The sequence below is a fragment of the Xanthomonas sp. LMG 8993 genome, assembly GCF_009835065.2.
GTDB classification, from domain to species: domain Bacteria; phylum Pseudomonadota; class Gammaproteobacteria; order Xanthomonadales; family Xanthomonadaceae; genus Xanthomonas; species Xanthomonas arboricola.
Map to the genome: position 1 here is coordinate 398,818 of NZ_QVIF02000004.1, position 57,671 is coordinate 456,488.

At 62.7% G+C, this 57,671-nt stretch carries 44 protein-coding genes and 1 other RNA gene (2 of these 45 only partly in view); 9 read left to right on the forward strand and 36 right to left on the reverse strand.

Translation table 11 applies throughout. The features are described 5' to 3' along the window. From DYQ94_RS10785 to DYQ94_RS10810, 6 genes are all read right to left on the reverse strand, one after another. On the reverse strand, positions 1–694 hold the 5' portion of the coding sequence (locus tag DYQ94_RS10785) for a LacI family DNA-binding transcriptional regulator (RefSeq protein ID WP_024939515.1). Its footprint begins 365 nt before the window's first position; only the first 694 of its 1,059 coding nucleotides appear in the window; the start codon lies at positions 692–694; the stop codon falls past the left edge of the window. Between the two features lie 141 nt (positions 695–835). Next, positions 836–2,419 (reverse strand): family 43 glycosylhydrolase, encoded by a 1,584-nt coding sequence (locus DYQ94_RS10790; protein WP_065033190.1) that lies wholly within the window; start codon positions 2,417–2,419, stop codon positions 836–838. Positions 2,420–2,655: 236 nt separating this feature from the next. Then, a complete protein-coding gene (locus DYQ94_RS10795) occupies positions 2,656–3,939 on the reverse strand; it encodes a TRAP transporter large permease (protein WP_016901232.1) in 1,284 nt (427 codons plus the stop codon). Next, on the reverse strand, positions 3,939–4,460 hold the full coding sequence (locus DYQ94_RS10800) for a TRAP transporter small permease (protein WP_160954997.1): 522 nt from the start codon (positions 4,458–4,460) through the stop codon (positions 3,939–3,941). The genes DYQ94_RS10795 and DYQ94_RS10800 overlap by 1 nt, the downstream gene beginning before the upstream one ends. A gap of 10 nt (positions 4,461–4,470) precedes the next feature. After that, positions 4,471–5,469: a TRAP transporter substrate-binding protein gene (locus DYQ94_RS10805; protein ID WP_126965345.1), complete on the reverse strand. Its 999-nt coding sequence runs from the start codon at positions 5,467–5,469 to the stop codon at positions 4,471–4,473. Positions 5,470–5,506: 37 nt separating this feature from the next. Beyond that, positions 5,507–6,328 (reverse strand): 2-keto-4-pentenoate hydratase, encoded by an 822-nt coding sequence (locus DYQ94_RS10810; protein ID WP_126965346.1) that lies wholly within the window; start codon positions 6,326–6,328, stop codon positions 5,507–5,509. A gap of 140 nt (positions 6,329–6,468) precedes the next feature. Here DYQ94_RS10810 and DYQ94_RS10815 point away from each other — a divergent pair, with 140 nt between their 5' ends. The 3 genes from DYQ94_RS10815 to DYQ94_RS10825 all read left to right on the forward strand — a co-directional run bounded on the left by DYQ94_RS10815 (position 6,469) and on the right by DYQ94_RS10825 (position 10,256). Continuing rightward, complete coding sequence (locus tag DYQ94_RS10815; RefSeq protein WP_160954998.1) at positions 6,469–7,539, forward strand: alpha/beta hydrolase; 1,071 nt, start codon at positions 6,469–6,471, stop codon at positions 7,537–7,539. Next, complete coding sequence (locus DYQ94_RS10820) at positions 7,536–9,158, forward strand: carboxylesterase/lipase family protein (protein WP_160954999.1); 1,623 nt, start codon at positions 7,536–7,538, stop codon at positions 9,156–9,158. Before DYQ94_RS10815 ends, DYQ94_RS10820 begins: the two co-directional genes overlap by 4 nt. Before the next feature lie 165 nt (positions 9,159–9,323). Then, positions 9,324–10,256, forward strand: a complete 933-nt coding sequence (locus DYQ94_RS10825; protein ID WP_160955000.1) for a rhamnogalacturonan acetylesterase — start codon at positions 9,324–9,326, stop codon at positions 10,254–10,256. Between the two features lie 83 nt (positions 10,257–10,339). On the opposite strand, the gene DYQ94_RS10830 is transcribed toward DYQ94_RS10825, so the two are convergent. The 9 genes from DYQ94_RS10830 to DYQ94_RS10870 form a co-directional block, all read right to left on the reverse strand. Continuing rightward, positions 10,340–11,488 carry an aldo/keto reductase gene (locus DYQ94_RS10830; RefSeq protein WP_160955001.1) on the reverse strand — a complete coding sequence of 383 codons (1,149 nt, stop codon included), beginning with the start codon at positions 11,486–11,488 and terminating at the stop codon, positions 10,340–10,342. 253 nt (positions 11,489–11,741) lie between these two features. Continuing rightward, positions 11,742–11,818, reverse strand: a non-coding RNA gene (locus DYQ94_RS10835) — sX9 sRNA. Between the two features lie 105 nt (positions 11,819–11,923). Next, positions 11,924–12,391: a metallophosphoesterase family protein gene (locus DYQ94_RS10840; protein WP_065033194.1), complete on the reverse strand. Its 468-nt coding sequence runs from the start codon at positions 12,389–12,391 to the stop codon at positions 11,924–11,926. A gap of 155 nt (positions 12,392–12,546) precedes the next feature. Next, complete coding sequence (locus DYQ94_RS10845) at positions 12,547–14,112, reverse strand: PepSY-associated TM helix domain-containing protein (protein ID WP_126965347.1); 1,566 nt, start codon at positions 14,110–14,112, stop codon at positions 12,547–12,549. Next, a complete protein-coding gene (locus DYQ94_RS10850; protein ID WP_026064062.1) occupies positions 14,109–14,381 on the reverse strand; it encodes a hypothetical protein in 273 nt (90 codons plus the stop codon). The genes DYQ94_RS10845 and DYQ94_RS10850 overlap by 4 nt, the downstream gene beginning before the upstream one ends. Continuing rightward, entirely contained in the window at positions 14,371–14,670 is a 300-nt protein-coding gene (locus tag DYQ94_RS10855) for a hypothetical protein (protein WP_054592004.1), read from the reverse strand. Before DYQ94_RS10855 ends, DYQ94_RS10850 begins: the two co-directional genes overlap by 11 nt. A 389-nt stretch (positions 14,671–15,059) precedes the next feature. Then, positions 15,060–17,243 (reverse strand): 1,4-alpha-glucan branching protein GlgB, encoded by a 2,184-nt coding sequence (gene glgB, locus DYQ94_RS10860; RefSeq protein ID WP_160955002.1) that lies wholly within the window; start codon positions 17,241–17,243, stop codon positions 15,060–15,062. Positions 17,244–17,254: 11 nt separating this feature from the next. Then, on the reverse strand, positions 17,255–20,605 hold the full coding sequence (treS, locus tag DYQ94_RS10865) for a maltose alpha-D-glucosyltransferase (RefSeq protein WP_126965348.1): 3,351 nt from the start codon (positions 20,603–20,605) through the stop codon (positions 17,255–17,257). After that, positions 20,602–23,718 carry a maltotransferase domain-containing protein gene (locus tag DYQ94_RS10870; protein WP_160955003.1) on the reverse strand — a complete coding sequence of 1,039 codons (3,117 nt, stop codon included), beginning with the start codon at positions 23,716–23,718 and terminating at the stop codon, positions 20,602–20,604. Before DYQ94_RS10870 ends, treS begins: the two co-directional genes overlap by 4 nt. A gap of 365 nt (positions 23,719–24,083) precedes the next feature. Here DYQ94_RS10870 and DYQ94_RS10875 point away from each other — a divergent pair, with 365 nt between their 5' ends. Continuing rightward, complete coding sequence (locus DYQ94_RS10875) at positions 24,084–24,323, forward strand: hypothetical protein (RefSeq protein ID WP_126965350.1); 240 nt, start codon at positions 24,084–24,086, stop codon at positions 24,321–24,323. 179 nt (positions 24,324–24,502) lie between these two features. On the opposite strand, the gene DYQ94_RS10880 is transcribed toward DYQ94_RS10875, so the two are convergent. After that, positions 24,503–25,123 (reverse strand): DUF4142 domain-containing protein, encoded by a 621-nt coding sequence (locus DYQ94_RS10880; protein WP_126965351.1) that lies wholly within the window; start codon positions 25,121–25,123, stop codon positions 24,503–24,505. A 284-nt stretch (positions 25,124–25,407) separates the two neighbouring features. On the opposite strand from DYQ94_RS10880, the gene DYQ94_RS10885 reads away from it, so the two are divergent. From DYQ94_RS10885 to DYQ94_RS10895, 3 genes are all read left to right on the forward strand, one after another. Next, positions 25,408–26,073 (forward strand): hypothetical protein, encoded by a 666-nt coding sequence (locus tag DYQ94_RS10885; protein ID WP_039529228.1) that lies wholly within the window; start codon positions 25,408–25,410, stop codon positions 26,071–26,073. A gap of 303 nt (positions 26,074–26,376) precedes the next feature. Then, on the forward strand, positions 26,377–27,612 hold the full coding sequence (locus tag DYQ94_RS10890; protein ID WP_237474945.1) for a hypothetical protein: 1,236 nt from the start codon (positions 26,377–26,379) through the stop codon (positions 27,610–27,612). Positions 27,613–27,851: 239 nt separating this feature from the next. Further along, positions 27,852–28,583, forward strand: a complete 732-nt coding sequence (locus DYQ94_RS10895) for a carbon-nitrogen hydrolase family protein (RefSeq protein WP_184428934.1) — start codon at positions 27,852–27,854, stop codon at positions 28,581–28,583. 124 nt (positions 28,584–28,707) lie between these two features. Here DYQ94_RS10895 and DYQ94_RS10900 read toward each other — a convergent pair whose 3' ends face one another. Next, on the reverse strand, positions 28,708–29,175 hold the full coding sequence (locus tag DYQ94_RS10900) for a hypothetical protein (RefSeq protein ID WP_237474946.1): 468 nt from the start codon (positions 29,173–29,175) through the stop codon (positions 28,708–28,710). A 464-nt stretch (positions 29,176–29,639) separates the two neighbouring features. Between DYQ94_RS10900 and DYQ94_RS10905 the strand changes: the two genes are divergently transcribed. Next, complete coding sequence (locus tag DYQ94_RS10905; protein ID WP_160955004.1) at positions 29,640–29,882, forward strand: hypothetical protein; 243 nt, start codon at positions 29,640–29,642, stop codon at positions 29,880–29,882. A gap of 492 nt (positions 29,883–30,374) precedes the next feature. Here the strand turns inward: DYQ94_RS10905 and DYQ94_RS10910 are convergent, their stop codons facing one another. The 8 genes from DYQ94_RS10910 to DYQ94_RS10945 form a co-directional block, all read right to left on the reverse strand. Next, positions 30,375–30,764 (reverse strand): DUF6869 domain-containing protein, encoded by a 390-nt coding sequence (locus DYQ94_RS10910; protein ID WP_126965354.1) that lies wholly within the window; start codon positions 30,762–30,764, stop codon positions 30,375–30,377. A 98-nt stretch (positions 30,765–30,862) separates the two neighbouring features. Beyond that, positions 30,863–31,303, reverse strand: coding sequence for a MafI2 family immunity protein (locus tag DYQ94_RS10915; RefSeq protein ID WP_485129983.1), 441 nt, complete (start codon positions 31,301–31,303; stop codon positions 30,863–30,865). Continuing rightward, positions 31,198–31,791, reverse strand: a complete 594-nt coding sequence (locus tag DYQ94_RS10920; RefSeq protein ID WP_126965355.1) for a tetratricopeptide repeat protein — start codon at positions 31,789–31,791, stop codon at positions 31,198–31,200. The genes DYQ94_RS10915 and DYQ94_RS10920 overlap by 106 nt, the downstream gene beginning before the upstream one ends. Positions 31,792–31,860: 69 nt before the next feature. Then, positions 31,861–32,370 (reverse strand): hypothetical protein, encoded by a 510-nt coding sequence (locus DYQ94_RS10925; protein ID WP_126965356.1) that lies wholly within the window; start codon positions 32,368–32,370, stop codon positions 31,861–31,863. 532 nt (positions 32,371–32,902) lie between these two features. Further along, entirely contained in the window at positions 32,903–33,103 is a 201-nt protein-coding gene (locus tag DYQ94_RS10930; RefSeq protein ID WP_202397527.1) for a hypothetical protein, read from the reverse strand. Positions 33,104–33,820: 717 nt separating this feature from the next. Then, the gene (locus DYQ94_RS10935; RefSeq protein WP_126965357.1) at positions 33,821–34,174 is read right to left on the reverse strand and encodes a hypothetical protein; all 354 of its coding nucleotides are present in this window, start codon (positions 34,172–34,174) and stop codon (positions 33,821–33,823) included. Beyond that, positions 34,171–38,913 (reverse strand): RHS repeat-associated core domain-containing protein, encoded by a 4,743-nt coding sequence (locus tag DYQ94_RS10940; RefSeq protein ID WP_237474947.1) that lies wholly within the window; start codon positions 38,911–38,913, stop codon positions 34,171–34,173. Before DYQ94_RS10940 ends, DYQ94_RS10935 begins: the two co-directional genes overlap by 4 nt. A 518-nt stretch (positions 38,914–39,431) precedes the next feature. Beyond that, positions 39,432–40,142: a hypothetical protein gene (locus DYQ94_RS10945; protein ID WP_237474948.1), complete on the reverse strand. Its 711-nt coding sequence runs from the start codon at positions 40,140–40,142 to the stop codon at positions 39,432–39,434. Between DYQ94_RS10945 and DYQ94_RS10950 the strand changes: the two genes are divergently transcribed. Continuing rightward, the gene (locus DYQ94_RS10950) at positions 40,141–40,308 is read left to right on the forward strand and encodes a hypothetical protein (RefSeq protein ID WP_164738856.1); all 168 of its coding nucleotides are present in this window, start codon (positions 40,141–40,143) and stop codon (positions 40,306–40,308) included. The genes DYQ94_RS10945 and DYQ94_RS10950 overlap by 2 nt on opposite strands. Before the next feature lie 74 nt (positions 40,309–40,382). On the opposite strand, the gene DYQ94_RS10955 is transcribed toward DYQ94_RS10950, so the two are convergent. The 11 genes from DYQ94_RS10955 to DYQ94_RS11005 all read right to left on the reverse strand — a co-directional run. Further along, positions 40,383–40,766, reverse strand: coding sequence for a SymE family type I addiction module toxin (locus tag DYQ94_RS10955; protein ID WP_160955005.1), 384 nt, complete (start codon positions 40,764–40,766; stop codon positions 40,383–40,385). Between the two features lie 521 nt (positions 40,767–41,287). Beyond that, positions 41,288–42,523, reverse strand: a complete 1,236-nt coding sequence (locus tag DYQ94_RS10960) for a DUF4238 domain-containing protein (RefSeq protein ID WP_102255253.1) — start codon at positions 42,521–42,523, stop codon at positions 41,288–41,290. Positions 42,524–43,004: 481 nt separating this feature from the next. Continuing rightward, entirely contained in the window at positions 43,005–43,409 is a 405-nt protein-coding gene (locus DYQ94_RS10965) for a DUF4160 domain-containing protein (RefSeq protein WP_126966802.1), read from the reverse strand. A gap of 459 nt (positions 43,410–43,868) precedes the next feature. Then, positions 43,869–44,606, reverse strand: coding sequence for a DUF4145 domain-containing protein (locus DYQ94_RS10970; RefSeq protein WP_126966803.1), 738 nt, complete (start codon positions 44,604–44,606; stop codon positions 43,869–43,871). 68 nt (positions 44,607–44,674) lie between these two features. After that, positions 44,675–45,574 carry a toll/interleukin-1 receptor domain-containing protein gene (locus DYQ94_RS10975; RefSeq protein WP_102255256.1) on the reverse strand — a complete coding sequence of 300 codons (900 nt, stop codon included), beginning with the start codon at positions 45,572–45,574 and terminating at the stop codon, positions 44,675–44,677. A gap of 349 nt (positions 45,575–45,923) precedes the next feature. After that, positions 45,924–46,667 (reverse strand): hypothetical protein, encoded by a 744-nt coding sequence (locus DYQ94_RS10980; RefSeq protein ID WP_126966804.1) that lies wholly within the window; start codon positions 46,665–46,667, stop codon positions 45,924–45,926. Between the two features lie 237 nt (positions 46,668–46,904). Then, entirely contained in the window at positions 46,905–50,714 is a 3,810-nt protein-coding gene (locus DYQ94_RS10985) for a LamG-like jellyroll fold domain-containing protein (protein ID WP_202397533.1), read from the reverse strand. A gap of 88 nt (positions 50,715–50,802) precedes the next feature. Further along, positions 50,803–51,831, reverse strand: a complete 1,029-nt coding sequence (gene pelA, locus DYQ94_RS10990; protein WP_126966806.1) for a pectate lyase — start codon at positions 51,829–51,831, stop codon at positions 50,803–50,805. Then, the gene (locus DYQ94_RS10995; protein ID WP_126966807.1) at positions 51,831–52,808 is read right to left on the reverse strand and encodes a pectinesterase family protein; all 978 of its coding nucleotides are present in this window, start codon (positions 52,806–52,808) and stop codon (positions 51,831–51,833) included. The genes pelA and DYQ94_RS10995 overlap by 1 nt, the downstream gene beginning before the upstream one ends. Before the next feature lie 13 nt (positions 52,809–52,821). Next, entirely contained in the window at positions 52,822–56,022 is a 3,201-nt protein-coding gene (locus DYQ94_RS11000) for a TonB-dependent receptor (RefSeq protein WP_126966808.1), read from the reverse strand. 245 nt (positions 56,023–56,267) lie between these two features. Continuing rightward, a protein-coding gene (locus DYQ94_RS11005; RefSeq protein ID WP_104577467.1) for a TonB-dependent receptor crosses the window boundary here: on the reverse strand, positions 56,268–57,671 show its 3' portion. The gene runs 1,377 nt beyond the window's last position; 1,404 of the gene's 2,781 nt are visible here — the last part of the coding sequence; the start codon falls outside the window, past its right edge — the gene reads right to left on this strand; the stop codon is at positions 56,268–56,270.

Genomic DNA, 57,671 nt, shown 5'->3' on the forward strand with positions numbered 1-57,671 from the left:
CGGGTGGCAGTTCGATGCCGCGCCGGGTCAGCGCGTCGGCAAAGCCGGAGGTGCGCTCGATCGAGGAACGGTAGGCGCTGGGGCCGGTGACCAGGGCGATGTCGCGGTGGCCGAGCGAGAGCAGGTAATCGGCGGCCTCGGCGGCGCCGTCGCGGTCGTGGGTGATCACTGTCTGCGAGGTGGTGTCCAGCGCCACCGAGGCGATGCGGGTGTAGCGGCAGCCGATCTCGGCCAGCATGTCGGCCAGCGCCTGGTCTTCGGAGGCGCGTGGCACCAGGATCACGCCGTGCAGCTTCTGCGCCTGCGCGAAGCGGCGCACGCCTTCGATGTAGCCGGGGCTGCGGCTGTCGCAGGGGTGCACCACCAGCTCGAAGCTGGAGCCGCGCAGCGCGTCCAGCGCGCCGTACTGCATGTCCACGATGTACTGCGCGGTGGGGTTGTCGTAGACCATGCCGATCAGGAACGAGCGCCGGAACGCCAGCCCGCGCGCGAGCGGATCGGGCGCGTAACCGACCTCGCGCATCAGCGCCTCGACCTTCTCGCGGGTGTCCTGCCGCACCAGCGGCGAGTTGTTGATGATCCGCGACACGGTCTTCTTGGACACGCCCGACATCCGCGCGATGTCGTTGATCGTGGCTACCTTGCCCTTCGGCAGGCCGGGCATTCCCTCTTCAGGCATCTTGCGGGCGGGCATAGCGGTCAACCAGTGAAGTTGATTGGATTCTACCGGCCAGACGGCCGGCAGACCTGAGCGAAGCCTGCCGCCACCCCGGACCCGCCGTGCAGGACACGCCGCAGCCGGCAGTGCCGCGGCATGCCCGGCGATGCAGAACGGTCAGTCCAGGGCGCGGTAGCGGAAGTTGCGGAACTCCACCTGGCCCTGCCCGGCGGCATACAGCGCCGGCTTCAAGGCCAGGAACTTGCCGGCCACGTTGTGGTGGTAGCCGGACACTTCCATCTGCACCGGGTACTTGGTCCAGGTGGTGCCGTCGGTGCTGCTGTGGATGGTGACGATGTGGCGGTTGTTGGTGACCCGCAGCCACAGGGTGCCACCGGTCGCACTGGGGGCCAGCGTGCCGGGGCGTTCCTCGCCGTAGCGGTGCATGACGAAGTTCTCGCCATTGCTGCCCACGCCGGCATAGAGCTTGTCGCTGTAGAACAGCAGCGCCCCGCCCTGCCCGCCCGGCGCCACGGTCATCTGCACCTCGAACTGGTAGGCCTGGTCGGTGGCGATCACCGTCAGCGGCGAGGCGTTGCGCGGGGCGCTGCCCTTGCCCTGCAGGCGCAACACACCATCGCCGACCTGCAGCCGCTTGGCCTCGTCGGCGGCGGGGTTGAAGAACGCCCACTGCGGGCCCAGCGTGCTGGCGCGGAAGTCGTCCGACAGCGCCAGCCCGTGCGGCAAGGCCTGCCCACTGGGCTTTTTCAGCGGCGTGCCCAGGTCGCCACCCTTGGCGACGAACCAGCCGTCCGGGGTCCATTCGATCGGGTCCAGCAAGGCCTGCCGGCCCAGCGTCCAGTAGCCGTGTTCGTAGCCGTGGTAGAGCATCCACCAGCGCTGGTCGGTGCCTTCCACCAGCGTGGCGTGGCCGCGCGACCACCACGGCTCGTCAGCGCTCCTGGTGCGGGTGATCGGATTGTTGGGCGCGTTCTGCCAGGGGCCGTGGATCGAGCGCGAACGCGCGGTAATCACCATGTGTCCGGTCGGCGGGCCGGCGGTGCCGCCGACGGCGGTGGTCATGTAGTACCAGCCGTTGTGGCGGGTGATCTTGGGGCCTTCCTGGGCGTAGCCTTCCACGTCCCAGCTTTCCGGGTATTTCCAGCCGTCGTAGACGTGCTTTGGCGTGCCGACCACCTTGAGGCCGTCGTCGGAGAGCTGCACGTAGTCGCCGCCGCTCAGGAACAGATAGCGCTTGCCGTCCTCGCCCACTGCGTGGCCGGGGTCGATGTACTTGCCCAGGCCGATGTCGATCGGCGCGCTCCACGGGCCCTTGATGTTGTCGGCCCAGACCACGAAGTTGCTGCGCTCGCCCTGGTCGCCACGGCGCGCCGGGAAGTAGATGTAATAGCGCTTGCCGTGCTTGATCAGGTCCGGCGCCCAGATCGCGCCGACGTTCTGGGTGATGGCATGGCCCAGCGGCTGCCAGTTGACCAGATCGCGCGAATGCCAGATCGGCAGGCCCGGGTAGGCGTCGAACGAGGACAGCGTGAGGTAGTAGTCCTGCCCGTCCTTGAGTACCGACGGGTCGGGGTGATCGCCAGCCAGCACCGGGTTGAGGAAGGTTCCATTGCCCTGGTCGGCGATGCGCTGGTGTTCGAGGCCGCGCTTCCAGTCGGCCGCGGCAGCGAGCCCGGCACACAGCAGCAGGCCGCCGGCCAGCAGCCAACGCAAACGGGTTGAAGCGATACGCACACGCATGCTTGCTCCTAGTCCCCGCACGGCGGGGCGATGCGACGGCCAGCGCCTGGAGCGTCGGCCGCCTGGATGAAGGCGGAACTACCTGCCAGCAGCCACGCTGGGCAGCGCGCCGCTAACGTCGGCAGGCGTTTGTCGAGCGAGGCGCGGCGTGCGGACATCGCATCGCACGCGCCGTGCAGGCCGCTGCCACGCACCGACGACGCCCACCTGACGGACGCAGTCGGGATCGCGGGCACTTACGCGCGCAGCGCGCGTGGCAACCACAGCGACAGTTCGGGGAAGAACGCCACGATCAGCAGCACACCCAGGGCCGCCAGCCAGAACGGCCAGATGGTGCGCATGCTCTGGGCGATGGTGATCTGCCCGATCGAGGTACCGATGAACAGCACCGAGCCGATCGGCGGGGTGATCAGGCCGATGCCGCCAGCCAGCACCATCACCAGACCGAAATGGATCGGGTCGATGCCGTAGGCCTTGACCACCGGCAGGAAGATCGGCGTGCAGATCAGGATCTTCGGCGCCAGGTCCATGAACATGCCCAGCAGCAACAGCATCACCACGATCATCAGCAGCACCGTGTTCTTGCTGTCGGCGATGGCCTGCAGGAACTTCACCGCCGCCGCCGGCACCTGCAGGTAGGCCAGCAGCCAGCCGAACACCGCAGCGGTGGCGATCACGAACAGGATCACGCCGGTGGTGCGCGCCGCATGCGTCACCGCGGCGAAGAACTCGGCCCACCGTAGCTGCCGATACAGCAGCGCGGTGACGATCAAGGCGTACACCACCGCGATCGCCGCGCTCTCCACCGCGGTGAAGATGCCGGCACGGATACCGATGAAGATCAACGCCACCAGGCCCAGGCCCGGCAACGCGCCGATCAGGCGCAGCGCCACTGCGCGCCAGCCGGGGAACGGCTCGGTGCCGTAGCCGCGATGGCGGGCCACCGCATAGCCGGTGACCATCATCGCCGCGGTCATCAACAGCGCCGGGAAGATACCGGCCGCGAACAGGTCGGCGATCGACAGCCCGCCACCGGCCGCGGCCGAGAACAGGATCAGGTTGTGCGAAGGCGGGACCAGCAACGCCACCAGCGCGGCGGTCATGCTCACATTGACCGCGTAGTCGCGGTCGTAACCGCGCTTGATCATCTGCGGGATCATGGTGCCGCCGACCGCCGAGACGTCGGCGATCGCCGAGCCGGACACGCCGCCGAAGAACAGCGACGACAGCACGCTGACCTGGCCCAGGCCGCCACGCACGCGCCCCACCAGCGAGGAGGCCAGCGCGATCAGGCGTTCTGAGATACCGCCGCGCAGCATCAGTTCGCCGGCGAAGATAAACAACGGGATGGCGATCAACGAGGCCGAGCCGCTGCCAGCGGAAATCTGCTGCACCAGCACCACCGTGGGCAGGTCCAGATACAGCAGCGTGGCCAGTGCGGCCGCGCCCAGCGCATACGCCACCGGCACGCCGATCAGCAGCAGCACCACGAAGGTTCCCAACAACATCGCAATGCCCATCAGCGCACTCCTCCGGCCTGGATCGGGCGCAGCACACGCCACAGCTTGTACAAGGCAAAGATCACCATCAGCGCACCGCCGATCGACAGCGGCAGGTAGTTGATGCTCTGCGGCATCTGCGCGCCGGCCATCTTGATATCCAGGCCATCGAGCAGCAGCGCCGCGCTCCACCACGCCAGCACCGCACCGATGGACATGATCATCAACGGACGGATCAGGTCGAACACCCTGCGCACCAACGGCGGCACGTGTTCGCCCAGCAGGTAGAAGCCGAAGTGGCGGTTGGTATGCACGCCGGCGGCCGCGCCCAGGCTCAGCGCGGTGCTGAGCAACAGCAGCGTCACCGGCTCGGTCCAGCTGGGCGAGTTGTTGAGCACGTAGCGGGTGAACACCTGCCAGCCCTGCACGACCACCAGGCCCAGCAGCGCGATGGATGCCACGCCAACGGCGGTATCGGAAACGCGGTCCAGCGCGCGCTGCAACGGCGCGACCGGGACGGCGACGGTCTCGGGTTCGGTCATCGGGTCACCTCTATGCAAAATCGCGGATGCGGCGGTACAGCGCTTCGATCTCCGGCTGCTTGCGGTATTCGGCCAGCAGCGGCGCGGCGGCGGCGCGGAACGCCGGCATGTCGACCTGATTGAGCTTGACGCCGTAATCGATCACCTGTTTGCGCGCGACGGTCTCCGAGGCATCCCACAGATTGCGCATCACCGGTACCGAGGCGCGTGCCAGTTCCACCACCAGGGCGCGATCGTCCGGGCGCAGCGATTCGAAACTTTGCCGCGACATCACCAGGATGTCCGGCGCATAGGAATGCTCGCTCTGCGACCAGTAATGCGCGGCTTCGAAATGCCGGCTGGACTGGAAGCTGCGCATGTTGTTTTCCGCACCGTCGATCATGTGCGTTTCCATCGCCGAGAACGTCTCGCCCAGCGACATCGGGGTGGGGTTGGCACCCAGCATGCGCATCAGCTTGAGGAAGATGTCCGACGAGGCCACGCGCAGTTTCAGGCCCTTGAGATCTTCCGGGCGGTGCAGCGGGTGCTTGGTGTTGTAGAAGCAACGCGCACCGGAATCGTAGATCGCCAGGCCCACCAGATCGCGCTGCTCGAAGCTGCGCAGCACGCTGTCGCCGACATGGCCGTCGATGGCGCGGCGCAGGTGCGGCACCGAGTCGAACACGTACGGCAGGCACAGCGCCTGGGTCAGCGGAAAGGCGTTGTTCAACGCGCCCGAATACACCCGGGTGATGTCGATGGCGCCAAAGCGCGCCATGTCGATCGCCTCCGACTCGCGGCCCAGCTGGCCGGAGTGGTACTGGCGCAGCTTGAGCCGGCCGTTGCTGCGTTGCTCCAGCTGCTTGCCGAACCACCGCACCGCCTCCACGGTGGGGTAGTCGCCGACATGCACATCGGTGGCGGTCAGCAGCTGCCCGCCGGCAATCGGCGTGGTGGCACGCGCGCCCAGCCAGGGGCCGGCCGCGGCGGCACCGAGCCCGGCACCGAGGAAATGTCTGCGTGTGATCATTGGCGCCCTCCCAAGCGTCTGGTCACTGGGTCCGGCGTTACTTGGCGGACACAGCCGTACAGGAAATGTCGCCGATGCCGGCGAAGCGAATCAGGGCATGCTGTCCCACTTCGATGTCATGGATACCGGTGGCATTGCCCGTGGCGATGAGATCACCGCGCTTGAGCGGACGCCCGCGCCGGGCCGAACGGCTGAGCGCAAATGCGTAGGCCGCGCGCAAGCCGCCCGGCAACGTGGTGGCCCCGCCGGTGCCGACCAGCTGGTCGTCGATCAGGGTTTCGGCGGTCAGCGCGGATTCGTCGCGCGCCAGCCAATCAGTCACTTCCGGCCCCAGGATCAGGCCGTTGTTGTTGCCGAAGTCGGAGATCACCACGCGCGGGCCCAGCTTGTTGATGGTCGCCAGCGGGCTGCTGGCGATTTCCACGCCGATGAACAGCGTGGCCGGCAGCTGCGCCGCCTGGTCAGGAGTGAAGTGGGTCTGGTCGGCCGGCGCGTCCGCGTCCAGGCGCAGCACGTACTCGGCCTCCACCGCACCGAAGCCGCCTTCGTAGATCGGGAATTCGGTTGTTCCACCGGTAGCATTCCAGAGCTTGTGCGAGAAGATCGGGCCCAGCAGGCGCTCGTCGCCCGATGCGTCGCGGCGCTCGGCGGCGATGTAGCCCACCTTCCAGCCGACCACCTGGTCGTCCCACTGGCTGATGGCGATATCCTGCACCTGGTAGGCGGTGAGCAGATCGTCGGGGATCTGCCCTGGAAAGTCCGGCAGCGATGCCCCTGCACGGCGTGCCTCCACAAAGCGCTGGGCGATCTGCGACAGCGAGGATGTGGAGGATGGTGGGGTGGCGGCGTCGTTGCTCAAGGGTGTCTCCCTGATAGGTGTTTTTGTTGCACTGCCAATCGACAGTGGCACGGTGTGCTGTATATGGTAAACCGGTGTCATTGGCAATGTGCAGTGCGGCAAAACTGGCCGCAGCAACGAAGCAACCCTGGGAGGGGTGGATGGAACAGACAAGCCAAACGCGTGTGTTTGCCGCGTTTTCGAACGTCATGCGCCGGTGCATGACGGCGGTGGTGATGGTGGGAGCGCTGCTGGCCACGCCAGTGCTGGCAGCCGAGGTGCCCGGCGCCGATACCGCAGCCGAGCAGGCCAGCCGGATCCTGTTGTGGCCCAAGGGGATGGCACCGGGGGACAAGCCGCTGCCGCAGCCACAGCGCATCATCCAACGCAGCAGCGACCCGGCCCTGCCCGATCGCTACATCCAGCAGATCAGCACGCCGTACCTGGTGGTCTACCGGCCCAAGCGGCCGAACGGCACCGCCCTGCTGGTCACCCCCGGCGGCGGCTACCAGCGCATCGTGCTCGACAACGAGGGCAGCGCACTGGCGCCCAGCTTCGTCGACCAGGCCGGCATTACCCTGTTCGTGCTGCGTTACCGCTTGCCCGGCGAAGGCCACCCGAACGGCGCCGACGTGCCGCTGGCCGATGCACAGCGCGCGCTGCGGCTGATCCGCGCCAACGCCGCCCGCTACGGCATCGACACGCAGCGGGTCGGGGTGATGGGGTTCTCGGCCGGCGGCCATGTCGCCGCCAGCCTGGCCACCCGCTACGCCGCGCAGGTCTACCCCAAGATGGATGCGGCCGATGCACTGAGCGCGCGGCCGGATTTTGCGCTGCTGATCTACCCGGTCATCGACATGGACAGCGCCAACGCGCACCCGGGCTCGCGCGAGCGCCTGCTCGGCAGCAGTCCAGCCGATGCGCAGGTGCGTGCGTATTCGCCGCAACTGCATGTGGATGCACGCACCCCGCCCAGCTTTCTGCTGCATGCGCAGGACGACACCGTGGTGTCGGTGCGCAACAGCCTGCTGATGCACGACGCGCTGTTGCGCGCCGGCGTGCCGAGCGAGCTGCACGTCTTTCCGCAGGGCGGCCATGGCTTTGGCACCGCCAGCGGCAGCGGCCTGACCGTGGCCGCCTGGCCGCAACTGGCGCAGGCCTGGATCGCGCATGTCACCAAGAAGCAGCCGCCGGCTCCTGCATCGGGACCGGCGCAGGACGTGGCGCGATGACAGCGCCGTCCGCGCCCGACGCGCGCCGACGCACGCTGCTGCGTGGCGGCCTGCTCGCCACTGCCGCCGCAGCGCTCCCCGGCTTTGCTGGCGCCGCCGCTCCGCCGCCGCCACGCGACGCCAGCGCGCCGCTGGCATGCGTGCGTGGCGGCGCCTTGCGCGGTCATCGCGACCAGGGCATCTGCGTGTTCAAGGGCATCCCGTACGGCGGCGACACCGCCGCGCGGCGCTTCCAGGCAGCCGTACCGGAAAATCCATGGCAGGACGTGCGCGATGCCAGCGCCTATGCGGCGGCGGCGCCCCAGCTCAAGGCCAGCGAACCCACCAGCGAGGACTGCCTGTTCCTCAACGTATGGACGCCGGGCCTGCGCGATGGCGGCAAGCGCCCGATCCTGTTCTATATCCACGGCGGCGGCTACACCACCGGCTCCGGCAGCGACCCGTTGTACGACGGCGTACGCCTGTGCAGACGCGGCGATGTGGTGGTGATCACCGTCAATCACCGGCTCAACCTGTTCGGCTACCTGTCGCTGGCGCAGCTGGGCGATGCCGGCTTTGCCGACTCCGGCAATGTCGGGCAGCTGGACCTGATCCAGGCACTGCAATGGGTGCGCCAGCACGCGGGCGAATTCGGCGGCGATGCCGGCAATGTCACCGTGTTCGGCCAGTCCGGTGGCGGCGCCAAGATCGCCACCCTGATGGCGATGCCGGCCGCGCGCGGCCTGTTCCACCGCGCCTGGACCATGAGCGGGCAGCAGGTCACCGTGGCCGGCCCGCGTGCGGCCACGCAGCGCGCGCAGTTGCTGCTGGATGCCTTGAAACTGGCGCCCGGCGAGCTTGCGCGCATCCGCACGCTGCCGGTTGCGCAGCTGCTGGCTGCCGCGCAGCTGCGCGATCCCTCGCGGGTGGAAAACAGCGCGCTGTACTTCGGCCCGGTGCTGGATGCACGCAATGTGCCGGTGCATCCGTTCTGGCCGACCGCGCCACTGCAATCGGCCAGGATTCCGCTGGTGATCGGCAACACCCGCGACGAGACGCGTGCGTTTCTCGGCAACGACGCGAAGAACTTCGCGTTGAGCTGGGACGAGCTGCCGGCCAGGCTGGAAAGCCAGCAGTACGTCGATCTGCTGCCGCAGGTGGTGATTGCCGAATATCGCCGGCTGTATCCGCAGTACTCGCCTTCGGACGTGTTCTTTGCCGCGACCACGGCGGGCCGCTCGTGGCGCGGCGCGGTCGAGGAGGCCGAAGCGCGTGCACGCCAGGGCGCACCGACCTGGGTATATCAGCTGGACTGGGGCTCGCCGCTGGACGGCGGCAAGTTCGGCGCCTTCCACACGCTGGATATCCCGCTGGTCTTCGACACCATTGCGCAGCCCGGCTCGCGCACCGGCAACGGCGCCGCTGCGCAGCGCATGGCCGAGCAGATGAGCGAGGCGCTGCTCGCCTTCGCACGCAGTGGCGACCCGAATCATCGCGGCCTGCCGCGCTGGCGCCAGTACTCGCTGCAGCACCGCGACACGTTGCTGTTCGATGTGCCGAGCCGGATGGACAACGACCCGCGTGGTGGCGAACGGCGGCTCTACCAGCAGGCGCCCTTCATCCAGCGCGGTACGTTCTGAGCGCTTTCGCTCCGGCGGGGCGATCAGCATGTGGTGCGCGGTCGACGCACGGGTGCGAACTTTCCAGACTGGCAGGTCTGCGCAGGACACGCCAATTCCGCAGCGCTGGCCGCCCCCTATTCCGGCGAGCGCGCAGCCGTGGTTCAGTCGTTTTCGAGGTGATGCATGCGTAAGTACTCTGTTGTTGCACCGATGCTGCTGACAGCGCTGGCCGCTGCCTGCCTGACGTGTGCCGATGCGGCCGCTGCCGCGCAGGTCGGTACGCCGCGCGCATCCAGGGCATCGACCACCACCGCCGCTGCGCCCGCGCTTGCCGCCAGCAAGATCGTGCTGGTCGGCGACTCCACCACCGCCGTGCAGGGCGGCTGGGGACCGAGCTTTTGCGCGCAGCATGTGAGCTCGTTTCTGAGCTGCCTCAATCTGGCGCGCGGCGGCCGCAGCACGTCCAACTACCGTGCCGAAGGTTCGTGGGAGATCGCGTTGCACGAGCTGCGCAGCGGCGGGTATCGCCAGGTGTATGTGCTGATCCAGTTCGGCCACAACGATCAACCGGGCAAGCCGGGGCGTTCCACCGACCTGGCGACCGAATTCCCCGCCAACCTGCGCCGCTATGTAGACGAAGCGCGTGCTGCCGGTGCGATTCCGGTGCTGGTCACGCCATTGACGCGGCGGCAGTTCGCGCGCGGTCAGTTGCTGGACGATCTGGCGCCCTGGGCCGAGGCCACGCGCACGCTCGCGCAGGAATTGCAGGTGCCGTTGATCGACCTGCACGCGCGCAGCCGCGCCCTGGTGCAAGGCATGGGCCCGGTGCTGGCAATGCGCCTGGCGCAGCGGCCGGCCGACCCGGAGCAGGTGCTAGCCGCGCAATCGGGCACCACCATCGGCAAGACCCCGGCGCAAACCACATCGACGCCCGCCACGCCTGCTGTCGCCACTGCGCGTGCACAGGACAACGCCAGTGCCGAGCCGATGGGCCAGGCCAAACTGGCATTCGATTACACCCATCTGGGTGCCGAAGGTGCCGATCTGTTCGCGGCGATTGTCGCCGACGAGCTGGCCAGGCAAGTGCCTGCGTTGCGGCCGCTGTTGATTCCGTGATGGGTGAGGTGATGCCTGCAGTGTGACGTGATGCATCGCAAGCGCAGGCGTTTGCGATGCACCCACCACGCGTGAGCCTCAGCTCAGCCCAGCACAGGCACCGGTGCATCCGCTTCGATCACCTGCTCGCGCTTGAGCTCTTCCCATACCGCTGCCGGAATCGCCACGCGCATCGAGGCCGCATTCGCAAGCGCCTGCTCGGCCGTGCGCGCACCCGGAATCACTGCGGACACCACCTTGGGCGCGGCGGCAAACTGCAGCGACACTGTGCGCAGATCCACGCCGTGGCGCTCGCAGATGGCGAGTGCTTTCTGGCGCTTGGCCGGCGCCCATTCCGGCACGGTGCCGTCGTAGAGATATCGCTCGCGCCCGGCCAGATAGCCCGCCAGCAGCGGCGCACCGACCACTACCGACGCGCCATGCTTTGCGATCTTCGGGAAGGTGTCGTGCAGCGCCTGCGCGTGGTCGAGCAGCGAGTACTGGCAGGCCAGCAGGAAGATATCCGGATCGGCCTCCTCGATCGCACGCAGGGCCGGCTCAGGGCGATTGACGCCAAAGCCCCACGCCTTGATCAGGCCCTCCTTGCGCATCTTGGTCAGCTCGGGCATCGCCCCTTTCACCGCTTCGGCAAAGCGCTGTTCCCACAGCATCCCCAGGTCTTTCTCGTTCTCCGGTGACAGGTCGTGGATGTAGGCGATATCGATCTGCGACACGCCCAGGCGCTGCAGGCTGTCTTCGATCGAGCGACGCACGCCGGAGGCGCTGTAGTCGTAGCGGTAGTCGAAGGGCGACGGCTGCTGCCACATCGTCTTCGGCGGTTTGTCGGTAGCGGTCAGCAGGCGCCCGACCTTGGTCGACAGCACGTAGTCGTCTGCAGCGTGATTGTGCAGGTGGTGGCCGGTACGGCGCTCGGACAGGCCCAGGCCGTACCACGGTGAGGTATCGAAATACCGCACGCCCGACTCCCACGCCGCAGCCAGGGTCGCTTCGCTTTGCGCATCGCTGGTCGGCGCAAAGCCATTGCCGATCGCCACGCCACCAAAGCCCAGTCGACTCGAGGGCCGATAGCGTGCGCCCTTGCTTGCGGGATTGGTCGGCAATGCGGATGCGGCGGCCTTGCCGCGCGTGGGCATCACGCTGCCCGGTGCGGAAGTCTGTGCCAACAACGGGGCGGCGGCCAATGCCGCGGTGCCGGCAGCGGCGGCGGAGAGGAACTGGCGACGGGTATTCATGGGGAAAATCCTTGCAGCGACTCGATGCACAAGGATGGTCCCGCCTGCGTGCAGACAAGGTCAGCGCAGGGGTCGCGAGCGTACACATGCAGGCAACGAACGACTCACGGGCAGGTTTGGACAAGCAGGCACGTCAGCACAGGTTGTCGGCGGTCGGTGCTGGCGGTCATCGCATGCACCGCATGCTCACGACATGCGGAAGTGGCAGGTGTACCGGGCCGATGTACTTCGGCGCGTGGCATTGCCTAAGAGTGGCCAACACAGCGTCGCGAGCGGTGGTCAGATGTGTGCGGACGGCACGCTAAGAACCGGGGAGTACGCGTGGTACACGCCGATTCCGAGCAGCGACCGCGCACGCATGACGGCTGTGCAGTCGTTTTTTGCTGGCCGCTCCAGATCCCTGCACACGTCTCTGTTGCACGGATCCAACTTCCGTCAGCGTATTTCCAGCAGTTGCAGCTGCGCACGCGGCGGGCCATCGCCCAGCCACAGCGTGCCCACACTGATCGGCAAGCTGAAGCGACGCGGACCGGCGCTGCCCGGATTGATGTACAGCACACCGTCGTGCGTGTGTATCGACGGCTTGTGCGAATGCCCGCTGATGATCACATCGGCAGCAACATCCGCTGCCAGCGTTTTCAGATCGTGCAACACATGGATGCGCACGCCTGCGATCAGCAGATCCAGCGTTTGCGGAAGCTGCGCTGCCCAGGGCTTGTTATCAATATTGCCGGCGATCGCATGTAACGGTGCCAGCGCCTGCAGCGCGGCGAGGATATCCGGCTTGCCCACATCGCCGGCATGGATGATCGCCGCGCAGCCCTGCAACGCAGCCACGGCCTCGGGCCGCAGCACGCCGTGCGTGTCGGAGATCAGGCCAATGCGTAAGACGGCAGCCGTCATCGGGTGTGGGTAAAGGTGGCGGGCGATCAGGATGCACTGCCCGGCGAGGCCGTCGCGTCAACGGGCCAGGTCTCGGGGCCAGCCGCATGGTCAGCGACAAGTGCTCCGCCGCAGCTGATGCCCGGCACACCGTAGCGTGCCAGGCATCAATCACGTCAGTGCGTCGACTCAGCGCGTTGCGCGCGCTTCCACGCCCAGACGCTGTTGGGATCGCCCTGCAGCCCGCGCCGCCTGCTCGCACGCGCCAGTTGCCAGTACGCCCATGCCAACACCAAGGCGATCAGATCCACGACCAGCACCGTCGCGTCCTGCCACGGCAGCACCAGGCCATGTGCCGAAACACAGCTGGCCAGCGGAATCAGCGCCGTGAGGACAGCGCAGGCCAGCAACGCCTCGTACGCACCACGTGCGGTGGGGCGGACCAGCGCCCACACCAGCACGGCCGCAAAGACCGCGTAATAGACATAACGCTCCTGTCCTTGCGCAAGCAAGCGTGCGACGATGAACAAGGCCGAGATGCCGGCGACGCTGCCCAGGCAGACGCCGATGGTCAGGCGCGCCATCGCGTGGGTGCGGCGCGGTTGATCCAGCAACCGACGCTTGCGGCGTGTCTCGATCCACAGCAGGTTGCCGCTGTAGAACAGGAACGCACCGCCCAACCCGAGCAGGAAATACAGCCACTGCACCGGCGCATGCCCAAAGTTGCCGAAGTGCAGCCCTTGCAGCCCGCGCAAGGCGGAGGTGCCTGGTGACATCGTCCTTGGTTCGAGCACGCGCAGGACCTGGCCGGTTGCCGCGTCCAATGCCACGCCACCGAGTGTGTTGAGGCGGCGCTGATCGTTGTGGCCATACACTTCCGCGCGTGCATGGGCATCGCCTGCATCATGGAACCCGATGCTCTCCGGTACCAAGCCCGGGCTGGCTGCGCGCGCCTTGTCCAGCAGCACCGCAACCGGCAACACCGGCGCCGCACGCCTGGCAGGTTGCACATGCGGGGTGAGTTCGAACTCCGGTGCCAGGATCTGCATCAGCTTGCCGTCGAACACCAGGAACTGGAATGGCGCCAGCAACAGCACGCCCAGGCACAACACCGCGCCGGACCAGGCAAAGATCACATGGAACGGCAGCGACAACATGCCGACCACATTGTGCGCGTCCTGCCACAGGCGCTTGAGGTTGTGCCCCGGCCGCAGCGCGAACAGGTCCTTGAAGAACACCGGCGCGTACAGCACCACCCCGCTGAGCAACGCCAGCCCGTACAGCACGCTCACCACACCGAACAGATAGGTGCCGAACACGCGTGGCAGGCCGGCGGTGAAGTGCAGGTCGTAGAGGAAATCGGCAAAGCCCACGCGCTGCGGCAATTCCAGCAGGCGGCCATCGGCGGCCTGTTGATACTGCCGCATGCCGCCACTGGCCTCGGCCTGCGGCCCATACCAGTACAGCCGCGGAGTCGGCCCGTGCTCGCCGGGCAGCAGCACCAGGAAGGATTCGGCCACCTGCGGATGCCGGGCGATCACCGTATCCAGCAAGGTCTGCGCGGCGGCGACAGGATCTGCCGGCGCACGCTGTGTGACAGGCGGCGTGGCCTGCCAGCCGCTCAATTCATGCGTGAACACGGTGATGGCGCCGGCGTAGAAGGCGATGAACAAGGCCATGCCCGCCAACAGACCCATCCAGCTGTGGACCGACAGAAACGCGCGCAAGGTCGATGCTTTCATGCGCCCAACTCCGTCCAGCCCAATGCCTTGATGCCTGCAAGCGCGAGGTAGCACAGCAGCGTCAGCCCGCCGAGCACGGCCCAGGCGCGCGATGCGCGACGGAACACGAACGGCAGCGCCATCGCACCCACCCAGGCCGGAAACATCAGCAGCAGCCATGCCAGCGTGTAACTCTGCTGCGGCCCCGGCAGCAACAGGGCGCACAGGCCGACCACGCCGACCGCCAGCGGCAGGCCCAGCACCACTGCGGCCAGCCACCTAGCCCACATGGCGCACCTGCCTGCGTTGCGTGCGCGCCTGCCGCCAGGCATCCAGATAGGGCAGCGCCACCGCCACCAGCATCAGCGCCGTCACTGCGGCGAAGATGCCGGCCCAGGTGCCCAAGGCCTGCATGGCGCAGCCCAGCGATAGCAGCAGTAATGCGCTGGCGCCGATGCGTAGCGCGCGTGCGGACAGCCGGCGCTGCGGCCACAGGCGTTGATGCCGTGTTGCCAGATAGAACGCCAGCGCCGACGCCGCAGCGCCGAGCAGATAACACCAGGTCATCAAACCGCTCATGCCTGCGCCTGCGCCGAAGCGGAGAACGGCAACACACCGAGCTGCGCTGGCCACATGCCGCCACCTTGCGCGCCGACACACGGAGAACGTGCAGGCCGCACCAGTGCATGCGCGCATCCAGCGATGCGCACACCATGGATAAACGGCTCAACCATCGAAGAAACCACAGCCATCAAAACGCCCACGCACAACACTCCCGTACACACGGTCGACGGAAGGCATGGCGGCGGCTGTGCCCGGCAGCCCTCTCCGGGCCGCCTACGTAGCGGGTGGCACCCCGGCTGCACCGCCCGGTGGGGCGCGCGCAGCGAGGTGTTGGCCGCTCTACGGCGCGCAATCTAACAGGTGCTACAGCGCCGGACCAGCGGTCCGGCGCTGTGTGTGCTGCATCAGCCCTGCGGCGTCAGCACGATGACGCCCAGCGGCGGCAGCAACAGCGGCAGGGATTGCGCATGGCCGTGCATGGACTGCTGCTCGGCGCTCACCACACCGCCATTGCCCAGGTTCGCGCCGCCGTAGATGCCGGCATCGCTATTGAACACCTCACGCCACTGGCCGCCTTGCGGCACGCCGATGCGGTAGCCGTGCTGCACGATCGGGGTGAAGTTGATCACCACCAGCACCGGCGCATCGCCGCGCTTTGCCTTGCGCAGGAACGCCACCACGCTATTGGCCGCGTCATCGCCGACCACCCACGCAAACCCGGCCGGGTCATCGTCCTGCGCGTGCAGCGCGGGGTATTCGACATACAGCCGATTCAGATCGCGCACCAGGGTCTGCACGCCGCGATGGCGCCGGTCATCCAGCAGATGCCAGGGAATGCCGCCGTCGTGGTTCCACTCGGTGGGCTGGCCGAATTCGCAGCCCATGAACAGCAACTTGCGCCCCGGGTGGGTGAACATGTAACCCAGGTAGGCGCGCAGGTTGGCGAACCGCTGCCAGTCGTCGCCCGGCATGCGGCCGAGCAACGAGCCCTTGCCGTGCACCACTTCGTCGTGCGAGATCGGCAGCACGAAGCGCTCCGAATACGCATAGACCATGCTGAAGGTCAGCTCGCCATGGTGGTAACGGCGGTAGATCGGATCCAGCGCCGCGTAATGCAGGGTGTCGTGCATCCAGCCCATGTTCCACTTGTAGTGGAAGCCCAGGCCGCCGTGCGCCACATCGGCAGTGACGCCGGGGAACGCGGTGGATTCCTCGGCAATCATCACCGCACCCGGGGTGTGCTCGCGCACCACCTCGTTGAGCCGGCGCAGGAAGGCGATGGTCTCGTAGTTCTCGCGCCCGCCGTGGATGTTGGGCACCCACTCGCCGGCATTGCGGCTGTAATCGCGGTACAGCATCGAGGCCACCGCATCCACGCGCAGGCCGTCGACGTGGAAGCGCTGCAGGAACTCCAGCGCACTGGCGATCAGGAACCCGGACACCTCGCGCCGCCCGTGGTTGTAGATCAGCGTATTCCAGTCGCGGTGGAAGCCTTCGCGCGGGTCGGCATGTTCGTACAGCGCGGTGCCGTCGAAATGCGCCAGGCCGTGGGCGTCGGTGGGGAAATGCGCCGGTACCCAGTCGACGATCACGCCGATGCCTTCGCGGTGGCAGCGATCGACGAAGCGGGCAAAGCCATCCGGCGAGCCGAAGCGCGCGGTCGGCGCGAACAGGCCCAGCGGCTGATAACCCCACGAGCCGCCGAACGGATGCTCGGTCACCGGCATTAGCTCGACATGGGTGAAGCCCATATCGGCCACATACGGAATCAAGCGGTCGGCCAGGCCATCCCAGTCCAGGTCCACGCCTTCCTCGCGCAACCAGGAGCCGGCATGAATCTCGTAGATGCTCATCGGTGCGTCGTGCGCCTGCCGGCGCGCACGCGTGGCCATCCAGCCGTCATCGCTCCACTGATGCGGGGTGGGGTCGGCCACGATGGAGGCGGTGCCCGGCGCCAGCTCGGCACGCCGCGCCACCGGGTCGGCCTTCGCCGGCAACTCGTTCCCATGCGGGCCGCGCAGCTGGTACTTGTAATGCGCCCCCGGGCCGACGTCGGGCACGAACAGCTCCCACACGCCGGACTGGTGCCGCAGCCGCATCGGATGCCGGCGCGCGTCCCAACTGTTGAAATCGCCCACCACCGCCACGCGCGTGGCATTGGGCGCCCACACCGCAAAGCGCGTGCCGCGTACGCCATCGACTTCGATCGCGTTGGCGCCGAGTGCATCGGCCAATTGCAGATGATGGCCTTCGCTGATCAGGTGCAGATCGAAGTCGCTGAGTTGCGGGCCGAACGCATACGGGTCGGCGGTGTCCTGCTCGCCGCCGGGCCAGCCGATGCGCAGGCGGTATCCGCCCTGCGCCGGCAACGCGCCGGCGAACAGGCCTGGCTCCGGGCCTGCCTCCAGCGCGATGACCTGGCCATCGTCGAGCACGGCATTGACGTAGTTGGCACCCGGTTGATAGGTGCGCAGCAGCCGACCGCTGTCGGTCGGGTGCGCGCCCAGGATGGCGAATGCGTCGCCATGGCGTGCCTCGGCCAGGGCGCGGGTTGCGCCGGGATCCCATCGATTGGTCACTGCTGTCATCACTCCACTCATCATGTGTCTCCCGCACCAGCGCGCGCGCGGTGCAGGATGCGTCGCAAGCCCTCGATCGGCACCATCAGCCAGCCCGGGCGGTTGGCAGCCTCGTAACGCACCTCGTAACAGGCCTTCTCCACCAGGAACAGCAAGGTGGCCGCGTTGAACGCTGCCGGTGCGATCCACGGGTGCGTACTGGCATCGAGCACGGCATGGTACGCGTCCAGAAACGCCTGTGTGGAACGGCGGCGGAACTGCACCAGGAACTCGTCCAGATGCGTGTCCACGCCCACGCCCGCACGGGCGGCGGTGCCTTCCTCGCCACGCGCCGACACTTCGCTAGCGTAATCGAGCGAGCGCAGGAAGCCGGCCACATCGCGCAGCGGGCTGGCCTTGGCGCGCCGCTCGGACAGCGGCTTGGCCGGCTCGCCTTCGAAGTCGATCAGCACCACATCGTCGAAGGCCACCAGGATCTGGCCCAGGTGGAAGTCGCCGTGCACGCGGGTCAGCAAGGAGTCGGCCAGCACGCTCGGTGCCTGGGCGAGCAAGGCATCCAGCTGCGGGCGCTCGGCCAGCACCGCCTGCAGCGCTTCGCGCTCGGTGGCATCGTCGCTGCCGGCCAGGCGTGCATTGACGGTGTCCCACATCTCTTCGACCTGGCGTGCGACGCCAGCCACCACATCGTTGGCGGTGGGCAGGTCGATGCGCTGCGGGACGAAGTCGGCATCGTCAGTGTCGCGCGACAAGGCCTCGTGCAACTCGGCCAGGCGCTTGCCGACCACCGCGGCAAAGGCATCGTAGCCGGCGATGGCTTCGGCACGCGATTCGTCGGTCTGCGCGGTGGCGTACTCGTCGAAGCTGCGTGCCAGATGGTCCAGCGTCCAGCGCCAGGCATCGCCCTGGTTGCGGATGAAGCCCTGCAGCAGCGCGATCGTGGTGATGGTGCCCTGCGCATCGATACGGCTGACGCTGCCCAGCAAGGGCGCGGCGTTGGCGTAGCCCATCTCGGTCAGGCGACGGCCGATCTCGATCTCCGGGTTGGCACCGTTGGCCACGTGCCGCAGCAGCTTGAACACCGCCTTGTCGGCCACCACCAGCGAACTGTTGCTCTGCTCGGCCGACAGCCAGCGGATCTCCGGATCCTGCGGTATTTCCAGCGTGGCCAGCGCCGGTGTCGCCTCGAAGCGCACCTGCCCCTGCTGCGAGGCATCGTCGCCATCGCAGAACTCCAGCGCGGCGTTGTCGCGCAAGGCGTCGATCACCCCGCGCACCATCGGCTTGAGCGCGAAGGCATCGGTGAGGTAACCCACCTCGCGGCCCTGGCGCACGCGGGCCAGCGCAAGCTGCTCGGCCAGGGTGCTGGGCTGGTCGCGCTCCCACACGATGCCGACCGGCAACATGTAGCTCTCGTGGTGGCCGTCTTCCAGCTCCACTTCCAGCTCCAGCAGGCTCATCGGCTCGGCGCCCGGCAGCGGCGTACGGCGCGAGATGCGCACGTGCTTGAGTGCCTGGTCCTTGGCAGAGAACCAGCGCCGTGCCGACAACCAGGCCGGCAGGATCTCCGCTTCCAGCGTGGGCAGATGCGGCAGCAGCGCATTGCTCTCGTCGGTGTCGCTGCGCAACACCAGCGTGCGGTAGTCCGGCAACGGCACCGGGCTTGGCACATGCCAGTCCGGCAAGGTGCCTTCGCTGACCAGCTGGAATGCGTAGAAGCCGAACGGCGGCACGGTGAGCAGATAGGTCAGCCGCCCGACCGGCGGGAAACTGCCGCCGCCGATGATGTCCACCGGTACGCGGCCCTCGAACTCGGACAGGTCCAGCTCCACCGCCTGCAGCGTATGCGACAGGTTGGCCACGCACAGCACCGTCTCGTCCTGGTAGCACCGCAGATAGGCCAGCATGCGGCGGTTGCCCGGATACAGAAAGCGCAGGCTGCCGCGGCCGAAGGCCTGGTAGCGCTTGCGCACGCTGAGCACGCGGCGGGTCCAGGTCAGCAGCGAATGCTGGTCGCGGATCTGCGCTTCCACATTCACTGCCTGGAAGCCGTACAACGGGTCCATCACCGGCGGCAGCACCAGCTGCGCCGGGTCGGCGCGCGAGAAGCCGCCATTGCGGTCGATCGACCACTGCATCGGCGTGCGCACGCCATCGCGGTCGCCCAGATGGATGTTGTCGCCCATGCCGATCTCGTCGCCGTAGTACAGCACCGGCGTGCCGGGCATGGTCAGCAACAGGGAGGTCATCAGCTCGATGCGGCGGCGGTCGCGCTCCAGCAGCGGCGCCAACCGGCGCCGGATGCCGAGATTGATGCGTGCGCGGCGGTCGGCGGCATAAGTCTGCCACAGGTAATCGCGCTCCGAGTCGGTGACCATTTCCAGCGTCAACTCATCGTGGTTGCGCAGGAAGATCGCCCACTGGCAGCTCTCCGGAATTTCCGGGGTCTGGCGCATGATGTCGGTGATCGGGAAGCGGTCTTCGCGTGCGATCGCCATATACATGCGCGGCATCAGCGGGAAGTGGAACGCCATATGGCATTCGTCGGCGTTCTGGCCGAAGTACTGCTGGGTGTCTTCCGGCCACATGTTGGCCTCGGCCAGCAGCATGCGGTCCGGGTACTCGGCATCCAGCGTGGCGCGGATCTTGCGCAGGATCGCGTGGGTTTCCGGCAGGTTCTCGTTGGAGGTGCCGGAGCGCTCGATCAGGTACGGCACCGCATCCAGACGCAGGCCGTCCACACCGCGGTCCAGCCAAAAGCGCATCACTTCCAGCACCGCTTCCAGCACCGCAGGGTTGTCGAAGTTCAGGTCCGGCTGGTGCGAATAGAAGCGGTGCCAGAAGTACTGCCCGGCCACCGGATCCCAGGTCCAGTTAGATTTTTCGGTATCGCAGAAAATGATCCGCGTGCCTTCGTATTCCTGGTCGGTGTCCGACCACACATAGAAGTCGCGCTCCGGCGAACCGGCCGGCGCGTTGCGTGCGCGCTGGAACCACGGGTGCTGATCGGAAGTATGGTTGATCACCAGCTCGGTGACGATGCGGATGCCGCGTGCATGCGCCTGCGCCACCAGCTGCTCGAAGTCTTCGATGCTGCCGTAGTCCGGATGCACCGCCATGTATTCGGCGATGTCGTAGCCGTCGTCGCGGCGCGGGCTGGGGTAGAACGGCAGCAGCCAGATGGTGTCCACGCCGAGTTCGGCGATGTAGTCCAGCTTGGAAATCAGCCCCGGGAAATCGCCGATGCCATCGTCGTTGGAGTCGAAGAACGACTTGACGTGCACCTGATAGATGATCGCGTCCTTGTACCAAAGCTGGTCTGCAACCACCGCGGACTGTTCCGCGTCGGCTTGTAACGATGGGACTGCATTCATGCGACCTCTCCTGCGCGGATGCGCCATAACGCGAACGGCCGCGTCGCCTCTAAACGGATGTGTTGCTGTTTTCCCTGCCAAGTGAAGCGATGGCCGTCCCACAGGTCGTCCACCGCCACGCTGGCGTGATCGGGCAGGCCCAACTCCCACAATGGCACTTCGATTGCGGCGTCCTGCGCAGCGTTGGGGTCCAGGTTGATCGCCACCAACACCATGCTGCGGCTGCGCGACAGGTAGCCGGCATCCAGGAACTTGCCGAAGTACAGCACCTGGTCGTTGTGCGCCTGGTAGAAGCGCGTGCCCAGGTGCGACTGCAGCTCCGGGTGCATGCGGCGCAGCTGGTTGAAGCGGGTGATCTCATCGACGATGTCGCCGGGCGCACGCTCGGGCCAGGCGCGCAGCTGGAACTTCTCCGAGTCCAGATATTCTTCCTTGCCCGGCGCCAATGGCGTGGCCTCGCACAGTTCGAAGCCCTGATACATGCCCCATAGCCCCGACAGCGTGGTCGCCAGCGCGGCGCGGATCAGATGCCCGTTGCGCCCACTGGTCTGCAGGAACAGCGGATTGATGTCCGGCGTGTTGACGAAGAAATGCGGACGGAAGCACTCGCGCGGCACACCCTGGTTCAACTCGTCCACATACTCCTGCAGCTCGTGCTTGTGGTTGCGCCAGGTGAAGTAGGTATAGGACTGCGAGAAACCGCACTTGGCCAGGCGGTACATCATCTTCGGCCGGGTAAAGGCCTCCGACAGGAACACCACATCCGGCCGGCGCCCGCGGATATCGGCAATCAACCACTCCCAGAACGGGAACGGTTTGGTATGCGGGTTGTCGACGCGGAACAGCGTCACGCCCTCGTTAACCCAGAAAAGCACCGCATCGCGCAGCGTGTTCCACAGATCCGGCACCGCACCGCTGGCATAGAAGTCGACGTTGACGATGTCCTGGTATTTCTTCGGCGGGTTCTCCGCATACGGAATCGAGCCATCCGCGCGCCAGGTGAACCAGTCCTTGTGGTCCTTCAACCACGGGTGATCCGGCGCGCACTGGATGGCGAAGTCCAGCGCCACTTCCAGCCCATGCGCACGTGCGGCCTGGATCAAGCGGCGGAAGCCCTCAAGCCCGCCGAGCTCGGCATGCACCTCGGTGTGCCCGCCGTCGGCCGCGCCGATCGCATACGGGCTGCCCGGCTCGCCGTCGACCGCAGTGACAGAGTTGTTGCGGCCCTTGCGGTTCTTCGCGCCGATCGGATGGATCGGCGGCATGTACAGCACGTCGAAGTTCATCGCGCGGATATGCGCCAGCCGCTTGATCACATCGTCGAAGGTGCCGTGTTGCTGCGGATCGCCGCTTTGCGAGCGCGGGAACAATTCGTACCAGCTGGCGAAATGCGCCGCGCGCCGCTCGGACTCCACCCGGAAGGTCACCGGCGTCTCGGAGCGGAACGGCTTGTCGTCGGCCGCTGCCATTGCCTGCGCGGTATCCGGCTCCAGCACAATCGCCAGCTGCTGCAGCGGCTCGCTCTGCGCACCGATGCGGGTGAGGACGGCCTGCAGGCGCTCGGCCAAGGCACCGCTGCTGCGTGCATGCGCGGCCTGCACCACGGCCACCGCTTCCTGCACGTCCACCGGCAGCACCGTGTTGGCGGCGCGCTTCTTTTCCAGATCCGCATGCAAGGTGGCGAACACATCGCGCCAGCCTTCCACCCGGAACTCATAGGTGCCGATGCGCTCCAGCGGGAACTCCGCACGCCAGCGATCGTTGCCCAACGCACGCATCGGCGCGCTGGCCCAGGTCTTGGCATCGGCCGGGCGCCACAGCACCGCCACTGCGATACGGTCGTGCCCATCGCAGAACGCATCGGCTTCCACGCAGATACGGTCGCCCACGGTGCGCTTGACCGGGAAGCGGCCGTTATCGACCGACGGGGTCACCGACTCGATGCACACGCGCGGCCAGGCGGCCGCGGTCTGCGGGCGCGGGCGCATGCGCGGCACCGCCAGCACGTGCCGGGCCGGCACGCTGCGATAGACCCGCACCTCGCCCGGCTCCAATGCTTCCAGCGTCGCGCCGGAGAGCGTGCTGCCGTCCTCGCCCACCAGCGCTTCGGCATCGCCGAGCAGGCGCAGCAGATCCGGCGCCGGGACCGGCACCACATGATCGGCATCGCCGTTGATCAACAGCAGCGACGGCAAGCCGCCCAGCGGCTCGATCGCCACCGCCGTCAGGCCGGTGCCCTCGCGCAGCAGCGGACGCAACCGCAAGCCGGCACTGCTGGGCGGCACGCTATCGCGGGCCCTGATCGACAAGGGCAACGTCTCCAGCTGGGTCTCGTCCAGCAGCCACGCACCGCCCAGCGCCTGGGCCAGTTGCCAGTGCTGCCCGGCAGTGGCCACACGTTTGCCATCGGGCGCACCCACCACTGCGACAACCTGCGACGCCAACGCGCGCAGCGCCGTGTCTTCGTCGAAGAACCAGCTGCCGCGGCCGTCCCACCATGCGAGCGAGGAGAACGCCACATCGAATCCGGCACCGGCCAGCTGCTGCAAGGCTTCGATGCCCAGGCCCGGCGTCCATGCCGCAAACACCACCTCCGGTGCCTGCGCATGCACGCGCGCGATCAGCTCGCGCCAGCGCTGCGCCGGCACCTGCTGCGGCTGCAACAGGCGGAAGCCGGCCACGCCCTGCGAGGCCCAGTCCAGCAAGCGCGCGCTCCACCACTCCACCAGCGCCGCACCTTCCTGCGCATAGGTAAAGCGCGCCTCGGCCACTTCGGGCGTGGCGCGCGGCTGGCGCGGGTCCGGCACCGCCGTGCTGCGTGCCCGGAACCACTGCGGGTTGTCGCGCACCACGGCGCTGGCACCGCCCACTTCATCCAGGCGCACATCGAGCAGCAGCTTCACGCCGGCCCGGTGCGCGACCTGCACCACCTCGCGCAGACGCTGCGCGTCTTCCTCGCCGGTGGTGGCGACCTCGCTCAGCCGGCCTTCGGCGTCGCGTGCAAACGGCGGCGCGAGCACGACATGGTCAAAGCCGGCCTCACGCGCCGACCTGCAGCGCTGCTCCAGCCCGGCCTGCTCGCCGGTTGCCTCATTGAGAACACAGATCCGCATGGCGCCCCCTCAGCAGACCACGGCGCGCGCACGCACCGTGACGAAGGAAACGACGCGGGCCGACCCACCCCGCAGATCCGCCGGCGCTCGGTCACGACGCACCAGTCCAACTCCCGTCCGGATCGACCCCTGCCTACTCAAGGCCTGGTCGACCCTTCCTACCGTGACTGCACTCATGCGCAACTCCGCAACGATTCTTGACCCATGCAGTCAAGCACCCCCACTGCGAATTTCATGTGTCGGTGGAATTGACGAAAATCAAACAAGCCCGGCTGTGGTGAGGGCTCAGGCAGCGCCGGCCAACTCCCAAGGGTTGTAGGCTATGGCCTCAACCTGCAGGGAGAGCAAGGATGCGGAGCTACGTCATGGCAGCGCTGCTGGCCATCACCACAATTGCAACGGCAAAGGATCAGAGGCTGAGCCCGAGCCGTGCCGGAGAGATCGTAGGGCTTTGGCAACACGTCAGCGTCAACGACGACATCGTCAAGGAGGACTACGCCGGCTTCGTCCAGGTCGTCGACCTGGACAAGGATGGAGTCGATGAGATCGTCTATCTGAGTTCTTCGTATTGCTCGGGTGTCAGAACCTTCGATCGTTGCCGCTGAGCATAAGGTCGGTTGCCATCACGTTTACGGCAACGCGACGTGGGCTCGAACGCATTGCCAGAGCACGTTTGATCGACGTCCGCGCAGGTCCCTAGAGCTCAAGATGGCGACGTAACGCTCACTCGCCGCTTGCAGACCAGGCGTGGCAGACCGGCGATCTGCCACGCCCACGCCCACGCTCACATCGCCTTCTTGATGGCTTCCGCCTTTGCCAGATGCTGCTCGACGTGCGTCTTGGTCTCGGTCAGGTGCTGCTTGACCGGCTCGGTCGACGCCACCGTCATCATCTGCGTCTCGATCAGCTGTAGCGCGTCCTTGTGCCCGGCGATCATTGCATCGATGTAGGCCGCCGCGTAGTCCTTGCCGGACTTCTGCCCCAGCGTGGACAGGTCCTGCTCGCCCTTGCTTTCCAGCTTCTTGACGTCCGGGGTTTCGGCCAGCGTCCCCAGCGCCTTGGTCTTGTCCAGATTCTCGGTGTGCTCTTTCTCCATCATTTTCGCGTAGTCCAGCACCGCGCCGGTGACCTTCTTGTCCTGCGCCTGCTTCGCTGCGGCGATCTCGTGCTTGTCCACCGCCCCGAGCAAGCCAAGGGCGATGTCGTCTCCGGAACTCGCGCGTGCCGCGCCTTCAGGCGCCGGGCTGGCTTCGCCGACAGGCGGCGTGGTCGGGGTCGCCGCGCCACCGGTCGGCGTCGGCTCGGTGGACGCGGCAGGCGCTGCGGCCTCCTTGTCGGCATTCGGCTTGCAGCCAGCGAGCGCCAGCGCCGCGACGATGGACAGGACCAACAGTGACTGTTTCATGCTCCACTCCCTCTCGATTGGAGACAGCAGCATCTGCCTGCCCAGGTGAAGAAGGCTCATACACGTCCACTGCGTGATTCAGACATACGCATCTCCCGGAGGCGAATGCACAACGCCGCACCACACGCGTCACCGCGCCGCAATCGGCGGCCCGCTCCTGCGCGCGGGCGTGGACCTGGACGTGGTCAGCGCAGCTGTGGCATGCGTGGCGTGTGGTGGCACTTTCCTGCTGAAAGACGGCCTGGTTTGCCGCACACTACCGCGCCACATTTGGAGTGATAGCCATGCACAAGGCCTGGATGCTTGCCCTGTTGGGCGTTTCGCCGCTGGTCCACGCCGCGCCTGCCGACGACGATGCCACCTGCCGCAATGGGTTGTTCACCAGTGCGCCGGTGGCGTTCTCACTCGGCAAGGTCATCCCGCCGCGCCTGTACCTGCTCAAGGACACCGATGGCTGCCCGGACACGGGCGGGGCCGCATGCCAGGGACGCGCCTACGTGGTCAAGAACGATATCGTCCTGACGGCGCAGCGCCGCAATGCCTACGTCTGCGTGCTCTATCCCAACAAGGGAGGCGGCAATGCTGGTTGGGTCGCACAGTCCAGCCTGCAGATGCAGCCAAGCGCGGCCACGCCCACAGCGCAGGCGTGGAACGGCCACTGGCACGACGGCGACAACACGCTGCAATTGACCACCAACGCAGACGGCAGCATCACCGTCAACGGCGATGCGTACTGGCCCAGCGCCTTTCCCGACCCGGAACAGACGCCGGGCGGTCCGCACACGGGCTCGGTCACCGCGCGCGGCTATCCAGAAGGCAACCGCGTCGAGGTCAACGAAGACACGTGCAAGGTGCGCCTGCAATTGCTGGGCGACATGCTGCTGGCCGACGACAACCTGGAATGCGGCGGAATGAACGTTTCCTTCGGCGGGGTGTACCGAAAGAAGTAATCGCAAGCCTAGCCCCCCGGTGCGCCGCACGCCTGCAGTGGCAGGCGCATCGAGGCAGGCACGCCATCGACCACCGCGCGACATAAAAGCCGATGCCAAGCGGTGCAGTGCGGTTTACGGTGGCCCGCAACGACCACAACGAATTCGGCTCGCTCGATCCCGCAGCGGTACGGTGGATGCTGATAGCAGCAGGACGCGCCAGAGGACCTTGTTAGGGGTGACGCACCGCGTAGACCGGCGTCATCTATCATTGCCGATTGCTGTTTTGAAGGAATTGCGTTGAGACGTTCCGCCACGCGTTTGATGCGCGCACCGCTGCTTGCTGCCATGGCCTTGCTTGCCGCTTGCAGCACAACCAACACCACCAACAAATCGTTGCCGCCGTCGGCGGACAATCCCGTCAACACCAGTTACTGCATCGGGCGTCTTGCCGTGACGACCGATGTGCCCCTGCACTTTCTGGGGAGTTCCGCGCAGTTTTATTGGGGCGACATCGATACCTACCGCGAAGACGCCGCCGGCTACGAGCAGCGCCTGCTGAGCGCACAAGCATCGGCCAGCGATGGCAAGGTGCGCCAACTGATCAAGCCGGTGGAAAGGCTGGCACAGGACGATGGCAGGGTCATCGTCGCACACGCGGAAGACGCGTTGCCGCTCGACCCGAATGTCGTACAGGTCACCGGTTTCGCCCATCGCGATGGCACCACCTTTCGTTTCCAGAAGACGGCCATCAGCCGCCTGCAAGACATCACCGAACGGCGCACCAGGGAAATCCTGGCCTCGATCACCGGCAGCGCATCGCCCTTCCCGCCAGCGGCACAGTCCCAGCAGGGGTTTTGCGTCATGCACGGCACCGTCAATCTGGCACCCGGACACGACTGGCACGAAGCCTCCAGGGTCGAGGGAGAATTCACCCTGCAGGGGGCACGCTACCGTTTCAGTCTGCGTTCGCGCTACCTGCGCTCGCTGTCGTTGAACGAGCAGGAAGTGACGAACCAGCGCGATCTGCTACTGGCACTGGCGGGCGCCGTACCGGACTCCGGCCTGGCACCGATCAGTGAACTGTCGGGTGCCGCCGGCAACCCATCGCAAGGCAGTGCCCGCCTGCTTGAGATGACGACAGCCGACGGCAAGCAACAGGTCTACGAGTGGCACATGCCGGCCGTCAGTACAGCATCCAATACGCCGGCAACCTTTCTCTACATCTGGCCAGCGTCCAGGCAGGCGTCAGCGCAGGACCAGGCCAATTTCAGGCGCTGGGTCGTGACCCATCCGCAGCAGACGACGCCGCTGTTGCAGATAAAGCCAATGGCCAGCAACGGTGAGCCTCAACAGGCAACACCGGCAGCGGAAGAGAGCAGGTTGGTGTACCGGATGCAGTTGCATTACCACGGCGACCAGGCTGCCGGCGGGCGCCATTACGTGATCTACAAGGATGGCCAGAAAGTCGACGATGGACGCAGCGATGCCAACGGATTCACCAAGGCACACAATGCCGACTACGACCAGGTGTGGACAACCAAGGTGCTCAACAAATGAGTCCCTGCTTCAGTGCGGCGCACCCTGATCTACAACCAATCACGCTGGAGACGACCGGTAACCATCCGGGCAACCTATCCTCCTGAGACCGGCGCTGAAGATGGGCATCCAGGCAAGACGTCTCGCTTTCAAAAGTGTAGGCGTTCGAGCAGCATATCCGGGCTTTCAAGCGCGTTCTGGTTACCCGCCTTTCGGAATCCGCTACGCTCAAACCCCAACACGTGGACACGAGACAGGCAATGAGGCTGACAGCTGCGCAAATCCTTTCGACGCCTGGCCAAATCGAAGAGAACATCAGTAAGCACCTCGATGTCATTCGCCTGGCGGCGAGCAAGGGTGCGGATGTGCTGGTCTTTCCCGAGCTTTCCCTCACCGGTTACGAACCCGGATTGGCGCAGGCGCTGGCGGTGCAGCCCGCTGATCAGCGCTTTGATCAATTTCAGCTGGCAAGTGACCGGTACGGCATGCTCATCGCCGTTGGAGTACCCACGAAGGGGGCAAAAGGCACCGAAATCAGCATGCTCTGCTTCCAACCGGGGCTGGAGCGCACAAGCTACTCCAAACAGCAGTTACACCCCGACGAGTTCCCGTTCTTCACCGCCGGTACCGAGCAGCTTGTGCTCAGACACGCAGATCAGCTGTTGGCGCCTGCCATTTGCTATGAGTCACTGCAGGCAAGCCATGCAGAACAAGCTGCAGCGTCAGGTGCTGGCGTGTACCTGGCAAGCGTGGCCAAGTCGGAAAGAGGCGTGACATCGGCCTACAGTCATTATCCGACGATTGCAAAAATGCATTCCATGACTGTCTTGATGGCGAACTGTGTAGGCCCCGCCGACACCTTCATAGGAGCGGGTCGGTCTGCCATCTGGAGCAGTGACGGTGACCTCGTTGGCAGCGCTGACGCCTTCCAGGAGGCATTGGTGGCGTACGACACGAGGGATGGAGAAGCGAGCGTCTTCAGCCTAGCTTGAGATCAGGCCAAGGCCAGTAACAGGCAGCCCTGACTGTGCGGTGGCACTCGGCAATCCCAATTGCCCGCTGCGTCGGCAGCTGCGCGAGGACATCCGCGGTGGCAGGTTTGGCCTGACTGCATTATCAGGACGCAACGACCTGAGGATATAAGCCCTTTGCGCTGTTGAGCTCAACGGCCAACTTCCCTACCTTGGACAGTAGTTTGCCGATATCCTGCTCAGGATCAGCGTAGAAATAATCGATGCAAAAGCGAAGTGACGTGCCAAACTGATCGCCGATGGGTGGAAGCGCAACGCTCCTGATCTGCATCGGCTCGCCCGCTCGCGCCGAATCGCGTACCCACCAGGAAAGGAACTCGAGTGCCTTGAAGCCTTTCGGATCGCGCGTGATACCAAAGTTGACGGAGATGACAAGCTCGTTGTCCAAGCCTCCCTTTGTGCGCTTCAACGCGCCGAGCGGCAGGTCGGCATACGGAAGAAGACTGAAATCGCTTTCCGTGACATCAGAAAGATCCACCTTGTCCACCGCTGCATCGGTAATGCCGGGAATTGACGCAATGGCGTCTTGCAGTTCTTGTACTTCGGGCGGCATTTGCAGCTCCAGACGAATTGCGTCGGGCGATCGTCGTCGAGGCGCTGCTTGCCGTCAATTGCTCATGGTCTTGGAATTCGCCATCCACGGTGCGAAGCAAGATCAGGAGATAAGATCAAATGCATACCTGTTGTCTTCCGGCATCGCCAGGGCTGTTGGCGCCGGACTCGCACGATCATCTTGAGAGATGAAGGAGCCAGGCACCACCTATCTCGTCGAAGCACAGTGATATCGAAAGGCCTTGCGCGATGCGCATGGCAAACAGGGGCGTGGCGCCATTCCCGCTGACTTAAAAGCAAATTTCTGAGTCAGCGGGCAATTTACGTCAAGGCGTATAGCCCCACTGCGCGATGATGGCTTCCAAGATGGCTTGATTCGGTACGCTCGCGCCTTTACATGTCATTAGATATGCCCGGCGTGCCGCCGCCGTGGCTGACGGGTTGAAGGCCGGGCTCCATACCTGGATGGAATGGAAGGTTGCGATCGGCGCTGCACATTCTGGAGTCGGAGCACCGAAGCCGGACACGCTTGCCATGCAAAGAAAGACCGAGCAAGGATCTCCCGCCTGGGCGCGCGCTGGAGCGCTCAAACCAAGGCTTAAAGCTGCAGCCAATGCAAAAGTGGTGGCAATGCTACGTAGCTTCATGATGAATACGTCCCTGGTAGTGATTGAAATGACGTGCTTGTCTCTGGGCGACCTGCGTTAAGCGTGGCTCAGCGAGAAAGCCCCTGACACCGCTTGCAATGGTGTCAGCTGGGTCACCTGATGTTCCGTCTTCGCCAGAATGGCGGTGGTCAGGGTAGCATGTCGACCGCGCGCGGTGTGAGGGTTTGGCACGGCCGGCTGGCCGCCGAGCGAAGGTACGCTGGGCGCTAGTCCAGTCCAGTTGGGCGGAGGATAAATGCTTGCTCATCCATCGCACATTCTTTGAATGCGCTGCCGCCACAGCGGCCATTCCCATCAATGACATACCGTAGCGTTGCAGGTGGTCTGCCGTGGCGACGGTCTGTCACCGCCATGGCGACTGTTTCAGATTTGAGTGCTGGAACAGCCATGGATTGCATGCGTGATTTTGCACGTCGCCACGACGTCTACGAGCACCTTTCAACACGGACTCAGCGCCACTGCGAAACAAGGTCAGCTTAGCCTTAGTAAGTGAAGCTGACACCGTTCTTGGTCGCCCGGCATCGATGAAGTGTCAGCCAGCATCTGCGAACTCCCCACGAGCTGCCACGAACCGCGACCAGACCTCTGGCGTGCCGCTCTCCCAGGCGCCATGGAGCATCTTGCGAAAGACGGGATCCGTGCCTGCCTGCGCCTCGATGCGCTCAATGAATACCGCACCGGAGCCATCGAGCAAGTCTTCGACCAGCCCGGCGGCGACCATACCAAGCACACGCTCTGTTGGCCGGCGCCGAACTACCTCAAGAATGCCGGCCCAACATTGCTCTGCATTTTCACCGACCAGCTCCACCATGAACTCATAGGCAGCCAGGTAGTCCGGGTGCGAATCATCCAGTGAAGCCTCGGCCTCATGAACGCGGATGTACGCTTGCACCCACTCTTCAATGCTGGACCATGTATGCATTCTGACCACACCATGATTCGAAGTGCGTCGTGCACCGAAATGGTGCCGACTTGAATGAATTGCTGTACGCCGCCGGATTGCGGGACACAGACTAGCCGCTAGGCAGCATGCTCAGGCTCCCAACGAAGGTAGGCAATATGGGCCAACGCCGAAAGCTTGTGTGGATATGCCACGGAAACATGCTGATCATCTAAATTCCACGGTGCCGGGAAGTCAGCAATCACTTCCGTCGCAGCGCATGAGCTGCTGTTGAGCGCAGCCTTGGAGGGCTCTCCGTCATACTCAAATCGCAATCGAACAACGCTTGTCCCGGGATCAGCCTCAATCGACGCTTGTCTAAGCTGTGGATGAATCTCACCAAGCAAGGCACGCTGGAGAGATAACAGAAGAGCAGCGCCGCAAGGCGGCGTCGACACGGATGAATTATTGAGCCTCACAACGCAGTCCCGCGAGACTCCACGGCGGCTAGTAATTGCTGCATTCGGTGCGTGGCCTGATCCAAAGGGCCGCCGCCGTAGCCCAGCTTCCGTGCTTGGCACAACAGCGAGTGCACCTCATCGGAGGCGCCACGGGCGGCAGCTGCGGCAGCCAAGTTGGCATACGGAACCGGGTACAGATGATCTAGCGCCAATGCATGTTTCCAGGCAGTCTGCGCCTGCTCAAGCTCACCCAGCGCCGCGTAAGCTACTCCGAGGTTGTTGGTCACCATGGCAGCGAGGCTTGGAGTATGCGGAGACCAGCCTAGCCAGAGCGCGAGACGCCGCCATGGCTGTGCTTGGAGCTGAGTGAGCTGGTGATGGAATTGAACGGCCGCCTCCTCAGGCTTGCCTTCAGCAAGTGCGCGCTGCCCTCGAAACAGAGGCCGCAGCAGCAAGCCCTGAAGTCTGCCAGGCACGAGGAGGAGGAAACCGACCGTAAGTAATGCAGCGCTGGAACCGCCTGCAGCGCGGACCACGGTATACGTCAGCGCGCTTAGTGCGCCAAGTACGAGCAAATAATCCGTTCTGTATCTGGCGATGCGAGACATGCTGGTGAGCCTAACGCCTAAGTTGAGCTGCGCCGTGAGCGGCTTCGGTTTGAATGATTGGACTAAGCCTCAAGAACCTTGGCCGCATTCTTTCACTACGATTGGCTCAAGGTACTCGGGCAATGTTCCTGCAGCATTCATCTGAGTTAGCTCGTCTAGTCTCGGGATCCGGGCCGCCGGATTCGCCACAAGAAACGCTCTATAAGCCTTGAGCATGCTGCGCATCCCAGCGAGTTGTCCGGGCACGACCTTCCCCTTGTCGCTTGGGTTGCCAATTTGATGCGCGGCGCTTCCAAAAATGAACTGTACCAATAGCTCTGCGGAGTTGGGAACATCGGTCGCTAGAATTGGTGTAAGTACGCCTGGGCAAACATAATCGACTACATCCTTGGTCTTCTTTTCCCAATCTATGAGGAGCGAGCGAATGGCCGGCGCGCTTTCGTCAAGCGGCTTCTCCTCAAGGAATCGTGTCAGGTCTACGACTTGATCTGTCTTAACCCTGAGCTTGCCGCCATGCGCTAGCGGAGCCGCAAGCAAGGTGCTCGCTAGAGCAATGGCCAGGAGTGCTGCAAGTTTCATCGGAGTGCCCCGCTTAGGCCTAACGTTTGATCAAGCCTTCCCGTGAAGCGGGTACAGCTTGAGTGGATTGATAGGCTCCACTCTACAACGCTTCTGGATGCGAAGAGCGAAGATGTGGGATGGGAAACAGGGCCAGGTTGACTTTTAAGTGAACCTCATCCCTTCTGCGCTAAATCTATGAAATCCCCAGCCTCAGCATCGTAGAACCGCGCACCAAGCAAGTTGCACAGCCTCTGCAACATTGCAGCCTCTCTTTGACCCCCAGGCGCCTGATACGGATATGGTCCGCGGCTCCTCGCTATACTCAGGTTCCTCGACTCGGAAATTTAGTGCCAAACTGGCATCCTCAGCGGGCACGCAACTCCCGATTGCAGCCAGGGAACATCTGCCCTTGGACCAAGTGGCTCTGGAGCCCAGTCCTCAGGTAACTCACCCAGATCATCAGTTGCGCGCACGATAACTCCGGTGTTTGCCCTGCAACTTCATGGGCAAAGCCCTTGATGGCTGCGCCAGCCTGATACCCTTGCATAGATCAGCGAGAAGCCTCGTAGATTGCTGTACTTACGATCATCCCGGCGATGCCGGCGGCCGCCATGAAAAATCCCCTCCGGTCCCAAGTCGAACGAAACGGCCGCTTCTCGGGCGCGACAAGAAACGCGCCCCAGCGTATCAATCCACCGGCGCCGAGCAAGAAACCGGCGATCAGCATGCAAAGAATGTAGACGAATTTCATGTCGAGCAGGCCGAGTGGATTAATGGATCAGGTTTATAAGCCTGACCCCATTCTTACATAAGCAACAAGCGGGCGTAGCAGGCGGTCGAGGTGGTCTAGCGTGAGATGCGGTACGACAGCTGGCTACCCAATCTGTGTGCTCCTCTGCGCGGCGAGAGGTGAGCGAGCCCGGCGTGACGATCGGCGCGTTGGGCCCGGCTGCAGGTTTATCGGGATATCGACTGCTGGGAAGAGCACAGCGCTGATATGGATGTGAGAGTGCCGCCGTACCGATGCGTTCCGCGCAAGATACCCTTGAGCCCTTATCTCAAGAAGTAAACCTGACCCCGTTTCCCCCGTTTCCACATAAAATTGAAACAGTGTGAGCTCTCAAGTCGAACAGGCCGTAGGACATGGAACCCAAGAAAATTTTAATCAAATTCCCAGTTTTTTCTAACACCAAAGTTAAGGCGCGTTGGATCGGCGTGTGGAGCAAATGGCAAGTTCTTTCCGCCATTTGAACCGTGCGCCGATGTAATGTGGGCAGCCAAAAACGGAGTCAGATTGGACTTTTAAGCGAACCTGACTCCGTTCTTAAAGCATCCTCATGGGCGCACTTCTTCCAAATCGTGGCGCACCAGCGTGATCTCGCAGGGAGCCACGTGGGGAGACCTTAAGCCCAGCTTGGATTTTTGATGATTAGCACAGCTAATGGCAAACCTGGGTGGTGACCTCTGATCAGTAGCTACCCGTACAATTCCAGACGTTTTGGGCGTCTGTAGATCGATGGACGCATAAGTTACTGCCTGGGCCAAAATACTTGATTATCAACTCGTAATTATCAGGCGAATTTGAGACAAAAAATAACTTTATATTTGCGGAATCAACATTCGTCATGATTTCCTTATAATTGCCAAGCTCATCAATCGACTTGGGATAAGCAGCCCTTTCAATACGATAAGCTTCGATTGAACGAACTATAGCATTACCGACCTCCTTCGTCTTCTTGGCTTTCATACCTTGGCCAGGAGCAGCACAAGCAGACAAGGAGATCGCAAGAATAATTGCCAGCCTTAAGTTATTAGCAATCATTGCCCCATGCACCCATTTTGCACCTCGTTTTGCAAAGCAGTCCAAATTTCCCCGGCTAAGCTACTTGAGTCGCTAGCAAGGTACGAATCTTCCCATAACTGAGCCTGTGCTTCGTACTTGCCATCTCCAAAAAGCGCATTAAAGTATTGAGATGCTTGTTCAGCGCTAGAGGGACTCGCGTAATCGTAGGGACTCCCAAAGCCAAGTGTATATCCAACCTGAGGAAGTATGAGGCGTGAGGTGACCTTTGCACCTCTACGACGCTGCCACACATGAAAAACCTCGTGAGCAAGAGTTGAGCGCGCTTCAACTTTATTGAGGTCGATGCCTTTACCTATATCGCCATCAATAAAAAGGCTTCGTGGCAGCTTAACATTGCTGCCACGCAGAGACGAGCCGCGGCTTCCCGATGCTTGCTGGATATCTAGTGATGCAGTATCGAAGCTGCTACCGAACAGAGTGCCAATAAAAGCAGATTCTTGAGCAAATGGCGCACGAAGGCCAAATGGATCAGAGGAGAAAAACGGGCGATTGTTAGCATATGAGTAGCTATTCAGCCCTCCTCTTAATCCAATCGGATCACTCTGCCCATATCGACCAATAGCAGCATCGTAGTCACGAAAGTAGTTCTGATTGAACCCGCTCGCTGCATCAAACCGCTGGCCCGGAAAGCGCATATCGAACACCATCGCGGTGCCGTCTCCATCAGGATCCTGGTTGGGTGCCGTGTTGCCGAACGCTTCACCTTTCAGGCTCCAGCTCCATACAGCAACGTCGCGGGCAGCATCCACGACCACACGCGGGCTGCCTAGGTGGTCGGGTTCGATATAGTGCAGTTGACCACCGTTGGCCAACAGGCCCACCGGCAGGTCATCCAGCCAGATCGCTTGTTGCTTGGGTGCACCGTTGGTGTCGTAGTCGCCTAGCCAATGGCCGGCCTCGTCGTAGAGCGTATAGGTGTTGGTGGTGCCCAGGTAGCGACGTACCTGCTCGCCTCGGCCGTTGTAGCGGTAGTTCATGACTGCGACACCTGCGCGCTTGACCTGGGTCATGCGCCCGGTGGTGTCGTACAGGTACTCGCGTGCCTTGCCGCCGATGGTGAGGGTGTTGCCCATTTTGTCGTAGGTGCGTGCCACGCCTGCGACTGCGCTCAAGCGGTGGTTGGTCGTTGGATAGGTGTAGGCCTGCGTGGCGCCGCCGACTTTGGCGCTCATGCGGTTACCCGTGCCATCGTAGCTATAGCCGTCGATCACGGTACCTGTACTGCCGTCCTTGAGTGCGGTCAGCCGACCAAGCGCGTCGTAGGTCAGTTGAAGCTCTGGCGTCGGGTTACCGGCCGGGGTCAGGTCAGTGAGGTCGCCAACAGGGTCAAAGCCGAAACCAATCTCCAGGCCGCCTGTGCGGCTGTCCTGAATGCTCTGTGGGCGGTAATTCTGATCGTACATGCGTGCCAACGTGCGGCCGTTGCCGTAGGTCCAGCCGGCAGATGGGCCGAACGGATAGTAGGTCGCTCCGCTTAGCAGACGTTGGCGGCTGCCGCCTTGTGCCGTCACCCCAACCTCGGTCGTCTGGCCCTGCGCGTTGCGGACATAATCGACCGTGGTGCCATCCGGGTAGACCATCGACCGCAGACGGCCGCCAGGCGTGTAGTCGTAGCGCAACACCAACACCTTGCCGTTGACCGTCTGCACCTTGCGCACCACCTCGCCGAAGCGGTTGTAGCAGTATTGGGTGGTACCGCCGCCATCCTGGAGCTTAGCCAGCCTCCCGACGGTGAAGGTCTCACCGCTGGCGCACACGCTCTGCGTGAGGTCATAGGTGTAGCTGACATTGAAGGCGGTGGTGGGGTAGCTGATGCTCAGGACACGGTTGAGCGCGTCGTAGCCATAGGTGGACGTGATGCCGCGTGCATCGGTCTGCGTGGCGCGGTTGCCGGCGCTGTCATAGGTATAGCTAGTGACGCCGGTGTCCGGGCTGGTCAGCTTCAGGGTATCGCCGAAGCCGTTGTACGTGTAGCGCGTGTCCAGACGTTTGGGATCCTTGACCTGCAACGGGCGATCCTGCGTGTCGTAACCCACATTGGTTTCGGCCTTGATGCCATCGACATCCTGCAAGGTGCGCGCAAGCCGACCGAGCGGATCGTGCTCTTGCAGGGTGCTACGGCCAAATGCGTCGGTGATCAAACGCAGGTTGCCGTTTGCATCGTAGGCGTATTCGGTGGGATTTGCGGCTGCGTCCGCCTGCGTTTTCAGTTGGCCCAATTGGTTGTAAATACGGCTCAAGCTACGCTTGAGCGTACCTTGCGCATCCTTGGTCTGCTCCTCCAGACGATTGCCGGCATCATCAAGCACGTAATGAAGGGTGTTGCCCAGCGTATCGGTGACATCGGTGAGGCGTTGGGCCTGGTCATAGACAAACGTGGCGTAGCTGCCGTCGGGCTGGGTGATGCGCTTGACCAAGCCGGTGGGCAAATACTCCAACGTGGTGACGCGATTCTGCCCGGAAGTAGCGCCATGCACCGTGGTCGATGCCAACCAACCACGCGGGTGGTAGCTGTAATCGGTCAGCACCCCGTTTTCGTCAACGGCAGAAAGAACGCGGCCTGCCGCGTCATAACTCAGATTCTCGCGGATCTGGCCGCGGGCGTTGATGGTTTGCTTGAGGTCGCCCTTGCGATACGGGCACGGTCCGGTGCCGGTCTCGCACCCGGCAGCATCGGTGGGGTAATAGTTGTAGGTCGTACGGTCGTCGATATCCGTGCGCGGGCCATCGATGGACTTCAAATAGCCCAGGACCGGGCAGGTGCTACCTACTGCGGCGACATCGGATGCCTCGCAGTAGCTGTAAGCCACGTCACGCCTCTCGCTGGATGTTGCGCCAATCGTCGACACTTGAATGGGCTGAAGCCGATCGTTGCGGGTGTAGGAAATGGTGCGTCCAGTGCTTTGGATCAAAAGCATCCGGTTGGAGCCGGCGGTCGTCCGGGTCGTGGTCGTACGTTCTTGCGGAAGTCCAAACGCTTCCTGGACAGTGTGGACATTGATATCTACGCCATTCTCGGTCAGCTCCGAATAGCTATGCTTGGTCTGCACCCCAAGCTTGTCAGTCATAGCGCTGAGCCTCCTGCGATAGTCAGTCGCCTGATCGTAATAGGCGTAGCTCATCGTGCCGTCGCTTCCTGCCACGGATGCGACCTTCGGAGATTCGCCGCCCGCGGTGGTCATCGTGTAATCAACCGTGTTGCCAAGGACATCGGTGACGGCGGTACCGGTGGACGAATACGCGAGCGTGACGCCATCAACGCCGCCAGCGTGCTGGCTGGAGATTGCGCGGCCAGCATCGTCATAAGCGAAGGTACTGAAGCGCTGGCCGTCTTCCGTGGTGACGCCGGTCAGGTGCCGGGGAAAGCGCGTGTCCTCGTAGTGATAGGTTCGGCCATTACCATCGGCATAGGTCACGGTAACCAAGCGCCGTTGATCGTAGCCGTACCTGGCGAGCTGTACGCCGCCGGAGACGACGCCAGTGATCAGCGCGTCGTCGCTGTCGTCGGCGTACACCAGTCCGATGGAGCGACCCTGCAGCGAGGCGATGCTCTGCAGCCGTCCACGTGCATTGTAGGCATACACCAGCCCGCTGCCGTCCTCTGCCATGCGCGAGATCAGCTTGCCCTGGGCGTCGAAGGTGTAGATGGCATCCTGACGATACAATAGCCATTGATCGCCATTGGCGATGATCCGCTCGCCGGAGGCATTGGCCGCGCGATAGTTTGAACCCACTTTGCGAAACGGTACGGCGTAACCGCTGCCCTCTATTAGCCCCAACGCATCGCCCTGGACCGTTAGATGCAGGCTGTGCGAAAAAGTCCAGCCTGGCCCGAACCCTCCAGTGTTCAGTGCAATGCCCGAATGGTAGTAACGCGTCAGGGCAAGCCAACCCAGATCGAAATCGCGCTCGGCCTGAAATTTCTCGCCGGTCTTGACGTCGCAGGGGTTGCCGACCATGCCGGAGTTACCGCCGCTGTTCTGGCTGCCGCCTGGCTGACCCTCGCATTGCGGGGCGGTGACTTCGACGGTCGCGAAGATCGCCTTGTTTACGCAGGCTTGTTCGCTAATAAACCAGTTGGTATAGGGCTTGGGACAGTCCGTCCGCTTTGCGCGGGTCATGTACATGCCGAAGTCATAGGTATCGCTACAATCAGCAAGAAATGTATGCGCTATGTAATACCTGGACTGATTCTCCATACCAAGGTCGTACTCTGGATATGGGCCTGCTTGCGCAATCCATTCGCCCTGCGGCGCGACGGACGGTTTTCCACATTGGGGCAGCTGTTCTGTCAACTTCTGCACTAACACTGCAACGGCCTCTTCTTCCGTAGGAAGCTTCGCCGTACTCAAGGCGGTAAGGTAGATCCAATCTTCGTCCTTCGCCTTCTCACGTCCCATCCAATAAGTGATGAGCGTCTTTCCGTCTTCCCTGACTATCTGGTCCTTAATAGTGTCAACGTGCTGATAAGCATCCTGCATGTACTGCGGCCCAGGAATCGCCCTGATTGCCGCTTCCGCCTGCGCCTGGGTGTCGTAGACGCCGTGAGACGCTCCTTGCGCATCGCGTAAAAGAAATTGCTGTTTCTTTTCTTGAGCAGAGACGAGCGGGGAGGCCAAAAAAAGACAGAGCATCGCCATGAGCAGCGCGAAGCGCATGGAGCCAGTCTCTTTCTGGTTACGGCGCGGAGTGTTCATTGCGAATCCTTGCAAAAAGTCAATCGATCCAATCGAGTCAAATGCTGCAGAAAGCAGCATCCGTCTGGCCGCCCATCGGGCTGATCTGGTGTGATCAATTTCCTCAAGGGGCATGCTGGCCGCATGGGCAATGCTCTTCATCATCCCTGAGAGAGGCAGCGCGAAAAACGGGATACACACGTGTCGCATACGACAATCCTTGTCAGCACAAGTGGCAATAATAGGTGATGGCCCCAAGAGTGACAACCGACGTCGCCAATTCCCAGCGACTTCAGGAGGGTAAGCCTCAAGAAGTACATCTAGACGGAAGTTTGGCCAAGTGATGAAGGCACCTCTGACCGACGTTCTTTAGGTCCACACCTCTGGGTGGGACTGGCTTGTGTCGTGCGGATGCATGTCCCGGAAGACGGGTCAAAGTTGAGTTCTTAAGTGAAACCGACCCCGTTCTCTATAATACGCCCCTATGCAAGAACGGTGCTCAGGCCAACGAACAACGTTGCTGCTCTACGCGGTAACAGCTAAGCCTTCCCAAAGTAATTCCACCAAGCCTTCTTGCTCGGCTTTGCGCCATGTTCCAGCAATGACCCACGGCCGGGGCTGACGAAATGGTACTGGCCCGACGATTTCATCAGGCTGTGCAAATGGTTGCGTCCTTCCGCACGCTTCTCGGCGACGTAAGCCAGTTCGTCAGGCTTCAAGATCTGCACAGCTGCAAGGAACACGTCTTCCGCGGGAAATTGGATCTTCTTCGGGAGCTCAGGGTGCTCAACGCCAATCATGACGCCCACCATGCCGTGTTCGTTCTGGAAGTCCTCCAAGCCGCAGTCTTGAGCGAAAAGCTCCATCGTGATGACGCCGTGTCTTTCGATAAAATCGGCGATCTGCCCGCTGCATGCGGCTTGCTGGGAGAGTGCGTAGACCAACTTGAAAAGCCATGACCCTGCAATGTCGCCAGTCAACTTCTCTTTTGTCTCCGCGATGATTTCCAACCTATAGCCGTTGTTCGGTTCTTCAACATCATCGAACGGGTCTGAAAGACCGTTGCTTGCCACCCTAATGCTGTTGCTTGTGCGAATGACGCTGAATGCCTGCCGCAGTGCAGGCCAACTGGGCCCGCCCATAAAGGCCGGGTTTATAACATGCGCGATGACATCAGAATCGACCTTTCCCAAAGATCCAAACAACTCGTCACGCGCCGCGTTTGTCTTTTCGTAAATTTCCGAGCTCATGGTTTCCATTCCCATCAAATTTTCTAAGTTTTCTGATCTGCTTACCGGCAAAGCAGTCCTGCTAGCACTGACGGCTAACGGGATGTGCCGTATTGCAAAGCTCTTTGATATCTACCTTGCCGGCGAAATCCCCGTGCAAAACACAAGACGCTCGGATCGCCAGTGAGCGACCAGCACAGCGCTACGCGTGCTGGTGCGCGGCCGGCGTCAGCATGATGCTCGTCGAGTCGGTGCCTACGGTCAATTGTTGGCTGCCTTGTCTGCCGCCTTCTCCCCATCATCCGCCACGGTGACGATCAGCTCGCCGTTGCGCATGCTTATGTTGAGTTTGCTGCCGATGGTGAAGCCGAGTTGTTCCAGCCAGCGGCCGCGTAGGCGTAACGTGGGGATGCGTTGGTGGCTGTCGGGGTAGTAGCCGTAGCCGACGGTGCAGCGTTGCGGGGCACGCGGGTGGCCTTGGCGGCGCGGCTTGTTGGGATCGGGGCGGGGCTCGGGGATGGGGGTGCGCTCGAGGTAGGGCCGCGGCGGGATCGAGGGGTCGAGCGAGTGCCAGCCGATCTCGGTGGGTGGCGGCACCGTGGCGCGCTTGCGCGCTGGCTTGGGACTGGACGTGGGTCGACGCATGGCAAAGCCCTCCTTGACGAACAGGCCCCGCCGCCGGATGGCGACGGGATGTCGGGAGGTTAGAAACCGAAGACAGACGGCGGGCGTATTTCCCCGAAGGGTGTTGTATTAGCCGCCCTCCCGACGCAGGCAACGCGTCGGCTGCGCCAGCAGGAAGCTGCAGGCACAAAAAACCCACCGGGATTTCGGAGGTGGGTACCGCTGTCTTAGGAGTTTCTACGCTCCTTGGGGTAGAGAGTGCTGCGGGTCTGTTGGGATGTCAACTGTTTTGGATGGATAGAGCTGATGAAGATCTGACAGTTCTGCCCTGCTGATACGGCGCGCGGAAGATATCTCTTAGTACTCATCTGGCCGACTTATCTCCAGAAGTGAACCTGGCCCCCGTTTCCCCAATTTTCTCCACCACCGCCTAATGCCCGAGTTAAGCGGGCCGCTTTGCGGCGTTCGGCAAGTGAAACTTGCAAGAACTTGCACGACACCACGAAGCGGGATCGGCTTGAACGAATTTTAGGCGACGAACTCTAGTGTTTGTAACGGTGCTTTTTATGCCGTCGCTCCAAAGAAAGGTGATAGTGATGGAAGTCGTCCGAGTCCGTCTCGTTTTGCATTTTTCCACAGTCATACGCACATCCCCTACGAGCTGGTCCGAACAACCGTGCGTATTCTCCTTGGAAGGCGAGGAATGTTTCCCATTCCCGTTCCTTACGCGCTTCATCGAGGTAGCTCGGTTCCCAGGGCTTTCTGCCGTACTCATCGAATGCATCGGACCTTCCGTTGCTAAAACCCATCAAAATTTCTGTAGAAAAGCTAACGGATCTAGGGTCAGGCATCAGAAGGTGAGTCTCTCCTAACGCGTTCCATTGAGGCCTGATCATTTTCCGCTCTGGGAAAAGCCAATCACTATTTGTAGCCGCAACGTATCTTAATGCGCGCTTCTTGATAATATAGTTGATGGAAAGCATTTCCTCGCCGGAAAGCCGGCGCCCCGTTTGAATTTGTGTAAAGTTGAAGATTGCTGGTCGAAGTGGATTTGGGTTCGGTCTGTTTTTTAGCGGGTTGCCATACGGATGCCTTACCCATGAAAGATTGGTCAAGACTAAGAGCTTACTAGGGCTCAAGGGGAACAGAGTGTGCGTTCCGTTGAGCCATATGTGCGGATCCAATCCATTCCTGCACCAGCTAGAAGCGGGAAACGCGCCTTGGTTGTATACAGTTACCGGATGATCAGAAAGAAGAAACCCCACACCACTGTCACCAGCCTCGAAAATACTCCAGACCGACTCTGTCCAAAGTGCACAGAACAACATTTGAAGTTTTTGAAGTGCGTATAGCAGTTCATTCGAACTGCGAATTTTAGTGAGAGAAGAAAGGTATTTAAGTCCTTTTGGTGTTCTTAGCTTTTGCAAGCTAAGATATAGGAGGAAACGCTGGTAAAGTTCTCCATCGGCAGACGGGTGCGAAAAATTAGCGAAGTAATCGACTGATGAGATCGACTCCGAATCAATTTGGCCGAAGAATTTCTTTTCAATTTTGGTAGAAATAAGGCCGCCGAAACTGGTGGTGTAAAGGTCTCTTTGGAAGAAGCAGTTCTTGGCGCCCAATCTTCTCATCTCATTCCGAATGAACGAATGCCCGTTCGAGCTGACTCGTTCAGGTGAGAGATCAAGGTAGTAAAATTTCCTCTCTCGTTGAGATACGTCAAAGAACCTCTCCTGGAACCAAACAGGAACATAATGATTGTTTCTATAGTCAGTCATCTGGACTTCTGCGGTTGTTGCCTAACGCCTGAGTTAAGTAGACTCCCGAAGCGGCTCAGCTTGAATTAATTGTTAGGCCGCGTCAAAGAAATACTAGCCATCCAAATTCTCTTTGAGAACCTCAAGGTGGTCCGCCGCAACGGCGTACACCTCAGCGTCGAAGTCACACGAAAACGACGTATGAACTACGAGCTCAACCTTGGACCATGCACCTTCGCTTGAGGTTGCCACGTACGCCTACAACGGGGATGCGGAAAAACTCTCGCTCCTCGTTGAGCCAGTTTCGTTGTTTCGGGCTACGGGTGTGCAGAAATACTCTCATGGTTAAGATGAACTCCTTGAGCGGTCTAATACTTGAATTAAGCTGGCCCGCGAAGCGGGTTCGGCTTGAACTAGTCTTTAGTTGGCAACTTAATAGCCATTATTTGGATTATCCGGAAGTTGAGCAGTGCGCGCGGCGCCTGCCGACCCAGTTTAAAAACTACGCCTTGATCTCACCCACAGGACAATTCGCTGGCCTGGTTTTGTTCCATGTATTGACCAGTGATATTTTGTTGATCGAATACCACTCACGAATGTTTGGCCAGAACTTATTGAGTCCCTTTTCATACAGCGGCTCCCCATTGTCTATCCGAAAACAATTACTTTCACCCGAATAGGAGACATGGAAATGCGGCGGTGGATGTTCGTTGGAAAAAATTTCAACCTTGAATTTATTATTAGTCCTGACCATGTGTTCGAATAGGTTACGCATACCGGGCTCCACACGAACCCCAAGCGCCCGCAGTTCTTCGGCTTCTTCGTCGTCGTACTTGGATCCTTGGTCGAGCGACCACTTCAAGCTGGCTGCAAGATCGTCTGGAACATCCACTATCCATTTGGTCACGAGAATGCCTCTGTAGGTCTAACGCCTGAGTTAAGCCGCGTTGCGAAGCAACGTCTGCTTGAATTAATTGCTAGATGGCATCACGGTGAGTAAGGGGTACGCCTCCCTCCCTCTGCAGAACCTTCTCCCAGCGCACAACGATTCCGCGCAATAGCTCTTCACTGTCATCTTCGTATGCCTCAACCACTTTTTGCTAGTCCTGTGATAACTGAAGCACTATCTTCATGCAGTCGCACGGAGCAATCTGATTTACACAAAAAAATGGGTAGCTCTCTTTCAAGCAATAAAACTTGTGCAGCTCGCCTGCTTCACAGCCGCAGACGGGGCATTTTCATCGGTCACAGCAACCGCTCCATGCTATCTAATCCTGAGTAAGCTGGGCCGATTTGCGGCCTCGATCGCGTGAAACTTGCAAGAACTTGCACGAGTCCGCAAAGCGGACTGGGCTTGAACGAACTGTTAGGTATCATTGCGGCCTGGCATTTCGTCTTGAAAGCGGAAAGTCAGGATTGTGCTCTCAATCCAAATACCTAGGAGACGGATCAGCACTTTGAGGTCGGAAACATCTTTGTCAATCCACTTACGTACGTAATGAGCTTCATCGTTACCAAGCCAAGCAGCGCGAGTCGCAACACTTTTGATTCGCGCATCATCTACAAATCTGGAAATGCACTGAGCCACAGACAAAGCGAGGACTGATCGCCCCTCTTCTCCAGCCACACGTGAGACACAATAGTCTTTGACAAGATATTCAACAGCCTTGCGGTACCCCAAACCGCATATCTGAGTTAACGCTAGTGCCTCGGCAGCTTCTGCTTGCCAATAGATTTCTAAGAAAGTCGGTGACAGTTCAGCAATCTCGGTGGAGAAATTAGTTTTAGGAGTGTGCGTTGGATAGCTGGAATGAAGCTTGAAGATTGCCCTATCACTTCCAGCAAATTGAAGGAGACTCTGTAGATCATTTTTGGCGTCAATGGACTGAAGCTGATAGGTCGCAATGAATAAACGACCGCAGTCCTGATTAGGACATCTGCAAGTGCACTCAAGTTCTGAAAGTCCAGCTTTAGTGCTAGGAGTCAGATTCCATTCAAGCTCTTCCGGGACAACCCGGTGCGCGCAATGAGGGCAAAAATTCGGTTCGCGATCTCGTGAGACGCGCCCAAATGTCGGAAGGTCAGTGAAGTGAAATGCGGGCATGGTTGCCTTTGTAATAGCTAATGCCTGAGTTAATCCGCGCGGCGACTCGGTGTCTATTTAAACGAATTCTAGCCCTTAGTTGCGGGCTTCTTATTCGCGAGCAACCGATTGCATTGGAGAATGAACTTATTACCCTCCGGGCTTATAGTGAGCCGTTTGAACCACTTAGCTTGTGCCACAGGTAGTTTCTCGAACTGTATAAGACCGTACGGCACGAGCCGCAGCCCGACTTCGTGATAGAGAAAGCCTCCACCCGTATTACGGTCCCAATTGCTTTGCACGCCGTCGATGAATATGCGTGAGTTGGCTACGAACATCGAGAACACCGACGTTGTGCTGAGAGTCTTCTCGCTCGATATCTCCGGCGGAACCTCGATCGTCTCGTTGTTGAGGATAGTCATAAGCTCCGAGAAGGGCATGCCTGCGAATTGAGGCTCTTTTGACTTTGTCTCGACTCGACTCTTTGGCGCATCAGATGTCGCAAACTTCATATGGGCAGCGTGTGCTGCCATAACACCGTCGATGGCTGCAGCCGACTTAGCTGCCGCTCTTCGCTTGGCACCAAGGACGCTAACTAGTTCCTCAATAAGCTGGCTCAAGTCCCCTTTGCTTGCCAGCTTTGCCGCATGCTGGCCGCTGAGCGGCCCGGGGAGATCCTTAAAATCAACGTCATCTGCCAATAAAGGCTTGAGATGCTTCTTTGCTCCCCAACTCGCACCGAGCTCAAAGAGAACCCAACCGGAGGCAAGCGCATTTTTGGTTACGAGGCCGATCACTACGGAAGTTTCCCCCAGATCATCGCGAAGTGTTGCTGCCGAATCACTCCCGACAGGTAGCTTGTGGCCGGGGACGGACGTGCAGCGGAGATCTTCGTCGTCGATAACGATGCTGCTCTGCAGGAAGTCAACAATTGCTTCCGCAAGCTTCTCGTCCTTCGCGGAATGACTGACAAAGATACGAATTGCCATGAACTCTCCTGTGGGGGGCTAACGCCTGAACTAAGCTATCGCGCGAAACGGTTTCGGCTTGAATTAGTTGTTAGCCGTCAAGCTGCTACTTCTGGACGTAGTCATCTGGATCTTACTCCCAAGTGCTGCATTTACAGCCAATGGCACGCTTGAAAGCACTGAATAGCTCATGCGCATCAATGCAAGTGCTTGGAACAACTTGTTGAACGGCCTCCTCAGGTGCGCGCCGAACTTCAGTGCTCAGGTGGTCAGAATTTCTTCCATTTTTACTGATGCCATTCGTACTCTTCATGACGGATAACGCGTGAGTTAAGCCAAGCCGCGAAGCGGCATCGGCTTGGACGAATAGTTAGGCCTGCGTCCGGAACAACTCAAATAGCAAGCTTGCGGTGAACGAGGCTAAGACACCGGTGATTAGAACGAAGAGAGTCGATATCGTGAGGGCGCGATATGGGTAGCGCTCAACAGTTCGGCGGATCTTGTTGTACGTACTTCGGTCAATTCCCCGTATTTCTTGAACAATCAGGTCGATCTTCTCATTCGAAAAACGGGACTGGCGCATTCGCTCACGACATTCTTCGCATATCACAGGTTGCACGCAGGATTCCACGATATCTGCTTTCAACCCATTCATGTCAAATAGGCAACCTCTAGTCTCATCATGCGTGTAATGCGCTGCGCTCCCATGTTTTGGGAGAACGCCGCTGTTGCGCTCAGTGCTGATGGCGTAGGCGTACGCAACTCTGAGGACAGCATTGCTTAGCGGGATTTGCTCAGCTCGTAGGAAGTCGCCGATCTCAAAAAGTGAAAATACTACGTGGCGGTCGCTCACTCGCCTCGCATACCAGTTGTCTTCAAGGGGCACTCGCGTTACGCAGATCGTGATGCCTTGAGCCTGCGCCGGAGGCAACTGCGTGGAAATCTGCCTGTCGGAATAGGCCCATCCATCCAAGTCCGTATCGCAACGCAGCGAAAGTCTCTCGACTTTCGGGGAGAGAAGAATGAAATCAGACCTCCAACGCTCGATCTGATCTACGTCTAGATCTCTAGGCGGTGTACCCAAGAGACAAACCTTGACTTCCACAGCGCTCACGAACATTCCTTTGCAGGTCTAACTACATTGGACCGCCCAAGCGCGGCATAACCTGATCCTCGCCGACTGCATGACCGCGGTCAATCGCTGGAGGCGTTTGAGCTCATCGCTTCTCAGCTGCGCCCCTGCCTCTGACGCCTGGTGTTAGGCCGCATCCTTGCGGACTCATCCTATTACGCCGAGTTACTTGCGGCCTAACACCGAGAGCTAAGAAAATCCGATATTCGAGCTCGTTGCCTACGTTCCCGGCATCGCCAGCGTGTTGTTGCGTTGAGTCACCTCAGCAACCTCACCTTCCGTCACCAGCTGCAACCGCGCGCCCTTCCCAGCGCTGACACCCTGCACCGCCAACCGCACCATCGCTGTTCTCGGCACCAAATCCCGCGGAGCCTCCAACGCCGGAAATGGCGCTCTTGCCAGCTCCTTCCCACGTGCATCCTCCAACACCACAAACCCGGCCGGTGCATCGGCGTGGCCGAGGCTATGCACGGTCACTTCGATGGCATCTGCAGTCACGCGTACGTCGCCATGACCAATACCCAGGTCCGGGCGCAGTTCGACAGGGCTGCTTTCTGCAATACGTTCGAGCTGCAGGACGGTGGTGCGGCCTGCGGGGAAGTCGATGTCGATGGCCGCGCTTTTTTCGAAAGCGACCTCTTGCGTCTTGGCGTTGCTGTCGAGCTTGCCGTCATTGCCTTTGCTCACGCCCTGAGTGATGCGCCATTGGCCTGGGGCGACATTCCAGCCGGTCATGCTGGCGCGCCGGGTTTTACTGGAGGTGTTGTAGGCGATGACGGTGAAGCGGTCTTGCTGGGGTGCGGGGATGGCGATGGCGACCTGGGTGGCGGCCTCTGGATCGGCGAAGCGCCAGCTGACGGTATGGCCGGGGTAGGTTTGATTGCGCTTGAGCGCCACTCCCCCTAAGCGTGCGCGTTGCAGGTTGACCGTTGGGGATTCCACGCGGTCGCTCCACCAGTGGCCTTCGGTGTTCATGTAGAAGTTCTGCAGTTTCTCTCTTGCCTCGCTGCGGTAGATGGAAGCGAGATAATCGAGATTGCCGGTTTGCTCCCAGGCCACGTGGTGCGGGAAGTCCGGGGCGCTGCCGTCGTCTTTATTTGCGGCATCGATGAGCTTGCCGCTCCAGTCGGTGCGCTTGCCCATGACATCGAGGAAGTTTTCGTTGAGCAAGGAGAGGCCGTTGGGGCCGCTGTTGGCGACGCGGTAGTTAATGGCCTTGAGATAGCGCTGCTCGCCGGTGAAGCGGTAGGCGGCCCAGAAGGTGTGCAAGGTGTCGGCGCCGCCGCTGCCTTCGAACAGTTCGCCACCGCGGGTTTTGCCGGTTTGCCAGTTGATCTCGTTGGGCAGCGCCCAGTTGCCCTTGGCGTTGGTGTAGGCGTGGGCGAGATAGCCGTCTGCCAGGCCGGCGACGATGCGGCGGCTGTTGGGGTCGGCGTTATAGCCGCCCAGCAGGATGGCCGGGTGCACGATGGGGAAGGAGTACGGTTTTTGCCATTGCCAGTTGGGCTCGCGGTAGACCTTGCGGCCGCCGAACCAGTTGCTGGCAAACAGCAGGTGGCCTTGCGGGTTGACCTGGATGATGGTGTCGAAGGCCTTCACCGTTTGCATCAGCCGCTCGACGGTGCGCGGGTCGCCCCAGTTGAGGTACAGCAGGGCGCTGTTGAGGTTGATGCCCTCCTCGTACGAATGCAGCTCGTCGGTTTCGATGGTGGACAGGCCGTTGGTGAACATGCCGTTGCGGTAGTTGGCATCGGACAGCGCCAGCATGGAGGCGTTGAGCATGTCCGGGTCCACGCCCATCAGGGCGACGCCGGGCCATTGCTGCACCAGGTCCGAGTCGTCGGAGATGCCGCCACCGAAATCGCCGTAGGCCACCTGGCGCTGCTCGATCCACCAGCGGATGTAGCGGCGGGTGGCGCTGAGGTCCTGCAGCTGCCAGAACGCCCAGGCGGGCACGCCCTTGGGCACGCTGGGCAGTTCGACAGGCAACGCGCCCTGGTTGGCGTAGCTGATGTCGTTCCAGTACTGGCGGCCGAGGGCGTGGTCCGGGTCCACGCGCAGCAGGTCGGTGATGTCGGCATCCAGCCGCTTGTAGAGCAGCTGGCGCTTGGAGGTGGTGTGCTCTTCGACCAGGAAGCCCCAGTTGTCCTTGACCTGGTTGAAGCGGTCGGCGACGTGCTCGGTGAGTGCCTCGGCGCGCGGCTTGAACACCAGCTGCAGCTGGGTGCCGTCGAGTGCGTTGGCGTTGAAGCCGGGCGCGGCGGCGGCGATGCTGAGCATCAGGCTGTCGTTGCTCAGGATTCTGTCGCGCAGGTCCAGCCACAACGTGCGGGCCTGGCCGGGAGTGACCGCGACCGAGACATCGATCATGTCGCGCGCGGGCCAGATGGGGTCCTTGATGCGGATGTTGAGCGGGATGCTGCCGTTGTGGGTGGCCGGCAGGTTGAGCGCCGGCAGGGTGATGGCGATGCCGTCCAGGCCGTCGTGCATGTTCTCCCAGCCGTAGGACCAGCTGCGCATTAGCGCCTGGTCCGGCGGCGGGTCGCCCAGGCTGGATGGCACCAGGATGTGCACGATGGGTTGCTGCGCGCCTGCTGCGGCCTTGTCGCTGGGGCGCTTGCGCGCCGGTGCCTTGGTGGGCAGCGCGACCACGGTCTGGCGCTCGCCTGGCGGGTAGCGGCCGGCGATGACATCGCGCAATGGGGCGAGGTTGTCGTAGTCGGGCTGGATGTCGCTGCGCACGGTGTAGCTGAGTTGCGCGCTGCCCTTGGGCACGGCGCCCGGCTGCACGTTGTAGGCCCAGATTTCCTGGATGGGGGTTTCCTGCGCGGTGTTGGCAAAGCGCAGCGTGCCGCCGCGGCGCTCGGGGAACTGGTCCACGCTGCGCACCACGCCCTGGCTGCGCGCGAACAGCGGTTGCGCCTGTGCGTTGGGCGCGGCGTAGGTGGCCTGGCCGTAGGCGGCGCCGCGCAGCTCGATGCGGTTGAAGGCCTCGTCCGGCAGGGTGAGGTCCAGCGCCTTGCCGCCTTCGACATAGGTGTTCCAGTCCGGCAGCTGGAAGTAGTCGTCGCGCCCGGGCAGGCGCGAGCGGTTATAGACGCCGGGCCAGGTGGTTTCGGCGATGCCGTCGGTGGCCTTCCACATCCATTGCTTGAGGTCGCGCGCGTCGGCGAACTCCACCTTGCGGATGCGGGTGACCGGTGCGTCCAGCAGCGGCGGTGCGTGGCCGTTGTCCCAGCCAAAGCGGTGCAGGAAGGCGGCGTGTTGCGATGCCGGTGTGGCCGGCTCGGCGCTGGCGGGCTCCTGCAGGCGTGCGAGCGCGGCGGCGCCGCTGGCGTCGAGCATGCGGTCGTAGATGCGGATCTCATCGAAGTCGCTGCCGCGCAAAAAGTTGTAGCGGCTCTGCACCTGGTGCGGCGACATCACGCGGCCGGCCAGGCCGAACTGGTCCAGCGCGGCGTCGAAGTCGAGCGCGCCGCCGTTGGCGCACGGCGCACCGCAGTCCACGCGTGCGGCTTCCTTGCCATCGACATACAGGCGTACGCCGCGGGTTTCGTCCCAGGCAAACGCAATGTGGGTCCAGTCGCTGGCGGCCGGGGCCTTGTCGAGCTTGAAGGAGACGCGGGTGCGCGCGAGGTTGGCGTCGGTGACGAAGGCATCGAAGCCGTGGCCGTTCCAGTCGATACGCAGCCAGGCCATGTCCCAGCTGGTGTGGTCGGCATAGCCGACGCGGAAGATCACGAACGGCGCTTCGCCCACGGGATAACGCGCGCGCCAGAAGAAGCCGAGCGTGCCGCGCTGGGTGTAGAGGTTGCCGGGCGCATTCCACGACAGCACGCCGTCGTCGGCCCATTCGATGGCGTTGCCGCGTTTGCCGGTGGGCACCAGTGTGATCTTGTCGCGGAAGTTCGGCACGCCGTCGCCGCGGGCCACATCGGCCTGCAGGTCGCGGTCGGCCGACACCCGGAACAACAGCTCCGGCGCGGTGGTGGTGGCCGCGCTCACCGGCAGCGCGATCAGGCACAACATTCCCAACAAGAACTTCGACACGCTCACCTCGTCAATTCCAAAACGTAAAACAGCCACCGCGCGCTTGCACGCGGTGGCGACGACGCACTTACAGACCGTTGGCGGTGCGCCACTTGGGAATGTCGTCCTTCAACAGCTTGTCCGGCCAGGTGCCGTGCCAGGCATAACCGACGCGGCGCTCGTTGGGCACCTGCATGTACTCGGTCAAGGCCTTGCCGTCGCGGTTGGCATAGAGCGGGCGTTGATTCTGCAGGTCGTAGAAGCGTGCCCATAGTGACGCACCCGGTTGCGCGACGAGGATCACGTCCTGCCCGGTTTCCTGGGTGGGGTCGTCGATCTTCTTGGTGGCCAGGTCGCGCATGCGGTGGGTGTCGAACCAGCGCGCAGCGGCCTCGACCGCGGTCTTGATCTGCGCGGACGGGTTGGGCTGGCGCATCAGAAAGCGCACGATGCTGACCGACTCGCTGGAGGCCAGCGACGCCAGCTCATACGCGCGTGCCTTGGCCGGCTTGAGCGTGACCTCGTCGTACTGCGCGCCCCAGATGGTGAGCGTGCCGCCGATCTTGACCTGGGTGGCGAGCACGCATTCCAGTCCCTTGGTCACCGCCTGGCGGGCGCGTGCACCGTGGCTGGCACGCAGCAGCGCACCGGTGTCGCCCTTGCCCTCGCTGATGTCCTGCAGCAGGTTGAGCACGCGCACCATCGCGTCATCGTTGTAGGTGATCTGGTGATGGTAGGACGACAGGTCCGGGTAGAACTGCGGCCAGCCGCCGTTGGCGTATTGCGCGGTGAGCAGATAGTCCACGCCGCGCTTGGCGGCAGCCACGTACTTGGCGTTCTTGTCGGTCTTGTAGAGGGTGGAGAGGTAGCCGATCTCGTAGGTGGTGGCCTTGTTGTCGATGGTGGCGTCGTCCTTGCGCCCGGGTTGCTGCAGCTCGGCGATTTCCGCAGCGGTGAAGGTGCGGTTGTAGTCGACGGCGACGCCCTTGTACTGCTTGGACCAGCCGCCGGAGGCGGTCTGCAGCAACAGCATGTTGTCGGCGATCTTGTCGGCCATGGCCGACAGCGGTACCAGCAGCAGCGCAGTGGCGAGGGCGAAGGTGGTGAGCTTGCGCATCAGAACGGCCTCCAGGTGCCAAGAATGGTGTTGCGGTCCAGCGCGGCGGCTTGCGCAGCAGTGAGCTGGCGCGACCACTTCACGCGGCGCGACGGGTTGGCACCGGCGCCGCTGCTCTGGTATTCGCTGTAGCGGGCGGTGGCCTCGTTGGCGGCGTTGCCCCAGTTGTTCCAGCCCTCGGGCAGGATGTGCGCGCCGAGCTGGCTGCCGATGAGGCTGACGCTGGCATACGGCCGCCACGGCCGACCCAGGAACACGCGGGTCACGCCGCTGGCAGCGGTGACGCGCGCATTGCGAAACACGAAGCCGCGTGCGCTCTCCTGCGGGGTGGAGGCGGCGGTGAGATAGCCGTCGCCCAGCGAGTGCAGCTGCACGTTTTCGAACAAGGCGGTGCCGGCGCCAAACACGAAGTCCACGGTGCCTTCGACATAGCAGTCGAGAAAGTAGGACAGCTTGGCGCCGCGCAGGTACAGCGTGTCCTGGTAGCCCAGAAAGCGCACGTTGCGGAACGCGGCGCGGTCGCCATCCACGCGCACCGCCACCGCCTGCCCGACCGGGCCGGCGTGATTGCCGAAGCTCAGTTGCTCGGCAGTGAAGTCGTTGCCGGCAATGATGACGCTGGACGAGCCGGACGTGCCGTACTCGGTGCCGGTGGCCGGATTGATGCGTGAAGCGTAGTTGTCGTAGGTGATGATGGTCTGGGTGGCGCCGGCGCCGGTGAGCTTGAGCGCCGGTGCGTTGGACGGCACCACGATCAGTTCCTGGTAGGTGCCGGCGCCGATGTTGATCTGCGCGCGCTTGCCACCCTGCACGGCGGCATCGATGGCGGCCTGCACGGTGCGGTAGCCGGCGCTGCCCTGCTTGGCCACGGTGTAGACCGGGTCGGCGGCAATGGCGGCGTTGCTGCACAGGCCTGCCACGGCCACCAACGCGGTGGCGGCCAACTGACGTAAGACGGTTCTGCGATGTACTTGCATGTCGCTCTCCTGGTCAGAACTTGTAGCGCGCGCCGATGTAGTACTGGCGCCCGGTGACGGTGTACTTGTCGGGCAGTTCCAGCGTGGAATCGACGTAGCGGCGGTCGGGGGTGTCGAGCAGGTTGATGGCCTCGAAGGTCAGCGACAGCTGGTCGTTGAGCTTGTAGGACATGTTGAAATCCACGTTTTCCACGCTGTATTTGCCGGTCACGTCGGCCGTGACCAGGCGCTTGCCATCCAGGTCGTAGACGTCTTCCTGGGCGAGGATGTTGTTGATGTAGCCATCGCGGTAGCTGGTGGACACGCGCGCACTGAAGCGGCCGTCGTCGTAATAGACGGTGGCGTTGTAGGACTGCGGCGAAAGGTTGAGCAGGTCGCGCTCGGTGGCGGTGGTGGTGATGCTGGTATTGCTGCTGCCGGCGGTACTGAACAGGTAATTGATCTTGGAATCGACCTGGGTGTAGTTGAGCTGCACGCCGAAGTTGCGCCAGAAGCCGGGCAAAAAGTCGAACGCCTGCTGGTAGGTCAGCTCGAAGCCCTTGAGCGGGCCGCCGGGCGTGTTGAAGTAGCTCTGCACGTTGAAGATGGTGTCCGGCGTGAAGCCTGCGGGGAGCAGGTCCAGCGAGTAGCCCATCGCTTCCCAGGTGCTGAGCACGCGGGTGCGCTGCACGTAGCTGTCGATGTCCTTGTAGAACACCGCCGCCGACAGCAGCGAGCCTTCGCGGAAATACCACTCGGCGCTGAGGTCGTAGTTGGTGGAGCGGAACGGGTCCAGCTTGGGGTTGCCCAGGTTGATCGAGAAAAAGCGCCCGTCGTCGAAGTACTGGGTGGGCCCACCGCTGACGCTGGGCGACAGATACGCCAGCGTGGGGCGCGCCATGGTCTTGGCCGCGCCGAAGCGCAACACCACCTCGTCGCTGACATCCCAGGACAGGTTCAACGAGGGCAGGATGTCGCGGTAGTTGTGGTTGACGGTGGTGGGCACCAGCAGGCGCTCGCCGGCCGCGGCGGTGGCGCTGGCCACGCCGAAGAACGACTGGCAGTTGGGCGAAATCGCACCGGCCACGGTGGCCGTGCACGGCGCATAGCCGCTGGCGGCGATCTGCGTCTGCACATAGCGCACGCCCAGGTTGCCGCGCAGCGCGCGGCCCCACAGGTCGGTGTTGAAGTCCAGCTGCAGGTAGGTGCCCAGGCTCTTTTCGTTGACGGCGAAATTGTTGTTGGACGAGCCGAAGTGGCCGACATCGGCCAGCCGGTAGTCGCCGCCGGGCACGCCGGTGTCGCAATCGCAATTGATGTTGAGCAGGTCGGCGACTTTCTGGAAATCCGGAATCACCCAGGTGGTGGGGAAGCTGCCGTTCAAGCTGCGGCCAAAGCCGTCCAGGTTGGTGCTCAAATCGCCCACGCCCACACCGGCCGGCAGTGCCTGCGCCAGTCGCCCGTAGGAGATGTTGCGCGACTCCGACGTGTCCATGTCGTAGTTCTTGTAGGCCAGCCCGGTGCGGAAGGTGAAGGTGGGGCTGATGTTGAATTCCAGATCCACCTTGGCGGTGTCGAAGGTGTTGCCCACCGACTGCGGGTTGAGCCGCACCTCGCTGATGTTGGTGCCGCGCGCGGTGCCATTGCTGTTGACCGGCACTGCGCCATAGCCCAGCCACTGCCAGTTATTGGGGTTACCCGCGTCGAACGGGAAACTCATGCTGGGGTAATCGCCGCCGCCGCGCCGGTCCAACACAAAACCATCGAGGTTGGTGTTGTCGAAACTCACCATCGAAAACTCGGGGCGTTCGTAGTCCGAGGTCGAGTGGCCGACCAGCGCATTGACGCGCACCTGGTCGTTGAAACGGTGCTGCAGGTCCAGGCTGAACTGCTTGAACTCGGTGGATTCTTCGATGTTGCTGGATTCGGTGCGGAAGTCGACGTTGTCGAACACGCCGTAGGTGAGGCGGTTCTGGTCGTCCACCTGCGCTTCGCGCACGGCGATCTGGGTCTTGCCGCCGAAGTTGGCGGTGCGGTGCAGGTTGGCGCCGACCGAATCTTCGCGCTGGTCCTTGTCCAGCTTGGAATACAGCATGTCGACGTTCAGCAGGGTGTCGTCGCTGACCTTGAATTGCAGCGCGCCGGTGACGCCCAGGCGTTTGATTTCGTGATCGGTGCGGATGTAGCGCGGATAGCGCGGAATCCAGGCGTTGGTGGCGGTTTCGTAGGCCTGGATGTTCTCCGGCGTGTTGGCCGGGCGCGCGATGCCGGTGCCGCAGTTGGTGGCGCTGATGCCGTAGCTGCCCCAGCCGTTGTTGCGGTCCTGGTTGGCCTGCGAGCCGACCCCGGCAGGGGTTTCGTTGGCCAGCGGGTTGCGCGGGGTCTGCGGGTTGTAGCCCACCGGCGAACAGAAACCGTAGGTGCCGTTGTTGGTGGCGGTGCTCTGGTTGGAGTTGCGGTAGTTGCCGTGCTCCCAGCGCACCGGGTTGTAGCCCTCTTCGCGCAGGTGGCGCTCGCTGTAGGACACCGACATCAGCGCGCCGACGCGGCCATCGGCCCAGATGTTGCTGATCAGGCCGGAAAAGCGCGGATCCTTTTCGCGCGAGAGGTCGTTGTAGCCGTATTGCGTGGACGCGGCCGCTTCGAAGCCGTCGAAGTCGAACGGGCGCGAGCCGCGCAGATCAACCGTGGCACCCAATGAGCCTTCGTCCATCTGCGCCGACTGGGTCTTGCTGATGGTGACGCGGCTGAAGAGTTCGGAGGCAAAGGTATTGAAGTCGAAACCGCGGCTGCGGTTGACGCCATCGCTGCCGCTGCCGGCGGTGGCCAGGGCTTCCAGCCCGTTGATGCGCACGCGGGTGAAGTCCGAACCCAGGCCGCGCACGGAGATCTGCTTGCCCTCGCCGCCCTCGCGGTCGATGGAGACACCGGCGATGCGCTGCATCGATTCGGCCAGGTTCAGATCGGGAAACTTGCCGATGTCTTCCGCATAGATGGCATCCACCTGCTCCACGCTGTAGCGCTTGGCATCCAGCGATTGCTGCAGGCTTTCGCGGTAGGTGGCCTTGACCTGCACGCGGTCCAGGTCGACCGCATCGGTGGGCGTGGCCGGCGGGCCGACGGTTTGCGCGGCAGCGCTCACACCGTGCAAGGCCAGGACGATGGCCACCGACAGACGTGCGGCGGACAGGCGGACGCCTGCCTCGGCGGCGGGACGACGCAAACGGGCTTGCATGATGCACTCACTCCAATGGCACTGGCTGCAATGACGCGCTCAGCCTCCCCACGGGCCACCGGCGTCGACATGAGCGACCGACAGCACCGCTGCGCAGTCGTCAGGCGACTGTCCGCTGCGTGGTGCCTGACGCTTCCAACATCACGCCCACCGCGTTGCATGCGTGCAGCAACGGCAACGCATGCGCAGCGATCAGGCGTCGGATCGGGGCCCGCTGCGCATGTGCGCAGCGGGCAGACAGCGGGTCAGAACTTGTAGCGCAGGCCCAGCAGGTACTGGCGGCCGGTTTCGGCGTACTGCAGCGGCAGCTGGCCGGTCCGCGGCGAGGACACCCATTCGTCAGAGGCTTCGTTGGTGAGGTTGATGCCTTCCAGGCTCAGCTCCAGCTGCTTGCTGATCTTGTAGCGCAGCGAGGCATCGAGGATGGTGGTGCCGGTCATGCCGTGCACGCCGTCGACGTTGAAGCCGGTTTCCGCACCCGGTGCCTGGGTGAGGTAGTCGTCGCGGTTGGTGGCCGACACGCGCCCGGCGAAGGAGTCGCCTTCGTAGAACAGCGTGGCATTCCACGACGAGCGCGACAGCCCGAGCAGGTCGTTCTTCATCACCGGTGCGCCGCTGCTGGCCAGGTACTGGATCTGCGAATCGACCCAGGTGTAGTTGAGCTGCACGCCCAGGTTGGCCCACTTGCCCGGCAGGAAGGTGAAGGGCTGGGTGTAGTTGGCTTCCACGCCCTTCAATTCGCCGCCCGGGGTATTGAGCGGGATGCTGAAGGCGAAGTCGTCATTGACGGTGGCGCCGGTGCCCTCCAGCAACGAGGCCGGCAGGCCGCTGCTGGAGTACGGACGCACTTCGCGCGCGGTCTGGATGAAGCTCTCGATGTCCTTGTAGAACAGGCCGACACCGAGCATGGCGCCTTCGTTGAAGTACCACTCCAGGCCGAGGTCGACATTGGTGGCTTCGATCGGGTCCAGGTCCGGGTTGCCGCCGGCCACGGTGCGCGCACCACCGGCCACCGCCACGGTCACGCCGGGGGTGAGGCTGCCCAGGCCGGGGCGGCTCATGACCTTGGCCGCGCCCAGGCGCAGCAGCAGGTCCGGTGCCAGTTCGGCGACCAGGTTGAACGAGGGTAGCGTGTTGTTGTACTTGCGGCCCACGGTGGTCAGCGCCGGTGCGTTGTTGATCAGCGCATAGCCGGTGGATTCCTGCTCGGTGCGCACATAGCGCACGCCGAAGTTACCCGACAGCGGGATGGAACCCAGGTCGGTGGAGAACTCGCCCATCAACCAGACGCCGCGGTCCTTTTCCTCGACGCTGCGGCTGTTGTTGACGCGCGGCGCCACGGCGAAGGTGCCGCTGTTGCTGTAGATGCCGAACAGGTCGGCCACCGCATCCAGGTTGGGCACCACCCAGCTGGACGGGCTGCCGTTGATGCCCTTGAGTCCGGCCTGTTCGGTCAGGTCGGCCGGCACGATGGTGCTGCCGTTGGCAAAGGTGGGCACGGACAGTTCGTTGGCGCGGCGCAGCTCGACGGTGCTGAAACTGTAGTTCTTGGCCAGCACGCCGCCCTTGAGGCGGAAGCCGGGGCTGATGTTCCAGTTGAAGTCGATCTGGCCGGTGTCGAAGTCGTTGTCCACCGACTGCGGACGCAG

Bases quoted from the DNA above. Each gene is read 5' to 3' on its own strand.
- DYQ94_RS10895 (WP_184428934.1), top strand. From the start codon at position 27,852: ATGAGGCTGACAGCTGCGCAAATCCTTTCGACGCCTGGCCAAATCGAA.
- DYQ94_RS10840 (WP_065033194.1), bottom strand. From the start codon at position 12,391: ATGACGGCTGCCGTCTTACGCATTGGCCTGATCTCCGACACGCACGGC.
- DYQ94_RS10875 (WP_126965350.1), top strand. From the start codon at position 24,084: ATGGCAGCGCTGCTGGCCATCACCACAATTGCAACGGCAAAGGATCAG.
- DYQ94_RS10795 (WP_016901232.1), bottom strand. From the start codon at position 3,939: ATGGGCATTGCGATGTTGTTGGGAACCTTCGTGGTGCTGCTGCTGATC.
- DYQ94_RS10920 (WP_126965355.1), bottom strand. From the start codon at position 31,791: ATGTCTCGCATCGCCAGATACAGAACGGATTATTTGCTCGTACTTGGC.
- DYQ94_RS10985 (WP_202397533.1), bottom strand. From the start codon at position 50,714: ATGTTGTGCCTGATCGCGCTGCCGGTGAGCGCGGCCACCACCACCGCG.
- DYQ94_RS10940 (WP_237474947.1), bottom strand. From the start codon at position 38,913: ATGAACACTCCGCGCCGTAACCAGAAAGAGACTGGCTCCATGCGCTTC.
- DYQ94_RS10850 (WP_026064062.1), bottom strand. From the start codon at position 14,381: ATGTGGGCTAGGTGGCTGGCCGCAGTGGTGCTGGGCCTGCCGCTGGCG.
- treS (WP_126965348.1), bottom strand. From the start codon at position 20,605: ATGAATGCAGTCCCATCGTTACAAGCCGACGCGGAACAGTCCGCGGTG.
- DYQ94_RS10880 (WP_126965351.1), bottom strand. From the start codon at position 25,123: ATGAAACAGTCACTGTTGGTCCTGTCCATCGTCGCGGCGCTGGCGCTC.
- DYQ94_RS10815 (WP_160954998.1), top strand. From the start codon at position 6,469: ATGGAACAGACAAGCCAAACGCGTGTGTTTGCCGCGTTTTCGAACGTC.
- DYQ94_RS10935 (WP_126965357.1), bottom strand. From the start codon at position 34,174: ATGATTGCTAATAACTTAAGGCTGGCAATTATTCTTGCGATCTCCTTG.
- DYQ94_RS10805 (WP_126965345.1), bottom strand. From the start codon at position 5,469: ATGATCACACGCAGACATTTCCTCGGTGCCGGGCTCGGTGCCGCCGCG.
- DYQ94_RS10825 (WP_160955000.1), top strand. From the start codon at position 9,324: ATGCGTAAGTACTCTGTTGTTGCACCGATGCTGCTGACAGCGCTGGCC.
- DYQ94_RS10955 (WP_160955005.1), bottom strand. From the start codon at position 40,766: ATGCGTCGACCCACGTCCAGTCCCAAGCCAGCGCGCAAGCGCGCCACG.
- DYQ94_RS10910 (WP_126965354.1), bottom strand. From the start codon at position 30,764: ATGCATACATGGTCCAGCATTGAAGAGTGGGTGCAAGCGTACATCCGC.
- DYQ94_RS10930 (WP_202397527.1), bottom strand. From the start codon at position 33,103: ATGAAATTCGTCTACATTCTTTGCATGCTGATCGCCGGTTTCTTGCTC.
- DYQ94_RS10855 (WP_054592004.1), bottom strand. From the start codon at position 14,670: ATGAGCGGTTTGATGACCTGGTGTTATCTGCTCGGCGCTGCGGCGTCG.
- DYQ94_RS10950 (WP_164738856.1), top strand. From the start codon at position 40,141: ATGGTTTCCATTCCCATCAAATTTTCTAAGTTTTCTGATCTGCTTACC.
- pelA (WP_126966806.1), bottom strand. From the start codon at position 51,831: ATGCGCAAGCTCACCACCTTCGCCCTCGCCACTGCGCTGCTGCTGGTA.
- DYQ94_RS10890 (WP_237474945.1), top strand. From the start codon at position 26,377: ATGCGCGCACCGCTGCTTGCTGCCATGGCCTTGCTTGCCGCTTGCAGC.
- DYQ94_RS10790 (WP_065033190.1), bottom strand. From the start codon at position 2,419: ATGCGTGTGCGTATCGCTTCAACCCGTTTGCGTTGGCTGCTGGCCGGC.
- DYQ94_RS11000 (WP_126966808.1), bottom strand. From the start codon at position 56,022: ATGCAAGCCCGTTTGCGTCGTCCCGCCGCCGAGGCAGGCGTCCGCCTG.
- DYQ94_RS10800 (WP_160954997.1), bottom strand. From the start codon at position 4,460: ATGACCGAACCCGAGACCGTCGCCGTCCCGGTCGCGCCGTTGCAGCGC.
- DYQ94_RS10905 (WP_160955004.1), top strand. From the start codon at position 29,640: ATGGAATGGAAGGTTGCGATCGGCGCTGCACATTCTGGAGTCGGAGCA.
- DYQ94_RS10870 (WP_160955003.1), bottom strand. From the start codon at position 23,718: ATGCGGATCTGTGTTCTCAATGAGGCAACCGGCGAGCAGGCCGGGCTG.
- DYQ94_RS10960 (WP_102255253.1), bottom strand. From the start codon at position 42,523: ATGACTGACTATAGAAACAATCATTATGTTCCTGTTTGGTTCCAGGAG.
- DYQ94_RS10900 (WP_237474946.1), bottom strand. From the start codon at position 29,175: ATGCCGCCCGAAGTACAAGAACTGCAAGACGCCATTGCGTCAATTCCC.
- glgB (WP_160955002.1), bottom strand. From the start codon at position 17,243: ATGACAGCAGTGACCAATCGATGGGATCCCGGCGCAACCCGCGCCCTG.
- DYQ94_RS10820 (WP_160954999.1), top strand. From the start codon at position 7,536: ATGACAGCGCCGTCCGCGCCCGACGCGCGCCGACGCACGCTGCTGCGT.
- DYQ94_RS10925 (WP_126965356.1), bottom strand. From the start codon at position 32,370: ATGAAACTTGCAGCACTCCTGGCCATTGCTCTAGCGAGCACCTTGCTT.
- DYQ94_RS10845 (WP_126965347.1), bottom strand. From the start codon at position 14,112: ATGAAAGCATCGACCTTGCGCGCGTTTCTGTCGGTCCACAGCTGGATG.
- DYQ94_RS10945 (WP_237474948.1), bottom strand. From the start codon at position 40,142: ATGAGCTCGGAAATTTACGAAAAGACAAACGCGGCGCGTGACGAGTTG.
- DYQ94_RS10975 (WP_102255256.1), bottom strand. From the start codon at position 45,574: ATGGCAATTCGTATCTTTGTCAGTCATTCCGCGAAGGACGAGAAGCTT.
- DYQ94_RS10970 (WP_126966803.1), bottom strand. From the start codon at position 44,606: ATGCCCGCATTTCACTTCACTGACCTTCCGACATTTGGGCGCGTCTCA.
- DYQ94_RS10995 (WP_126966807.1), bottom strand. From the start codon at position 52,808: ATGCAAGTACATCGCAGAACCGTCTTACGTCAGTTGGCCGCCACCGCG.
- DYQ94_RS10885 (WP_039529228.1), top strand. From the start codon at position 25,408: ATGCACAAGGCCTGGATGCTTGCCCTGTTGGGCGTTTCGCCGCTGGTC.
- DYQ94_RS10830 (WP_160955001.1), bottom strand. From the start codon at position 11,488: ATGAATACCCGTCGCCAGTTCCTCTCCGCCGCCGCTGCCGGCACCGCG.